53 protein-coding genes (2 of these 53 cut by a window edge) are annotated in these 57,671 nt (G+C 40.0%); 22 read left to right on the top strand and 31 right to left on the bottom strand.

Translation table 11 applies throughout. From position 1 onward, the window contains the following. The 3 genes from CLV48_RS09190 to CLV48_RS09180 all read left to right on the top strand — a co-directional run. Positions 1–1,708: the 3' portion of a SusC/RagA family TonB-linked outer membrane protein gene (locus tag CLV48_RS09190; RefSeq protein ID WP_211299921.1), read on the top strand. It extends 1,349 nt beyond the left edge of the window; the window shows 1,708 of its 3,057 coding nt (coding positions 1,350–3,057); its start codon lies off the left edge, out of view; its stop codon occupies positions 1,706–1,708. Between the two features lie 2 nt (positions 1,709–1,710). Beyond that, entirely contained in the window at positions 1,711–3,312 is a 1,602-nt protein-coding gene (locus CLV48_RS09185) for a SusD/RagB family nutrient-binding outer membrane lipoprotein (RefSeq protein ID WP_106566984.1), read from the top strand. Positions 3,313–3,544: 232 nt separating this feature from the next. Further along, positions 3,545–5,404, top strand: a complete 1,860-nt coding sequence (locus tag CLV48_RS09180) for an FAD-dependent oxidoreductase (protein ID WP_106566983.1) — start codon at positions 3,545–3,547, stop codon at positions 5,402–5,404. On the opposite strand, the gene CLV48_RS09175 is transcribed toward CLV48_RS09180, so the two are convergent. The 3 genes from CLV48_RS09175 to mtaB form a co-directional block, all read right to left on the bottom strand. After that, positions 5,376–6,713: a vanadium-dependent haloperoxidase gene (locus tag CLV48_RS09175; RefSeq protein WP_245889513.1), complete on the bottom strand. Its 1,338-nt coding sequence runs from the start codon at positions 6,711–6,713 to the stop codon at positions 5,376–5,378. The genes CLV48_RS09180 and CLV48_RS09175 overlap by 29 nt on opposite strands. 164 nt (positions 6,714–6,877) lie before the next feature. Beyond that, positions 6,878–7,036 (bottom strand): hypothetical protein, encoded by a 159-nt coding sequence (locus CLV48_RS20540; RefSeq protein WP_170069005.1) that lies wholly within the window; start codon positions 7,034–7,036, stop codon positions 6,878–6,880. After that, positions 7,023–8,342, bottom strand: a complete 1,320-nt coding sequence (mtaB, locus tag CLV48_RS09170; protein WP_106567163.1) for a tRNA (N(6)-L-threonylcarbamoyladenosine(37)-C(2))-methylthiotransferase MtaB — start codon at positions 8,340–8,342, stop codon at positions 7,023–7,025. The genes CLV48_RS20540 and mtaB overlap by 14 nt, the downstream gene beginning before the upstream one ends. Positions 8,343–8,575: 233 nt before the next feature. Here mtaB and CLV48_RS09165 point away from each other — a divergent pair, with 233 nt between their 5' ends. From CLV48_RS09165 to CLV48_RS09155, 3 genes are all read left to right on the top strand, one after another. Beyond that, on the top strand, positions 8,576–10,738 hold the full coding sequence (locus CLV48_RS09165; protein ID WP_106566981.1) for a glutamine synthetase III family protein: 2,163 nt from the start codon (positions 8,576–8,578) through the stop codon (positions 10,736–10,738). Positions 10,739–10,915: 177 nt separating this feature from the next. Beyond that, positions 10,916–11,935: a LacI family DNA-binding transcriptional regulator gene (locus CLV48_RS09160; protein ID WP_106566980.1), complete on the top strand. Its 1,020-nt coding sequence runs from the start codon at positions 10,916–10,918 to the stop codon at positions 11,933–11,935. Between the two features lie 149 nt (positions 11,936–12,084). Beyond that, positions 12,085–12,975, top strand: a complete 891-nt coding sequence (locus CLV48_RS09155; protein WP_106566979.1) for an ROK family protein — start codon at positions 12,085–12,087, stop codon at positions 12,973–12,975. 36 nt (positions 12,976–13,011) lie between these two features. Here the strand turns inward: CLV48_RS09155 and CLV48_RS09150 are convergent, their stop codons facing one another. From CLV48_RS09150 to CLV48_RS09110, 9 genes are all read right to left on the bottom strand, one after another. Then, a complete protein-coding gene (locus tag CLV48_RS09150; RefSeq protein ID WP_106566978.1) occupies positions 13,012–14,250 on the bottom strand; it encodes an ROK family protein in 1,239 nt (412 codons plus the stop codon). A gap of 179 nt (positions 14,251–14,429) precedes the next feature. Next, a complete protein-coding gene (locus CLV48_RS09145; RefSeq protein WP_106566977.1) occupies positions 14,430–15,821 on the bottom strand; it encodes a DUF6600 domain-containing protein in 1,392 nt (463 codons plus the stop codon). A gap of 232 nt (positions 15,822–16,053) precedes the next feature. Next, on the bottom strand, positions 16,054–16,224 hold the full coding sequence (locus CLV48_RS09140) for a Lacal_2735 family protein (RefSeq protein ID WP_106566976.1): 171 nt from the start codon (positions 16,222–16,224) through the stop codon (positions 16,054–16,056). Between the two features lie 37 nt (positions 16,225–16,261). Beyond that, on the bottom strand, positions 16,262–17,854 hold the full coding sequence (locus tag CLV48_RS09135) for a toxin-antitoxin system YwqK family antitoxin (protein ID WP_170069004.1): 1,593 nt from the start codon (positions 17,852–17,854) through the stop codon (positions 16,262–16,264). A gap of 83 nt (positions 17,855–17,937) precedes the next feature. Then, the gene (locus CLV48_RS09130; RefSeq protein WP_106566974.1) at positions 17,938–18,495 is read right to left on the bottom strand and encodes a hypothetical protein; all 558 of its coding nucleotides are present in this window, start codon (positions 18,493–18,495) and stop codon (positions 17,938–17,940) included. 13 nt (positions 18,496–18,508) lie between these two features. Beyond that, entirely contained in the window at positions 18,509–19,507 is a 999-nt protein-coding gene (locus CLV48_RS09125) for a 3-oxoacyl-ACP synthase III family protein (protein WP_106566973.1), read from the bottom strand. A 138-nt stretch (positions 19,508–19,645) separates the two neighbouring features. Continuing rightward, complete coding sequence (locus CLV48_RS09120) at positions 19,646–20,545, bottom strand: MBL fold metallo-hydrolase (RefSeq protein ID WP_106566972.1); 900 nt, start codon at positions 20,543–20,545, stop codon at positions 19,646–19,648. After that, positions 20,545–21,246 carry an SOS response-associated peptidase gene (locus tag CLV48_RS09115; protein WP_106566971.1) on the bottom strand — a complete coding sequence of 234 codons (702 nt, stop codon included), beginning with the start codon at positions 21,244–21,246 and terminating at the stop codon, positions 20,545–20,547. The genes CLV48_RS09120 and CLV48_RS09115 overlap by 1 nt, the downstream gene beginning before the upstream one ends. Positions 21,247–21,267: 21 nt before the next feature. Continuing rightward, the gene (locus tag CLV48_RS09110; protein ID WP_106566970.1) at positions 21,268–22,227 is read right to left on the bottom strand and encodes a YheT family hydrolase; all 960 of its coding nucleotides are present in this window, start codon (positions 22,225–22,227) and stop codon (positions 21,268–21,270) included. Positions 22,228–22,350: 123 nt separating this feature from the next. On the opposite strand from CLV48_RS09110, the gene CLV48_RS09105 reads away from it, so the two are divergent. The 3 genes from CLV48_RS09105 to CLV48_RS09095 all read left to right on the top strand — a co-directional run bounded on the left by CLV48_RS09105 (position 22,351) and on the right by CLV48_RS09095 (position 25,951). Continuing rightward, a complete protein-coding gene (locus CLV48_RS09105; RefSeq protein WP_106566969.1) occupies positions 22,351–24,012 on the top strand; it encodes a pyruvate dehydrogenase complex dihydrolipoamide acetyltransferase in 1,662 nt (553 codons plus the stop codon). Positions 24,013–24,384: 372 nt separating this feature from the next. Beyond that, the gene (gene hslV, locus CLV48_RS09100; protein ID WP_106566968.1) at positions 24,385–24,927 is read left to right on the top strand and encodes an ATP-dependent protease subunit HslV; all 543 of its coding nucleotides are present in this window, start codon (positions 24,385–24,387) and stop codon (positions 24,925–24,927) included. Between the two features lie 433 nt (positions 24,928–25,360). Beyond that, positions 25,361–25,951, top strand: coding sequence for a cupin domain-containing protein (locus tag CLV48_RS09095; RefSeq protein ID WP_106566967.1), 591 nt, complete (start codon positions 25,361–25,363; stop codon positions 25,949–25,951). A 108-nt stretch (positions 25,952–26,059) separates the two neighbouring features. Here the strand turns inward: CLV48_RS09095 and CLV48_RS09090 are convergent, their stop codons facing one another. Continuing rightward, complete coding sequence (locus CLV48_RS09090) at positions 26,060–26,884, bottom strand: helix-turn-helix domain-containing protein (RefSeq protein WP_106566966.1); 825 nt, start codon at positions 26,882–26,884, stop codon at positions 26,060–26,062. 267 nt (positions 26,885–27,151) lie between these two features. Here CLV48_RS09090 and CLV48_RS09085 point away from each other — a divergent pair, with 267 nt between their 5' ends. After that, entirely contained in the window at positions 27,152–27,817 is a 666-nt protein-coding gene (locus CLV48_RS09085) for a TetR/AcrR family transcriptional regulator (protein ID WP_106566965.1), read from the top strand. Between the two features lie 12 nt (positions 27,818–27,829). After that, a complete protein-coding gene (locus tag CLV48_RS09080; protein WP_106566964.1) occupies positions 27,830–29,149 on the top strand; it encodes an ABC1 kinase family protein in 1,320 nt (439 codons plus the stop codon). A gap of 714 nt (positions 29,150–29,863) precedes the next feature. On the opposite strand, the gene tsf is transcribed toward CLV48_RS09080, so the two are convergent. From tsf to CLV48_RS09055, 5 genes are all read right to left on the bottom strand, one after another. Then, entirely contained in the window at positions 29,864–30,694 is an 831-nt protein-coding gene (tsf, locus tag CLV48_RS09075) for a translation elongation factor Ts (protein WP_106566963.1), read from the bottom strand. Positions 30,695–30,842: 148 nt separating this feature from the next. Continuing rightward, positions 30,843–31,604, bottom strand: a complete 762-nt coding sequence (gene rpsB / locus CLV48_RS09070) for a 30S ribosomal protein S2 (protein ID WP_106566962.1) — start codon at positions 31,602–31,604, stop codon at positions 30,843–30,845. A 45-nt stretch (positions 31,605–31,649) separates the two neighbouring features. After that, on the bottom strand, positions 31,650–32,036 hold the full coding sequence (gene rpsI, locus CLV48_RS09065) for a 30S ribosomal protein S9 (RefSeq protein WP_106566961.1): 387 nt from the start codon (positions 32,034–32,036) through the stop codon (positions 31,650–31,652). 12 nt (positions 32,037–32,048) lie between these two features. Continuing rightward, positions 32,049–32,492, bottom strand: coding sequence for a 50S ribosomal protein L13 (rplM, locus tag CLV48_RS09060; protein WP_106566960.1), 444 nt, complete (start codon positions 32,490–32,492; stop codon positions 32,049–32,051). A gap of 121 nt (positions 32,493–32,613) precedes the next feature. Further along, on the bottom strand, positions 32,614–33,324 hold the full coding sequence (locus CLV48_RS09055; protein WP_106566959.1) for an RluA family pseudouridine synthase: 711 nt from the start codon (positions 33,322–33,324) through the stop codon (positions 32,614–32,616). 209 nt (positions 33,325–33,533) lie between these two features. Between CLV48_RS09055 and CLV48_RS09050 the strand changes: the two genes are divergently transcribed. Both CLV48_RS09050 and CLV48_RS09045 read left to right on the top strand, forming a co-directional pair. Next, positions 33,534–34,337 carry a HipA family kinase gene (locus CLV48_RS09050; protein ID WP_211299925.1) on the top strand — a complete coding sequence of 268 codons (804 nt, stop codon included), beginning with the start codon at positions 33,534–33,536 and terminating at the stop codon, positions 34,335–34,337. Then, positions 34,315–34,698, top strand: a complete 384-nt coding sequence (locus CLV48_RS09045; protein WP_106566958.1) for a DUF3037 domain-containing protein — start codon at positions 34,315–34,317, stop codon at positions 34,696–34,698. Before CLV48_RS09050 ends, CLV48_RS09045 begins: the two co-directional genes overlap by 23 nt. Before the next feature lie 19 nt (positions 34,699–34,717). Here CLV48_RS09045 and CLV48_RS09040 read toward each other — a convergent pair whose 3' ends face one another. The 3 genes from CLV48_RS09040 to CLV48_RS09030 form a co-directional block, all read right to left on the bottom strand. Further along, positions 34,718–35,782: a sensor histidine kinase gene (locus CLV48_RS09040; protein WP_106566957.1), complete on the bottom strand. Its 1,065-nt coding sequence runs from the start codon at positions 35,780–35,782 to the stop codon at positions 34,718–34,720. 4 nt (positions 35,783–35,786) lie between these two features. After that, complete coding sequence (locus CLV48_RS09035; protein ID WP_106566956.1) at positions 35,787–36,476, bottom strand: response regulator transcription factor; 690 nt, start codon at positions 36,474–36,476, stop codon at positions 35,787–35,789. A gap of 150 nt (positions 36,477–36,626) precedes the next feature. Next, positions 36,627–37,415, bottom strand: coding sequence for a DUF3108 domain-containing protein (locus tag CLV48_RS09030; protein ID WP_106566955.1), 789 nt, complete (start codon positions 37,413–37,415; stop codon positions 36,627–36,629). Positions 37,416–37,587: 172 nt separating this feature from the next. On the opposite strand from CLV48_RS09030, the gene recA reads away from it, so the two are divergent. Further along, a complete protein-coding gene (recA, locus tag CLV48_RS09025) occupies positions 37,588–38,622 on the top strand; it encodes a recombinase RecA (RefSeq protein ID WP_106566954.1) in 1,035 nt (344 codons plus the stop codon). Between the two features lie 231 nt (positions 38,623–38,853). Here recA and CLV48_RS09020 read toward each other — a convergent pair whose 3' ends face one another. After that, a complete protein-coding gene (locus CLV48_RS09020) occupies positions 38,854–40,098 on the bottom strand; it encodes an ABC transporter permease (protein ID WP_106566953.1) in 1,245 nt (414 codons plus the stop codon). Between the two features lie 124 nt (positions 40,099–40,222). On the opposite strand from CLV48_RS09020, the gene queA reads away from it, so the two are divergent. The 5 genes from queA (at position 40,223) to CLV48_RS08995 (ending at position 44,721) form a co-directional block, all read left to right on the top strand. Beyond that, positions 40,223–41,272 carry a tRNA preQ1(34) S-adenosylmethionine ribosyltransferase-isomerase QueA gene (gene queA, locus CLV48_RS09015; protein ID WP_106566952.1) on the top strand — a complete coding sequence of 350 codons (1,050 nt, stop codon included), beginning with the start codon at positions 40,223–40,225 and terminating at the stop codon, positions 41,270–41,272. Positions 41,273–41,380: 108 nt separating this feature from the next. Beyond that, positions 41,381–42,061, top strand: coding sequence for a 2-C-methyl-D-erythritol 4-phosphate cytidylyltransferase (locus CLV48_RS09010; protein ID WP_106567161.1), 681 nt, complete (start codon positions 41,381–41,383; stop codon positions 42,059–42,061). 115 nt (positions 42,062–42,176) lie between these two features. Continuing rightward, a complete protein-coding gene (locus CLV48_RS09005) occupies positions 42,177–42,965 on the top strand; it encodes a LiaF transmembrane domain-containing protein (RefSeq protein ID WP_106566951.1) in 789 nt (262 codons plus the stop codon). 2 nt (positions 42,966–42,967) lie between these two features. Continuing rightward, positions 42,968–44,002 carry a sensor histidine kinase gene (locus CLV48_RS09000; protein WP_106566950.1) on the top strand — a complete coding sequence of 345 codons (1,035 nt, stop codon included), beginning with the start codon at positions 42,968–42,970 and terminating at the stop codon, positions 44,000–44,002. Next, complete coding sequence (locus CLV48_RS08995) at positions 44,002–44,721, top strand: LytR/AlgR family response regulator transcription factor (RefSeq protein WP_211299924.1); 720 nt, start codon at positions 44,002–44,004, stop codon at positions 44,719–44,721. The genes CLV48_RS09000 and CLV48_RS08995 overlap by 1 nt, the downstream gene beginning before the upstream one ends. A gap of 33 nt (positions 44,722–44,754) precedes the next feature. Here CLV48_RS08995 and CLV48_RS08990 read toward each other — a convergent pair whose 3' ends face one another. After that, a complete protein-coding gene (locus CLV48_RS08990; protein WP_008625540.1) occupies positions 44,755–44,976 on the bottom strand; it encodes a DUF2795 domain-containing protein in 222 nt (73 codons plus the stop codon). 72 nt (positions 44,977–45,048) lie between these two features. Continuing rightward, the gene (locus CLV48_RS08985; RefSeq protein ID WP_106566948.1) at positions 45,049–46,299 is read right to left on the bottom strand and encodes a DUF349 domain-containing protein; all 1,251 of its coding nucleotides are present in this window, start codon (positions 46,297–46,299) and stop codon (positions 45,049–45,051) included. 135 nt (positions 46,300–46,434) lie between these two features. Between CLV48_RS08985 and ettA the strand changes: the two genes are divergently transcribed. Together ettA and CLV48_RS20535 are read left to right on the top strand one after the other, a co-directional pair. Further along, positions 46,435–48,114 (top strand): energy-dependent translational throttle protein EttA, encoded by a 1,680-nt coding sequence (gene ettA / locus CLV48_RS08980; RefSeq protein WP_106566947.1) that lies wholly within the window; start codon positions 46,435–46,437, stop codon positions 48,112–48,114. 458 nt (positions 48,115–48,572) lie between these two features. Continuing rightward, complete coding sequence (locus tag CLV48_RS20535; RefSeq protein ID WP_170069003.1) at positions 48,573–48,746, top strand: hypothetical protein; 174 nt, start codon at positions 48,573–48,575, stop codon at positions 48,744–48,746. A 9-nt stretch (positions 48,747–48,755) separates the two neighbouring features. On the opposite strand, the gene CLV48_RS08970 is transcribed toward CLV48_RS20535, so the two are convergent. The 6 genes from CLV48_RS08970 to CLV48_RS08945 all read right to left on the bottom strand — a co-directional run bounded on the left by CLV48_RS08970 (position 48,756) and on the right by CLV48_RS08945 (position 55,313). Further along, a complete protein-coding gene (locus CLV48_RS08970; RefSeq protein WP_106566945.1) occupies positions 48,756–50,129 on the bottom strand; it encodes an alkaline phosphatase family protein in 1,374 nt (457 codons plus the stop codon). Beyond that, positions 50,126–51,337 (bottom strand): metabolite traffic protein EboE, encoded by a 1,212-nt coding sequence (eboE, locus tag CLV48_RS08965; protein WP_106566944.1) that lies wholly within the window; start codon positions 51,335–51,337, stop codon positions 50,126–50,128. Before eboE ends, CLV48_RS08970 begins: the two co-directional genes overlap by 4 nt. A 5-nt stretch (positions 51,338–51,342) precedes the next feature. Next, positions 51,343–52,494: a 3-dehydroquinate synthase gene (locus CLV48_RS08960; protein WP_106566943.1), complete on the bottom strand. Its 1,152-nt coding sequence runs from the start codon at positions 52,492–52,494 to the stop codon at positions 51,343–51,345. Positions 52,495–52,515: 21 nt separating this feature from the next. After that, entirely contained in the window at positions 52,516–53,430 is a 915-nt protein-coding gene (gene eboC / locus CLV48_RS08955; protein WP_106566942.1) for a UbiA-like protein EboC, read from the bottom strand. Positions 53,431–53,433: 3 nt separating this feature from the next. Continuing rightward, positions 53,434–54,345 carry a TatD family hydrolase gene (locus CLV48_RS08950; protein ID WP_106566941.1) on the bottom strand — a complete coding sequence of 304 codons (912 nt, stop codon included), beginning with the start codon at positions 54,343–54,345 and terminating at the stop codon, positions 53,434–53,436. A gap of 62 nt (positions 54,346–54,407) precedes the next feature. Further along, positions 54,408–55,313, bottom strand: a complete 906-nt coding sequence (locus tag CLV48_RS08945) for an EboA domain-containing protein (RefSeq protein WP_106566940.1) — start codon at positions 55,311–55,313, stop codon at positions 54,408–54,410. 226 nt (positions 55,314–55,539) lie between these two features. On the opposite strand from CLV48_RS08945, the gene CLV48_RS08940 reads away from it, so the two are divergent. Continuing rightward, complete coding sequence (locus tag CLV48_RS08940; RefSeq protein WP_106566939.1) at positions 55,540–56,865, top strand: pyridoxal phosphate-dependent aminotransferase; 1,326 nt, start codon at positions 55,540–55,542, stop codon at positions 56,863–56,865. 1 nt (position 56,866) lies between these two features. Here CLV48_RS08940 and CLV48_RS08935 read toward each other — a convergent pair whose 3' ends face one another. After that, positions 56,867–57,671: the 3' portion of a zinc dependent phospholipase C family protein gene (locus tag CLV48_RS08935; protein ID WP_106566938.1), read on the bottom strand. It continues 212 nt past the right edge of the window; 805 of the gene's 1,017 nt are visible here — the last part of the coding sequence; its start codon lies off the right edge, out of view; it ends in the stop codon at positions 56,867–56,869.

The following is a 57,671-nucleotide window of genomic DNA, read 5'->3' as shown; positions in this document are numbered from 1 at the left end:
CTTCATTACTGCCAATGGAATAAATGACAGAGGAAGAAATAGAACTATTTCGGCTTTGGCAGCTCGTTATAATTTCACACCCAAAACTTATGCTTTATTCCGGGTTGGTAATGACGTTCAAAATGATGATTTTTTCAACGTTGAACCGACAGGCTTAGCATATACACAGGAACAAAGAGGTAATCTTGGAGGAAGAGGATTGTCCACTAGATCAGAAACAAATATCGATGCGATATTTGGATCTGAGTTTCAAATCACCAATGACCTTACCTTTGATGGCTTGTTGGGAGGTACTTTCCGAAACAACAGGTTTGAACAAGTTAGTGTGGGAGGTTCTCGATTTGTAATCCCCGGATTATATTCTCCATTCAATGTGGATGTATTCAACAGGGGATATGGTTTCAATGAAAGGGAAGTTCTTTCAGGTTTTTACTCTATTGGATTGGGATATAAAGATTTCCTGACCTTGACTACCACTGGACGGTATGATGTTTACAGTACCTTGCCTATTGGCAACAACAGCATCTTCTCACCATCAGTTACAGGTGCTTTCCTTTTTGATAAATTCTTGAAGGTTCCTGCATTGGATTTCGGAAAGTTTAGGGCGAGTTACGCTGTAACAAGTGGCGAGCCATTTGATGCTTATCAAACCCAGTTTTATTTCAGTTCAGCGAACACATTTAATGGTATTGCGGCTGGTTCTTCCCCCCTTACTTTGCCAAACCTCTTCTTAAAACCATTTACTACTGATGAAATAGAAGTTGGTTTTGATCTGGTCTTCTTCAAAAACCGCTTGTCATTAGATGTTGCCTATTTTACAAAAACCACAAATAATGAGATCATGCCTGCCACAACCAGTATTTCTTCAGGTTTCTCAAGTGCAGTAGTAGCAACTGGATCTGTTAACAATAGAGGTTTGGAATTGATGGTTTCAGGTACACCTATTCAAACAGGGAACTTTACTTGGAGATCAACCTTAAATTTCACTAATGTCAGAAATGAAGTTTTGAACACAAACTTGGAAAACACTCCTATCAATCTCGGTCAAACCAGACAGATGCTGGGAAATGCTGTGACAGCCTTCGTTCCGGGACTTCCAGGACCTCAAATTAGAGCTTTTGATTATCAGCGCGATGCCAATGGCAACATAGTGGTAAATGCAGACGGTCTGCCGGTCCGCGGAGAACTTAAAAACTGGGGTTCAGTACTTCCTACTCATTATGGAGGTTGGAATAACGAATTTAATTATAAAGGAATAGGGTTTTCATTTTTGGTGGATTACAACTTTGGAAATAAAGTCTTGTCTGCCACAGAATTTAATGCCTATTTCCGTGGATTGCACCAAAACACTTTAGTTGGAAGAGAAGGGGGAGTAACTACTGGAGAGTTTACTGCTCCAGCCGAAAGGTACTATCAGGCACTTGTTCAAAACATAACAAGTACAAGTGTTGTTGACGGTGATTTTATCAAGCTTCGTCAGTTAACCTTGGGATATACCTTCCCTGCATCCGTGTTTAATTCTGTTCCAGTCTTTAAAGGCTTGACGGCCTCTATTGTTGCGAGAAATCTGGCAATCTTATGGAGGAAAGCTGAAAATATTGATCCAGAAGCCCAATTCGGATCAAACATTGGCTTTTTTGGTATAGAAGGTACTGCTTTGCCCCCAACACGCTCTATAGGATTTAACTTAAACTTCAAATTGAACTAATTATGAAAAAGTATATAAGTTTATTTCTGCTAAGTAGCATTTTAGTAATCACATCTTGTGATGAAAGATTTGAAGAGCTAAACACGGATCCAAATAGACCTGGAGGATCAGTTTTTGATCCTAACTTACTCCTTCCTACTGCTACTTTTCAGCATGGGGATTTAATCACTGGTTATTCAGGGCCGATTTTGTTTCAAAGCATGTGGATTCAGGCTTTGGCTTCTACTTCAACTGGTGGCGCCAATTATTATTCCAATGCAGATAAATACGTAGCCTCTCCAAGTACGCCAAACTATATCGAAGGTAACTGGAACGTAGGATTTTCGCTTTCTTCCAGGTTGAATCAGATGCAGATATTGGCACAGCAAAGAGGGTTGAATAATCTTAATGCAGTTGGCCAGATCATGAAGGTAAGTGCTCTTTCAGTTGTTGCGGATACCTACGGAGATATTCCTTATTCAGAGGCGCTTCAGGCCCAGCAAGGTATTTCACAACCGAAATATGACAGTCAGGCGGATGTATATAATAAGATGCTCAGTGACCTTGAAGCGGCCCTTAATTCATTGAGTGCTTCCGGGGACCAGCTCAGAAATGATGTCATGTACAGAGGAGATATTACTAAATGGAGAAAATTTGGATATTCCCTCATGCTTAAGCTTGGATTGCGCCTGACCAAGGTCAATGCTTCCGGAGCTCAGTCATGGGTTCAAAAAGCAGTTGCAGGTGGAGTATTTACATCAGCTGATGATGATGCTTTAGTACCCTCTGATGAAGCCAATGGCTATTCTAATTCAAGTGCCAATGCCTTGAATGTTCCTGATGATATCTATGAGGTACGTTGGTCTAAATTAATGATTGATTACTTAAAAAACACCAATGATCCCAGGTTAAGAATTGTCGCAGAAGTGCCACCTGCAGGCCTAGCCGCCAACAGGAATGGACTGGTAGTTGGGAATAATGATCCCGCCGTTCAGATTGGCCTGCCTAACGGTTTTGATTTAAGGGGTGGTTCATTTGATATTTCAAATCACCCGAATTTTCCTGGTGCAACAGGCTCAGGGGGCGATGTAGCAATTATTGGAGCATACTCTAGGCCAACAGCAATTTACAGAAGAAGAAACGCTCCTGTGTTTCTTTTGACCTATGCAGAAGTACAATTGTTATTGGCTGATGCAGCTGTGAGGGGTTTTGTTCCGGGATCAGCAGCTGACTTTTACAGACAAGGTGTCTTGGGCGCTTTTACCTCCATGGCAAAATTCGGCGGTGAAACAGTTTCTGCTTCGGCAGCTACAGCTTATATTAATGCCAACCCTTTAAATGTAAGTTCTGCAAATGCCTCTTTGAAAATGATTAATGAGCAGATTTGGGCTACAACCAGTTTATTTGCAAACTTTTTGGAAGCTTGGAACAATTGGAAACGTACCGGATTCCCAGAATTGACTCCCGTTAACTTCCCCGGAAATTTCAGTTCAGGCCAAATTCCAAGAAGACAGCCTTATCCGGCTGGTGAATCATCAACCAATGGTGAGTCATTAAGAGCTGCTGTTACCCGTATGGGAGGAGATAATTGGATTACAAGAACTTGGTGGGATGGAGGAAATTGATCTCTAGGTTCTTCTTAAATAGAAAAAGGTGCCATAAATAGTGGTACCTTTTTTTATCTACTTTCAGTAATTAGAACTGGTGAATCGTCAGGAAAAAATCATGTGTTAGTTTTGACTGGAGTTCTTAATAAAACTGTTTTGGTGTTTTCAAGCGTATAATTTAAATTCATTTAGGTAAAAATTTTAAACCTATTTTAGACGTTAATCCCATTATCTATATAGTTTGTAAATCATGAAAATAAGAAGTTTAATAATTGTTTTCCTATTGACTTGTTTTTCCTTACCCGTACTGGGCCAAAAAGAAGTGCAGCTATTGGTAATCGGTGGTGGAGCGAGTGGGGTTTCTGCAGGAATCCAAGCTTCCAGAATGGGTATAGAAACTTTGATTTTGGAAGAAACTCCATGGCTTGGAGGTATGTTGACAGCAGCAGGTGTATCTGCTATTGATGGGAATCATAAAATGCCTTCAGGAATTTGGGGGGAATTCAGGGAGAAACTATATGCGCATTATGGTGGTCCGAAAGCTGTTGAGACTGGCTGGGTTTCCAATACTTTATTTGAGCCTTCCATAGGCAATAGATTTTTTCAGGAATGGGTGAAAGAGCAAACTTCCTTGACAGTAATTCAAGAGGCAATCTGGAAAGAGATTAAGCATGAAGAAGGGAAATGGAAAGTTGTTTATTTGAAAGACCAAGAGGAGAATATAGTCTTTGCACAAATGCTTATCGATGCTTCAGAGCTTGGGGATGTAATCGCTTCTTTGAAATTAGATTATTATGTAGGTATGGACAGTAGGGATAGGTTTGGCGAGCAATATGCCCCTGAGCAAGCCAATGATATTGTGCAGGATATTACTTATGTGGTAACCCTGAAGGATTTTGGACAAGGAAAGGATATGACTATACCCAAACCTAAAGGGTATGACCCGACAGTTTTTGCATGCGCCTGTGACCATGCTGACCCTACTTCATTTGATGATCCTACCAATGATTGCCAAAAAATGCTCAATTATGGCAAGTTGCCTAATGGAAAATACATGATCAACTGGCCAAATTGTGGCAATGACATATATATGAATATTATAGAGCTTAACCCTTTTGAAAGAAAAGAGGCCTTAAAAGAGGCTAAGCTGCATTCATTGCGATTTGTGTATTATATACAACATGAGTTGGGATACAAACATTTGGGATTGGCAGATGATGAATACCCAACAGAAGATCAGTTACCTTTTATTCCCTATCACCGTGAGTCACGAAGGACATTGACCGAAAGTATTTTGACCCTTCCTCATGTATTAGATCCATTTAAGCAATCAGAATCCCTGTATAAGACTGGGGTCGCCGTAGGAGATTACACCATAGATCATCATCATAAAATGAACCCCGAGGCTCCAGAGATTGATTTTATAAAGATAAGGGTGCCTTCTTATAATGTTCCTATGGGAAGTTTGATTCCTAAAGGATCCACGCATTTAATAGTGGCTGAAAAGAATATAGGAGTATCCAATATTGTAAATGGTGCAAGTAGGTTGCAGCCAGTAGTTCTAGGTATTGGTCAAGCTGCAGGAGCCATAGCCGCCACAGCATTATTGGAGGGTAAAAACCTCCAGGAGGTTTCGGTGAGATCTGTGCAGCAAAATATTTTGAATTCAAATGCCTATATCATGCCGTATATTGATGTCAATCCTAAGCATAAGCATTTCCAATCTATACAAAAGATTGGAGCTACGGGGATTTTAAAAGGATTTGGTGTGCCCTACAAATGGGCCAATCAAACTTGGTTTTACCCTGAAAAAGAAGTTTCTGAATTTGAATTAGCAGAGGGTCTGAGACCCTATTATACCAGTTTGTCCAATTACTGGTCCGCATCTGGAGAAATGTTGACAATTAGCTTCCTGCATGGATTGCTAAGGGAAATTGATGACAAAATTGAAATTAGGGATTTGGAAAAAGTATGGTTAGAGGCAGGGTTTGAAAAAGATTTGTTCAATTTAGATCAACGACTTACCAGGTTGCAAGTGGCGGTTTTGGTAGATAATATTTTAAATCCTTTTGCTATTCCGGTTAATCTGCAAGGCTTACTTGAGGATTGACTTTTTCCAATATTAATGACCCTATTTTTTTTCCTTGCTTAACTCCTTCCTCAATAGCATCTCTAAAGTGGATACCCCCATATAATCTGGAAATAGCCGCTTCTTCGGATGCTTGGAAGAAGGAGGAAAAAGCTCTTTCTGGTAAACCAAAATAAACCTCAGAACTGTCTATAAAATCAAAATTGTCACCAAAGTAGGCAGTTAGTATTGCTGCTGAAGTGCTTGAAATGACACTATGGCCACTAGTATACTCTGGAAATGGAGGTGTTTGAAGTAAAGGTCTCCAAGTTCCATCTACATACTTTTGAATAGCGGATTCAGGTCGTATACGTTCGGAGTCATATTTTTCTTCCCAACAGCTGATAAATGAATCATGTAATCCCATGGCAACCAGGGCGTGTATGTATAAGGTTTTTCTCCAGTCTAAGCCGGCTTTTTGGGCTGCGATACCTGTAATGCCAATCCAATGACCTCCAGGGGAAATCTTTTTAATTCCTATGGCCATATGACCTGAATATTGAACCATAAAAGGATTGCAATCCCAGAAGTTAGCAACCAAAATTTGCTCATCGGTCAGATGGGAAGTTGCTTCATATACTTCCATTAGCTGATTATGGAAAGGGCTTCCCGCATCTAAGTCAAACGGAGCTGGAGGTGATGGTTTAAATTCCTTAATGTTGTCAAGGAAAAAGGGCCTAATCGTTCTCCACTCGGGTTCTACTGCAGCCATGTAAGCCGGAGGAGTAGGATACCAAAATCCATCTCCTTTTTTGGGACTGTACCTTGTCAATGTACTTAGCTGATTATAGCCATCAGAATATGCTAATTTCATTACTTCGGCAGCAATATATTGCGCATATTCCTGGTGTTGGGCTAGAGCTTTTCTTGATATCCACTTGTTTTTTAGTGCTTTCTTTACCAGTTCGTCCTGCTTTTCCGTTAAAAGTTTTCCAGATGGCATAATTTTTTTTCCCACTTCCAACATGCAGTAAATTGCAATAAATTCCGGCTTAAGGCCATTTGGAGGGGTTTTTAATTTCAACTCTCCAATCAGACTGGCAGGAACAAGTTGTTGATTAACAGGGACATTTTGGAGTTCGGACCAAGCTATATGGGCTGCCAAAGTAGAATAAGCATAAAATCTTGCTGCAGCCGGAGGAGAGGCTACATCTGTTACCATTACCTCTGTGATATTGAACAAATTATCTATGTAATGGGAGATCTCTATTTTGTTTTCCTGTGCAATAGTATCATTGATACAAAAAATTAACAAAAAAGGTAATTGAATGAGGAACAAAATAGTCCTCATAAAATTTTTCAAAATATGAATCTGAATAAATAAGGGCATTATTTGAATTTCTGATAGGTTTTGGTAAAAGCCTGTATGGTATCTAGATAAATTTTCAATAGTTATGCATCTGGAGCCTAAACTTTCATGTCTTACCCCCTTTATTTTCAAGACACCAATTACTCTTAGCCAATATAGGTAAATATACCTTTTCCCAGCACATAAAACAAAAGCCCTGCATTCCTTAAAAATAAACCTAAACCTTTTTCTGAATGGGTTTCAGACCAAGCCAATCCGGACATTCCAGGGAATCCATTTAATTTCTTAAGATTAATGTGTTTCATAGACCATATCCGGTTCAATGACCTCGACATTGCCCTTTTCATTGATTCCGCTGAGTTTTAATGTTTTTAGTTCATTGATCAAAACGGGATCATATTTCGCTGCAACCCGAATATAATTTTCTGTAAAACCATGCATTTTGCCATCTTCTATATCTTCCTCAAATAAGACCGTAAAAGTCTTTCCAAGGTTTTCTTCATAGAATTTTCTCCTTTTCTTTTCAGATAGGATCCTAAGCATTTTGGATCTTTCATTCCTCTTCCTCATAGGGACAACGCCTTCCATCTCTACAGCCCTGGTGTTGGCCCTTTCTGAATAAGTAAATACATGGAGGTAGGAAATATCCAATTCATTGAGAAAGTTGTAAGTTTCAAGAAAAAGCTCATCTGTTTCTCCTGGAAAACCCACGATCACATCCACACCGATGCAGCAATGCGGCATAAGCGTTTTTATTTTATTGACTCGGTCCTCATAAAGTTCCCGGAGATATCTTCTTCCCATTTTTCTCAGGATAGTATTGCTTCCTGATTGTAGTGGGATATGAAAATGAGGTACAAACCTTTTGGATTGAGATACAAATTCGATGACTTCGTTGGTAAGTAGGTTGGGCTCTATGGAAGAAATCCTTATTCTGTCTATACCTTCAATTTCATCAAGAGCTTGGACTAGATCCGAAAATTTTTCTTTTCTCTTGCCTTCATGGACACCAAAATCTCCAATATTAACTCCTGTCAGTACGATTTCTTTAACATCAGTTTTGGCGATTTCCCTCGCCGAATCGAGGATATTGTTAATACTGTCACTTCTGCTTTTTCCTCTTGCCAACGGAATGGTACAAAAAGCACAACCATAATTGCAGCCATCCTGAACCTTCAGGAAAGTTCTTGTACGGTCGTGTATTGAATAAGCATTGTTGAAAATATTGGCTTCCTGAATTTCTGATGCTAGGATCTTAGTTTCCTGTTCCTTTGCAAATCCATCCAATAATTCAATTAATCTGAATTTTTCTGCTGCTCCCAGAACTGCATCAACACCTTCGATCTCGGATATCTCTTGAGGTTTGAGCTGGGCATAACAGCCAATTATGGTCACATATGAGTTGGGTGATATTTTTTTGGCCTCTTTTACTATCTTTTTACACTTTTTGTCGGCATTTTCGGTTACAGAGCAAGTGTTGATGATAAAAATATCAGGATTCTGTTCAAATTCCACTTTTTGATAGCCTTTAGCCTCAAACATTCTGCTTATTGTTGAGGTTTCAGAATAATTTAATTTACATCCTAAAGTGTAAAATGCTACTTTTTTCACGCCAATCTCCTTTGTTTCAGGATGCAAAGTTAAATATTATCCTTCAGTTTTCAATTTTCTATTTTTCAAGCCATTTTCCTGTTTTTTTTGGGATATAAACTCTAAAACAGGGTTGTTTTTTTAAAAATAATGTAAAATTTTCCAAAAACAGGGTTAAAAATCACCCTTTCTCTTTATAATCAATAATATTTTATATTTTTGTGGGTATAATATTAAACCACATATTGTAGAAAATGGCAACTTTAAGACAAAAAGCGCTTTTAATGGCACAATCAAGGCCAAAAGTGACGGTGACACCGCCCTCTAATAAGGTTTCGGATTACTTTGGAAACTTGGTTTTTGGGCTACAGCAAATGAAAGAATCTTTAGCACCTTCTGTTTTTAAGAAGGTAGGTGAAGCTATCGAAAAGGGTTCAAAGATAGATCCATCAACTGCTGAAGAAATTGCTTCAGCTGTAAAGGTCTGGGCAATGTCCAAAGGAGTGACACATTATACCCACTGGTTCCAGCCATTGACAGGATCTACTGCCGAAAAGCACGATGCATTTTTTGATGCCCATGCTGGGATAGAAAAATTCAAAGGTTCTGCACTTGTTCAACAGGAGCCTGATGCCTCTTCTTTTCCCCATGGTGGAATAAGATCTACTTTTGAGGCAAGAGGCTATACGGCATGGGACCCTTCCTCGCCTATATTTATTTTTGACAAAACACTTTGTATTCCTACGATCTTCGTTTCTTATACAGGTGAAGCATTGGATTATAAGACACCTCTCTTAAAATCCATGGAGGCAATTAATGAGGCTGCGGTGGCAGTCTGTCAGTTGTTTGATAGGAATGTCAGGAAAGTAACTCCATCTTTAGGTATTGAGCAGGAATACTTTGTAATTGATAAAGCATTATATGCTACAAGACCAGACCTTGTGATGTCTGGTAGAACTGTATTTGGGCATAATCCGGCCAGAGGGCAGCAGTTGGAGGATCATTACTTTGGTTCGATTCCAACCCGAGTGAAGGATTTTATGGTGGATTTCGAAATTGAGGCCCATAAACTGGGGATTCCTGTCTCTACACGCCACAATGAAGTGGCGCCAAGTCAATTTGAAGTGGCTCCGATTTTTGAAGAGATCAACAAAGCGATTGATCACAACCAGCTTTTGATGGACCTTATGGATAAGGTAGCTGAAAAGCATGGTTTGAAGGTATTATTGCATGAGAAACCCTTTGCAGGAGTGAACGGAAGTGGCAAACACAACAACTGGTCTTTGATTACAGATACAGGGGTGAATCTTTTCCAGCCAAGTAATTCTGCGAGAGAAAACCTTCAATTCCTAGCTTTTGTTGTGGCCACAGTGAAAGCGGTCTATGACAATGCTGACCTACTTAGAGCAAGTATTGCTTCTGCAAGTAATGATTTCAGACTTGGAGCCAATGAAGCACCTCCTGCCATCATGTCGGTTTTCCTAGGGTCTACATTGACCGGGGTATTGGATGAACTGGAGAAAAACGGAAACGTGAAAATTGAGAAGGGGGACAACATGTACATGAAATTAGGGATTTCTAAAATCCCTGAAATCATTTTGGACAACACTGATAGAAACAGGACCTCTCCATTCGCATTTACAGGTAACAAGTTTGAGTTCAGAGCGGTTGGTTCCAGTGCCAACTCTGCAGGTCCAATGACAGTCTTGAATGTGATAGTCGCTGAAGTGCTTAGAACAATGGCTAAGGACATTGATAAAGAAATAGCTGCAGGTAAAGAGAAAAAAATTGCTATTGTCAATGTTTTGAGAAAATATATCAAGGATAGCAAAAAAATCAGATTTGAGGGAGATGGTTATTCAGAGGAATGGGCAAATGAAGCCGCTAAAAGAGGACTTTCTAACCTGAAGAGTACCCCATTTGCTTTGGAAGCGTATCATGATAAGAAAGTAATTGAACTGTTCGGGAAACACAATGTCTTGACTCCAATAGAACTGCATGCAAGGCATGAAATCATGTTGGAAAATTATATTAAGAAAGTGCAAATTGAATCCAGGGTTATGGGAGATCTTGCACTTAACCATGTAATCCCAACAGCTATCCAATACCAGAATAAGCTCATAGAAAATGCCAATGGGCTGAAGGGTCTTGGTTTGGATAATAAACCAGCCGTGGAAACCATTAAAGAGGTGAGCAAGCATTTAGAATCGCTTAAATCAAGTGTGAATGCCATGATTGATGCGCGTAGGAGGTTGAACAAGGAAGAGGATGTTGCAAAACGTGCAAAAGGTTATTGTACTGATGTCAAAGAGGCTTATTTTGATAAAATCAGATATGCTGTAGATAAACTGGAGCTTTTGGTGGATGATGAATTCTGGCCATTAGTAAAATACAGAGAAATGCTCTTTATCAAGTAATTCAGAAATGGTAATTAAAAAGCCCGGGAGTTATCTTATTCCGGGCTTTTTTTGTTGGTCTTATTTTTGATTCTGATTAAATGGTTTGTTTGCATACTTGGCAAAAAAAAGGCGATATCAGGAATTAAACTTAATTTTCCCCATATTGCTAAGTATTTTTAAGATCAATCGGATAATATGGCTAAAAAAAAGACATCCATTAAAGACATTGCAGAAGCTTTAGGGGTTTCAATCACTACGGTTTCATTTATTTTAAATGGGAAAGCCAGAGAAAAAAGGATAAGTGATGAAATGACGGGTAAAGTGCAGGATTATATCAAAAAAATCGGTTATAAACCCAGCCATATTGCTCAAAGTTTGCGACTTGGTAAGTCGAAGATCATTGTTTTCATGGTAGAAGACATTTCTAACCAGTTTTTTGCTTCTATTGCCAGACTGATTGAAGAGAAAGCCTACAAAAACGGATACAAAATTATTTACTGCAGTACAGAGAATGACACAATCAAAACCAAGGAATTGATTTCTACATTTAAAATGCGAAATGTAGATGGTTTTATTATCACACCTACTCCCGGCCTGGAGCATGTTGTAAGGAAATTATTGGAGGAAGATTTTGCAGTAGTACTATTTGACCGATGGATTCCTGATGTAGATTGCAGTTATGTTGTGGTTGAAAACAAGTTGAGTGCCAAGGAAGCGACCCAGCATTTAATTCATCAAGGCTGCAAAAACTTGGGTTTTGTCACTGTTGATTCCAGCCAGACTCAAATGAATGATAGGATGGATGGATTTCTGGAAGCTTTAATAGGGACCGAAGCCAAATCCGCAATTTTAAAAGTGAAGTTTCATACCATTTCTGAGCAGGAAGCTTCCCGTAAAATCTTAGAATTTTTTTCTTCCCATCCTGAATTGGATGGAGTGTTTTTTTCAACCAATTACCTCGCATTTGAGGGACTTCATGCATTGATAAAACTCGGGAAAAAAATTCCCGAACAGATCAGATTGGTTTCTTTTGACGACCATTATTTTTTCAATTTGTTTCAGCCACCGATTACAGCTATTGAACAACCTATCGAAGAAATAGCGGAAAATCTTATGGATTTAATGTTGAAGCAGCTGGAACATGGTGAAGTTCAAAACAATAAAATAATCTTACCAAATAAGCTTAATCTGAGAGAATCTTCTGTATATAAGTGATAAACAAAATAAAAACGACATATTTGCTTGTGTTAACGGAAAATTAATTAATTTAGGTAAAACCTTTTAGCAGAATAATTTTCAAATCATACCCTTTAGGAGGCAATGAGCCGGTGGATAAGGGTATTATTTAAAAACCACAAACCCAAATGACCTACAAAAGAATTATTTCGGGGGATATTGGAGGCTCCCATTTGACTGTTGCATTATTTGAAGAATATGACAAAGGCTTTCATCTTCAAAAAATGGAAAGGGTTTCTATAGATTCCCGACTTGGTAAATCAGAAATTTTACAAAACTGGTTTGCGGGTTTAAAAAGTTTGGTCAATTCTTTCGAAGGTGTCTATATTTCAATGGCTATGCCTGCTCCTTTTGATTATTTGGAGGGGGTTTGCCTCATTCAAGAGCAGGGAAAATTTTTAAGTCTTTATGGAGTCAACCTAAAAAAGGAATTCAGTAATGAGCTTGGAATCCCTGAGCATCATATAAAGTTTATCAATGACGCTGAAGCATTTTTGAGTGGAGAAGTCTTGTTTGGGAAAGGTAAAAATATTGATGCGCTATTGGGAATAACCTTAGGCTCTGGCCTTGGTTCTGCCTTAAAAAAAGGAAAAGAAATAAGGGATGCATCTCTTTGGAATTTTCCGTTTAAAGATGGGATTGTGGAGGATTACCTTGGTACAAAATGGTTTCAGATGCAGGCCAGGGATAAATTGGGAATAGAGATAATCGGGGTAAAGGAATTAATCGAAACAGTAGGAGATACAAAGGTGTTAAGGGATATTTTTTCGGAATTTGCTTTAAATCTTGGCGAATTTATTATCCAACAATATCATATTCATCATTTTGAATGTATCATTTTAAGTGGTAATATTTCCAAGTCTTCTCTTTTTTTCCAAAGGAAGGTCAAGGAATACCTATATCAAGCAGGTCTTGATTTACCCATTGAAATTAGTCAACTGGGTGAAAATGCTGCCCTTTATGGTGCTGCTGCACTATTTTTTGATAGTAATAAGGGAACCAGGCTTATCCTTAATTGAAAATAATTGGCGGTTGTCTAATTTGACAGGTAAATGTTAATTAAGAATTTCTCCAAAAATTTTTTCATTGACTACAGCCACTCCACCAAGTAATCCTACCTCTTTACCGAGTTTGTAAAGAGCAAGTTCTGTGTTTTCCCTTGCCTTGGCCATGGCATAGATATTCAAAGCCTGTTGGATAGGAGTAATCAAATATTGCTTGGCTTCTGCAACAGATCCCCCAATGATGATCAATTCAGGATTCAATAATTGGATTAGAATTGAAATGCCCCTTCCTAAATCCAATCCTGCATCTGAAAGAATTGTGATGGCCCTTTGGTCACCAGCCAATGCAGCATCTACTACAAGAAAAGGTTCTACCTCTCCTTCGTTTTCCCTGGCCATTCTTGCAAGAATTGAGTCCGGATCGTTTTCTATAGCTGCTTTTGCCATTCTAACTATGGCTGTTCCTGAAGCAACGGATTCAAGGCATCCTTTCTTACCACAACTACAGGTAATGTCCCTTGATTCAAATATGGGGGAATGACTGAACTCCCCTGCAAAGCCTGAGGCGCCATGATAAATCTTTCCATCTATTAATATACCTAAGCCAATGCCCCATCCGATAAAAATCCCCAAGACGTTTTTGTATTGATCATTATGCCCAAACTTAAATTCAGCCAATGTCATTGCTCTTGCGTCATTTTCAAGGAATACTCTCCTGCCCAATTTCGACTCAAAGTTATCAAGTAAGTTTTTCTTGCCGAATTTAAGGTAAGTATAATTCACCCCATTGACGGAATCTATTAGGCCTGGCATGGAAATTCCAACAGCAATAATTTTTTCATCAGGTAATCCGGAGTTGTTTTTATGAGCAAGAATAAAATCACAGATCTTATCAAAAGTTTCTTTCTCATTATTTAACTGAATTTTCAGCATGGAAACTTCTGTAACGGCTTGGTTTGCGCTGTTGTAAATACAGGTACGCATCCTGAATTTGTTGATGTCGACCGAAATGATGTAAAATGAATCCTCTGCCAGCTTATACAAATCAGGTTTCCTTCCTCCTTGTGATTCTGCCCTACCATGTTTGATGATTTCACCTGATGCCATAAGGTCGCTCAAAAGGGAATTGACAGTAGGTAAACTTATCCCAACCTCATTACACATTTCTCCTGCGGTATTGCTTCCTTTTGTGTATAGGTTTTTGATCAATTTGAGTTTATTTAGGTAGCTTTTTGTTTCTACCACCCCTTCAATTTTTTCAAGGGCCTTTTTAGGGTCGATTAAATTCATTACGGCAAAATTTAAAAAATCAATTACGTGAATTTTTAAGGAATTACAAAAGGGCTTAATTGAAAAAATCAAATAATATCGAATTCTTAATCAATTTTAGTATTAAGGTTTGAAGTTGGGGTGCTAAGTTGAAAAAGTTTTTTTAAAATCAGAATAAAGGGGACGCTAGTCCCCTTTATTTATTCATTTCCTCTTCCGCCTCTATTTGAGTTTGCACTTCGGTTACCAGGATTATTGCTTGACCTGTTCATGGTGCCTGAATTTGACCTGGTGTTTCCCCCTGATGAATTAACTGCAGGCCCGGATTGCCTTGTACTAGAATTACTTCTAACATTGACATTTGTTTGTCTACTAGGGCCTGCATTCCCAACAGTACCGGAACTTTGCCTGCCTGAAGAAGGACTTCCCACTGCAGCATTGTTTTGACGTCCATTGGTGCGCTGCTGAACAGTAGTGCCAGATTGCCTGGAAGCGTTGTTTCCCACTACTGGATTTTGCTGGCGGCTTGGAGAAGACGCTCCATTTGCTCCATAATTGTTTGGTCTGTTGGCATTACTTTCCCTTACATTAGGAGTGCCTACCTGACCATTGTTGCTAGGTCTTGACTGCACAGTCCTGGTGGCAGTTCCATTTTGTCCATTGTTGGCATTTCCACGAACCGCCTGGTTCTGAGATGGCTGTTGCGCATTTCTTGAAGGGGTAGCCTGAGTATTTCTATTAGGAGCAGCTGAATTGACCCTTCCTTGTTCAGTAGATCGCTGCTGTACAGCAGATCTTTGTCTAAATTCATCCGCAGTATATGCCCTTGATGGCCTGGCTTGTTCATTGCCTCCCCTTCCTCTATTTATTTCAGGACGGTAGATATTTACATTGTTGTTTTGAACAATTGCCCTTCCCGGTCTTGAAGCATTGTTTACCTGATACACTGGAACATTGGATCCGGTTACTCTTTGAATTTCCCTTCTGGAAGGTCCGGTGTAATAAGTAGTGTTATTCACTACATAGGTATTGTTGATGATAGTGGTCCTGTTGTATACATTGACTACTTGGTGATGAGGAACGAAATACCTGTGGAAGTGTTTGCCTCGGAACCTTCTTTGAGGAACGAATACCCAGTGTCTTGCAGGGATCATAATATTGACTCCCACATGCATACCTGGTCCAAGTGGTGCCCATCCATAGAATCCGCCTCCTGTTCTCCAACTTACCCAAGCTGGTCCCCATTCATATCCAGGAATCCATGCCCATCCATAGAAATCATTCCAGAACCATCTGCCGTAATGAAATGGTGCCCAGCCCCAATCATAATGCGACACCCAAGTATTTCCAAAATTGGTCATGGTCCAATACCCATTGGTTACATAGGGTTGAAATCCCCTATCTACATAAGGAACCCAAACATAACCATGAGTCGGATCCATTACCCAATCCCCATAAGGGCTCAGCTCATTATAGAAGATCTGGAAAGAAACCCCAAAATTTGGAGGAGAGGCGCTAGCTTTGCCAATAGAAGCCATACCCATGCCCAGCACGAGTGCAAGACTTATCAGATATATAGTTGCCTTTTTCATAACAGTGTCATTTAGTGCTTTTGATTGTATTTACGGCAATCTACATACCAAAGTTTTGTAAAAAATAATAATTTTGGAATAAAAAATTAGAAAAAACGTTTTAGCCAATATAAATTATGTAAGCATATTTAGAAAATACTGGAATTTTTCTTACTGGAATTTGGGAGTTTTTGGGATGTATAAAAATCTCAAGGGATTTAAAGCAAAAAGAGGTCCATTTTTGGACCTCTTTTTAATTTTTTTTCAAGGATTCGATTTTTTTTGCAATTACTTCAGCTTCTGCCATTAATCGATCTGCCTCAGCTCTATTGCTGTGTGACATTTTATAGGACTTGTCCAAAAGACTTTTGTATGTCTCCTGCAGTTTTTCCAGTTCTGATTTTTTCTTAAATAAACCAAACATACTTTTTATTTGATAAACGCTGTTTGGGATATAGTGTTTAATTGAATCTGTTGAATCTGATTTCGTTGATCATTTCCTCTTCCTCCGTCACAATTTCATCGTTTTTGAAATTGATGATTTGTTCTAGTCTTCCGCTCAAATTATAGTATCTCCAAGCACCTTCTTTTTTACCGTCAACCATTTGACCTTCTGAGGCTTTATTGCCATTTTCATGGAAATAAGTCCAAAGTCCATCTGGTTTTCCTGTTTTATAATTGCCTTCAGATTCTTTTTTTCCAGAAGTATAATAGGTGATCCTGGTGCCGTTTCCATCAGTCAATGTTCCTTTGTCGTAGGTATTTTCCCCATCAAATGAATTGTATTCTCCGACATTCATGAGCCTTCCATTGTTCCAATATTCTTCTTGGGTAAGTTGTTTGTTGTCATAGAATAAACCCCATGTGCCATCTTCAAATCCAAGAAAATAACTTCCAATAGATTTCAATTGACCACCGTCGTAATAATATACCCATTGCCCACTTTCTGAGCCCAAAACATATTCACCTTCAGCGATAAGGATACCGATTTTGTTAAAATATTTCCATAGCCCAGTTTTGAGGTCGTTTTTATATTCTCCAATAGAATATAAATTTCCTTCAGGAAAATAACTTTTCCACAACCCGTCTTTTACTCCATTTTTATATTGTCCGGTTACAGAAACTTTTCCATTGGAATGATTCTCAATGTATTCTCCTACCGGCAAACCTAATTCATAGTTCATTTTTTTGGCTAATGTTCTGTTAGGGAAATATTCTTCCCAAGTACCTACAGGAATATCATTCTCATATTTTTCAATCCTGGCAAGCCTACGGTTTTGGTAATAAAACTTCCACTCTCCTGTCCTGTTTCCATTCTGGTCATAAAATTTTTCCGATTCTAATGTCCTTGTCCCTGGAAAGTAAGTTGTCCAATTCCCTATTCTTCTACCATTTCTGAAGTCACCCTTCTCCTCAACCAATTTTCCTACTGAATACCTTATAAATGAGCCATGGGGTTGATCATTTTTATAAGTGGTTTCTAAGATTAGCGTACCATATACATCGTATTCTGAATAGGTGCCTTCCTGAACTCCGTTTTCATAATTTTGGATAATGGCAATTTCACCATTATTGTAGTAAGTTACCCACTTTCCGTTCCTTTTACCCTCCACATATTGCCCTTCCACCTTTATCTGCCGGGGGTTGAAAAAATTTGGCTGTCCATCACTTCCATAATATTCCCTATAAGGGCCAATCCGGACACTGTCCCTGAACACCATGTCCAGTTTCAATATTCCATTGGAATCGTATTGCCTATAGACTCCATTCAATTTGTTGTTTCGGTATTCTGCCTCTACATTTTTCGAACCTGATGGGAAAAAGCTTACAGCAAGCCCTTCTCTTTTACCTCTTTCAAAATTTATGGTCTGAACCAACCTTTTTGTCATGGGGTTTTCAAACCTCCAAAGTCCTTCCATAAATCCATCATTTAATATTCCAGTGCCTACAAGAGTGGAATCGGAATTGAATATGGAAACAACGTTAGGTCTTCTTTGTGCCCAGGACGTTGTTTGTAGTACCATGAAAATCAAAATGCCAAAAATATATTTCATAGGGAATGGTTTCATTTTCAAATAGAATACGAAATAACCTTTGATCGGTTCTAATTTAACTTCATTAAGTCGATTGAATCACCTCAACAATGAACTTCTAAAATGTCTGTCAACAATTTACAGAGCATTTGGTGGGTTGTGTGAGGATCTTCTGATAATTCGATTTTTTTCCAGATTTGAAGCTGATTTGAAGAATTGATAGCTAAAGTAATATTTTTTTCATTCAAAATCAGGCTGTTTTTTTCAACTTGAAGATAATTATATGGTGTTTCTAGAAAAGAAATCTGATATCCCTCAAATTGGTGTTTCCAGTTATTTTTATACTTATGTTTGACTTGGCTACCGTAAGTTATGAAAACATAAAATCCGTTGCCCCACCAATTGAGTAAGCGGATATTGAAACCTGTCAGGGGATCAAAATCGCGCACGATATCCAATACCTGATAAGGGAGACGGTCCAATTGATTACCTTTACTTACTTTGCAGCCTTTAGCCTGTGCAAAATACTTCATGAGGTATTCTTGCGGAAAATGATTGGAAATTTCTGTCAAAATATCCTGGATGATTTTCACCTGATGGTGAAAATGATAGAACAGATCCTTGGACTCATTCCAAAAAGCAATATCCAGTTTATTTGTCAAGTAAATGCTGTAATTACCAGTTCAACAATGCAGAAGCCCAGGCAAACCCACTGCCAAAAGCAGCGAGACAAACCAAATCGCCTTCTTTGATCTTTCCTTGTTCCCAGGCTTCACTCAGCGCAATAGGGATAGTGCCTGCGGTGGTATTTCCCAGTCTCATTATATTATTGAAGACCTTTTCATCTGGCAATCCCATTTTTTGCTGGATGTAGTTGCTGATCCTAAGATTAGCTTGGTGGGGTACTAATAAATCGATTTCTGATTTGTCTTTCCCATTAGCATCCAAAGCTTCCTGTATGACCTCTGAAAATCTTACTACGGCATGTTTGAAGACTGCATTTCCGTTCATTTTCAGGAAAAAATCTCCTCTTTCAATCATTTCCTGGGAAATTCTAACTTCTGTACTGCTGCTGGGAGCTAAGCAGAAAAGTTCTTCTGCATGCTGGCCTTCAGCATGTAAATGGGTAGATAAAATTCCGGGCTGATCAGGTTCCACGGCAGTCAATACTGCAGCACCGGCTCCATCTGCGAAAATCACTGCACTTGATCTTCCTTCATCGCTTTTGTCCAGTGCAGAAGACTGGATTTCGGCACCTACCACAAGTATGTTTTTGTACATACCGGTTTTGATAAACTGATCGGCAATAGATAAGGCATAAATAAAACCCGAGCAAGCATTTCTGATGTCCAATGCACCTATTGTCCCCATGCCTAATTCTCTTTGCAATAACACGCCATTTCCCGGTAGAAAATAATCCGGTGTGATTGTTGCAAATATTATGAAATCAATATCCTTAGCTGATTTATTGGCTCTTTCCAAAGCCATCCTTGAAGCTGCCGCTGACATGCTTGTTACAGTATCTTTTCCAGGAGTAAACCATCGTCTTTCTTGGATGCCTGTTCTTTCCACGATCCAATCATTATTGGTATCCATGATAGTAGAAAGAAATTCGTTGGTAATGACCCTCTCAGGGACATAGTGGCCTACACCGATTATTCTGGATTTTTTCATCTATAAAGCTTCTTGGGATTATTTAAAACTGCCTTGTATGATGTATTATGCACTGCATACAAATATCCTACTTCCTGATCGTTTTCCAAACAATAGCTCATAGGAATGGCTTTAAGTTAATTGAAACGGAATAAAAAATCAGATTCTTCCCTGGAATTTCAATTTCCAGTATCGGTATAGACCTGCTACGGACATCCAGCTTGGATTTGCGTATTCATAGACCTGGATCTGTGTTTCGGAGCATCCTCCTTTTTTTAATTGGGATTGGGTGTACTCCATGAATTTTGGTATGACAAGTTCTTGTTCTTCTCCTTTTTCGTAATGCGGTTTAAACCAGTTTGCCCAATCCTCCAATATATCCGAAAGGCTGTTTAAATGAGAGTCTATCTCAGTGATTCTTCCAAAATGTGTCAGGTACAAAGCTTTTGGTTTTTCTGCTTTCAATATAGTCAAAGAGTTTTTCCATGCTTCAATGTTGATGTCTGGGGGTGGGCAGGGGGGAACCACAGGACCACCGTCAATTTTTACACCCGCTACATCTCCAGTAAAAATATTACCATCAAAATTCCATGCAATGTGGTGTATGGCATGCCCTGGCGTGTGAAGGGATTTGATCCTTGTGGTTCCAAATTCAAGGACTTCACCATCTTTTACGGCTATCAACTGATTTTCCGGTATGGGCTGCATTTGGCCCCATAACCTGTCCATTTCTTCCACATAAATCTGTTTGGCAGAATTCCATAGCTTTTCAGGGGATTCCAAATGGGGTTTTCCAAGAGGGTGTACATAAATTTTTGCCCCAAGCTCCGCCAATTTCCAGGCTGCTCCTGCATGATCAAAATGGATATGGGTTAAAAGTACATGCTGAATGTCCTTGAGGTCAAATCCCAATTCCTCTATTGATTTTTTCAATGCGCTGAATGTGCTTTCCGGACCGGATTCTATCAATATGGGACCAATTTCCGTCTGTATTAAAAAAGAAGCAATGGCATCTTTTGTTTCTAAAAATTTGAGGTCTATGATCTGGATACTTTCCATTAGCCAAATAGGGTGTAATTTCCGAATTGATCTATAGGAGCGGAAGTCTTTCGGATAATGGAAGGGCTGTCATTGCTTACACTGTTTACGAGTGGAGATACTGTGTAACTGAGCATTTCATCCACCTGGTAGGGAGTGAGCAATTTGATGAGATCTTCCTGACTTCTGTAAGTATCCAGCCATTTTTTTTCATCTTCTTTTTTTAGTATGACCGGCATTCTGTCATGAACTTCTGAGACAAGTGAATTGGATTCAGTTGTTAGGATAAGAAAGGTGTGGTTACTTTCCCCAAACTCGTTTTCATATTCCTCCCAAATACCAGCAAAAGCAAAAGCTTCCTCATTGGCCAGGGTAAAACGATATGGGATTTTAGTCTTTTTCCCTAGTCTTTTCCACTCAAAAAAGCCATCTGCGGGCACCAAACACCTTCTTTTCAGAAAGGAATTTTTGAAAGAGATTTTTTCATGCACAGTTTCGGCTTTTGCATTGATAAACTTTTGGGATACAGGTTTGTTCTTTCCGAAATCCGGTGTGATACCCCAATAAAAAAAAGAGAACCCTTTGGGACTGTCAGAAGTGATGACCGGCACAAGCTGTGTTGGGGCTATGTTATACCTTGGGTTGAATTCCCCCAACATTTCTGCCTGAAATCTTTCCTCTAGCTGGATTTTGCTTTTGCTCAAAGAATATCTACCGCACATAAGGTTTTGTTTTCTGGAAAATTACAGATTGCCTGTGATAAATTCAAATGACCTTTTTTCAGACCAGTAGATATCTTCTTTTTTTCTGGGGCTGAATCCAACATGTCCTCCATATTTAGGGAATTCCATCCATACTTGGTCCAGTTTTCTTCCCAGACTTATAGGGAAGCATTTGTCACTCAAAAAAGGGTCATTCTGGGCACTTAAAATCAGTGCTGGTACTTCAATGTTTTCAAGGAAATATAAAGACGAATTTTGCTCATAATAATCATGTGCATCATCAAAACCATGAAGAGGGCCAGTATAATGGTCATCAAAATCCTGTAGGGTTTTGATTTTCCGAAGAATTCCAAGCGGAATTTCATCCGGAAACTTTTTCGCTTTTTTCACTACTTTTTCCTTAAGGGTTTTCAGAAACCTTTTGGCATAAATTATATTTTCCCCTGTGGAGATTTTTATACAGGAGCTTTCTAGATGAAGGGGAACAGAAATGGCGATGCCTTTTTTTATTTTAGGGGATCTTTCCCTTTTTTCACCCAGGTATTTCAATGTGAGATTTCCACCCAAACTGAATCCAATCAAAAATACGTTTTCGTAGGAGGCTGAAGCATAATTGACCACATGATGGAGGTCATAAGTTGCTCCTGAATGGTAAAAAATGGGCTTGTTGTTCATTTCTTCACTACATCCCCTATAATTCCAATTGAGCAAATCAAAACTTTGTGTGTAAAATTGGCGGGCCATACCGGTCATATAGGGTCGCTTGCTATTTCCTTCCAGACCATGGCTGATTATGACAAGGTTTTTTGAGCCATTTCTGAGCCAGTCAAGGTCTAGGAAATCCCCATCTGGAGTAATAATCCTTTCTCTTTCAAAGGGTAATGGTGCAGAAGGACGCATGAGCGCCGGAAAAATTGTTTGTAAATGACCATTGAAAAGCCATGGTGGGTATTCATAATTGGTTTTGTGGATTATAGGCATTATCAAACAAAATCAGCTGTTTTGGACTTTTTAATCCTGAAAATACTATTATTAAATTTGAATTAAGACATTTTAAGAACTATTTTTGGGCTCCTTAAAATTTGACTAGGATAAAATAAGCTTATGGCCGAGATAATTAGAATGCCTAAAATGAGCGACACCATGGAAGAAGGTGTTATCGCAGCGTGGTTAAAGAAAGTAGGAGATACCGTAAAGCCAGGAGATATATTGGCAGAGGTAGAAACTGATAAGGCTACCATGGAACTGGAGTCTTATGAAGAAGGAGTTTTGCTGTACATTGGTGTGCAGGAAAAGGACGCTGTAGCTGTCAATGGAGTTATAGCCATTATAGGTGAGAAAGGTGAGAATATAGATAAAATATTAAAGGACATTGAAGTTGGCGGAAGTGGTGCTTCTACTACCGAAGTTAAAGAAGAAGTAGAAAAGCCAAAATCAGAAAAAAAGCCGGCTGATAAGACTCCTAGTACTGATAACATCGATGTTTCAGGTATCAATGCTACGGTAATTACCATGCCCAAGATGAGTGATACCATGACTGAAGGAACAATAGCTTCTTGGTTGAAGAAGGTTGGTGATTCTGTGAAGTCGGGCGACATCATTGCTGAGGTAGAAACGGACAAAGCTACCATGGAACTGGAATCATATGAGGATGGAACTTTATTATATATAGGTGTTGAAGCTGGTGATTCAGTCGCTGTAGATGGCGTAATTGCCATTATTGGAGAAAAAGGATCAGATTTTGAGAAACTACTCAAAGCCCATCAGTCCAAGTCAGGTACTGAGTCATCCTCTCCTGTTGAGGAAAAGAAGGATGCCCCCGCAGAGGAAACTAAAAAAGAGGATGTGTCAAAAGCCCCTGAAATTCCAACAACTACAGTTTCTAACGCTGAAGGCGGAAGGGTTAAAGCCTCTCCATTGGCCAAGAAAATGGCTTCGGAAAAAGGTATAGATATCACTTTGGTGAAAGGTTCCGGAGAAGGTGGAAGAATTGTGAAAAGGGATGTAGAAAACTACACTCCATCAGTAGCCCAGACTGCTGCGGCCCCGACAGCAATGGCCACTTCAGCCCCAGTTGTAGGTCAGGAATCCTTCAGAGAAGAAAAGGTTTCCCAAATGAGGAAAGTCATTGCCAAGCGATTGGCAGAAAGCAAATTCAGTGCACCTCACTTCTATCTGACCATGGAAATCAATATGGATAAGGCCATTGAAGCGAGAAACAGCATGAATGAAGTGGCCCCTGTAAAGATTTCCTTCAACGACATGGTTATCAAAGCTACGGCAGCTGCCCTACGTCAGCATCCTAAGGTAAATTCTTCATGGTTAGGTGAAAAAATCAGATACAATGACCACATCCATATCGGGATGGCCGTAGCTGTAGAGGAAGGTCTGTTGGTACCGGTAATCCGTTTTGCAGACAGCAAGTCACTTTCTCAGATTTCCAATGAAGCGAAGACCCTTGGTGCGAAAGCCAAGAACAAAGAACTTCAGCCCAAAGACTGGGAAGGTAATACCTTTACCATTTCCAACTTGGGAATGTTTGGCATCGAAGAGTTTACTGCCATCATCAACCCACCAGATGCCTGTATCTTGGCAGTGGGTGGAATCAAAGAAACTGTTGTTGTCAAAAATGGACAGATGCAAGTGGGTAATGTAATGAAAGTAACTTTGTCATGCGATCACAGGGTAGTGGATGGTGCTGTAGGTTCTGCATTCCTAAAAACTTTAAAAGGTCTATTGGAGGACCCAGTGAGAATTTTGATTTAATTGTCAATTCAAATATGTCAAAAAGTCCTGATCTGTCAGGACTTTTTGTTTTTAGTATGGTTATTGAAATAGGTAGAGGAGGGATATTTATAGATATTATAAGATATTGGGATATTAGTTTGCAGCGATATTGATTGAAACAAATTGAAATAGGGTAGAAATACAGTGGAAATAAGGGTGATATTTATGGATATTAATTGATATTGGAATATTTTCTTGGGTTTCAATTTGAACAAATTCATGTACCATTTCTAATTTAAAAATAGCGCAAAGCGAATATTCAATATCGCGTAGCAAATTTCTATTTCAACCTTATTTCTTCATGTTTATTTCATCTAAAATCTTTCGTCTTGAATCTTAAGTCTTAAAAAAATGGAAAAAATAAAATCAACCACCGTTGTGGCCATCAAGCATAATGGAGAAGTAGTTATCGGAGCAGATGGTCAGGCGACTTTGGGAAATACGGTAGCCAAAAGTTCTGTAAATAAAATCAGGAAACTTCAGGGTGGAAAAATAATTACCGGTTTTGCTGGATCAACTGCTGATGCTTTTACACTTTTGGAAAAGTTTGAGGAAAAGTTGGGAGCATATGGCAATAATATGAAGCGTGCTGCAGTAGAGTTGGCCAAGGAGTGGAGAATGGACAGGATGCTAAGCAGATTGGAAGCCATGATGATTGTGGCGGACAGTCAGGATATTCTGATCATTTCCGGAACGGGCGATGTAATTGAACCCGATATGGAAATCGCAACCATTGGTTCAGGAAGTATGTATGCCCAGTCTGCGGCAAGGGCATTAAAGAAATTTGCACCTCAGCTATCTGCCGAAGAAATGGTCAGAGAGAGTTTGGGGATAGCTGCCGATGTCTGCATCTACACCAATCATAATTTGGTAGTGGAGAAAGTGGTGAAATAAGGTTTGGCAGGAATTGTTAATTCCTTTTGATGATAAGGTGTTATGTATATCCGTAATTAGACCATTAACCAATTTTAATTGGGTCTTGAATCCACCTGATAATAATAGATATTGGATCCGCCTCTGCGGACAAGTTATTCATTGATATTGGTTTGAAATCGTAGCTTAATTCTATTGTGATGATTCTACTGCCAAGAAAGTGAACAATCATGTAAGGTGTTTTTTGACAGTAATTTGAGTGAATTGAATTTGTGTCTTTATTGACCCAATAATAATCCCAAAGGAATACCTGAAAATCAACCCATCTGGTAATTACCCTGTCAAGATTCTTCTTTAGTCAGAAAGAAGGATGCATGGCAATATGAAGTCTTTTTTTTACCACCAAGCAATGTATAAATGGGAGTAGGTTTGTTCTTCATAAGAAACAAATGCTATGGACAGGAAACAATTTATACAATTTGCCAGCATTGGTGCCGCCGCAGTGGTAACAGGAGGAATGGCTGGTTGCTCAAGTAGAGTACCTGCAAATTCAGCAAGTGACATAAGGAGAAGGGCTGAAAAGGCGGTGTATGTTCCTAATGGAGCTAACCGATTCCAAGAGCAACTCATGATTTGGGGAATTATACCCCTTCAGATCAAAGTTTCCGGTAAAGATACAGATGGATCGATTTTCGTTTTCGAACATGCCAAAATGGGCAAAGGTGGACCTCCCCGGCATTTCCACTATGACCAAGATGAATGGTTTTATGCACTGGAGGGGGAGTTTGCTTTTGAAGTTGGAGATGAAAAATTTGTGCTGAAACCCGGCGATTCACTATTTGCCCCTCGCATGATCCCACATGTTTGGGCTTATTTTGGGGACAATCCAGGAACATTGCTATTGGCTGTTCAGCCGGCGGGATCACTTGAAGCATTCTTCATGAAAAGCTGTGGGATGAACCATCCCCCAACACCGGAAGAAGCTGAGGATTTATTTGCAGCACATGGTATGAAAGTAGTAGGCCCTCCGCTTGCAGAACATTAGAACCAAAATACCATACACATGAATATTTAAATGAACTGTTATTGATAGACTTAATCAGCGTATTCTATGGATTGTCCATTCCTATGGATTCCATACAAATGAGATTTTTCATTCGAGATTCAATATCCTTTCCGGTGATTGATTATCCTGATCGATCCATAAATTAGGGTTTACCTGTGCAAATTGGTTGAAATCTTTCACCATATGCTGGTAATCAGTATAACCAAACCGTAAAGCAATGGTCAACCAATCCTCCTTGGGATGTGTTTCTTTGTATTGATATGCGTTGTAAAAACGTACAACACGGCTGTACAGTTTAGGGCCAACCCCCATTCGTTCATTAAACTTGCGATTAAATTGTCTTGGGCAAAGGAAGGCCTGCTTGGAAAGCCAATCTAAAGAGCATTGGTATGGATTGGAAAAGAGGTAGGAGGCCACCTTATCAAGTGGGTGTGTTCCTGCTCTTACTTTCTTAATCTTAATTGTCAAGTAATCTTCAACAACTGCGATCATTTCACCATAGTTTCGACAATTGGCTAGGCGCTCATTCACTTCCAATATTTCGCGTCCTATGACTGACTCTGCATCAAACCAAGAATCGGTAAACTCTAAAAGAGGAATTCCCAGCAAACGAAAAAGTGCCCCTGGCTGGAAATGGATCCTCAGCATAAGATACTCCGAAGTAAGGTAAAAATTGTATCTGGAAACTTGCTGCCCACAGATGGATATAACTGGAGCAAGTTGCGTTTCATCAGTTAGAGGATTCCAAATAGTTAATTTTCCTTTTGGTAGAAAAGTGATAGTTTGCTCAGGTTTAGGAGAATAAGGCTTGAACGGGATATTTTTATTTCTATCAAAATTAAAATGAGCTATCAAATAATCCCTAACAAACTCCTTTAAGGCCTGACTTGGTGCTATATATTGATAGATCATAGCTTAACCGGTTGGTTATTATTGAGACTGTATTTTTTACTCAAACTGGACGAAAAACTTCTTAAATCCCGCAGTACTTTTACTGTTATTCTAAATTTAATAAATTTTGATTTATTTGGTCTAATAAAATCCACCTATTTCTTTGAGCCCTATCAAGGATAATCTTATTTACAGGCAAGGCCCATTTTTTTATAGTATTTAAATAATGAAGCTTTTCAAAACTTCAGCTCCCCTTTATTGGTTATACTTAAAGTAAACAATACCATAATGGAAAATACAACTGCAAAGAAGGCAAGTAAAGTTGATCCCAGAATAAAAATTATCACGGGTTATGTCAACCATGTTCTGGAAAAGGGGTCTGAACCCTTGTCCATATATAAGTTTGCCAAAGAACTCAAGATGAATGAGGCAGATTTCTATACCTATTTCACTTCTTTTGAAGCAATAAAATCAGCAGTCTGGGGTAAATTGTATGATGATACAATTCAAAACTTGGAATCACAGGAAGTTTTCAAGGAATACAGTGCCAGAGAAAAATTGCTTGGTTTTCTTTTTACCCTGGTGGAAGAACTTAAAAAAAACCGGTCCTATCTCTTGTCTCTCTATGGAGGGCAAAAAGACATGAAAAAATTGCTTCCTCAAGAAGTGAAGATTTTCAAAGATAAATTCAAGGAATTTGCCAATGAGATTATATTGGAAGGAAAGGAAACCGAAGAAATTGCCAATAGGCCATTGATTACCGAACGTTATGATGAGGCATTGTGGTTGCAAGTATGGTTTGTGTTTCAGTTCTGGCTGAAAGATACTTCACCATCATTTGAAAAAACAGATGCAGCAATTGAAAAGTCGGTTAATCTTGCTTTTGACTTGATGGGAAAAAGTGCCCTGGATACCTTTATTGATTTTGCCAAGTTTTTATACCAAAACAAATAAGATCAGGAATTAATGGAAAGAAGTGTGAAGGAACAGCAGAGTATTCCTGTTTCCAAAGTGCAGCGTGCTGCAAAATTTATAAGCACTGGAGCAAAAGTTGGGGGCAATTATGTAAAGCATTATGCCAAGAAGGTAGTCAACCCATCTCTATCCAAAGAAGAACTGCACAATAATAATGCAGAGGATATTTACAACTCTCTTAGCCAGCTGAAGGGTTCAGCCCTTAAAGTAGCCCAGATGATGTCAATGGATAAGAATTTATTGCCTAGAGCTTATCAGGACAAATTTACCATGGCCCAATACAGTGCGCCACCCTTGTCCTATCCTTTGGTAGTAAAGACTTTCCAAAAGTATTTTGGAAAAACCCCTGATCAAATGTATGATACCTTTACCAAATCAGCGGTAAATGCCGCCTCTATTGGACAGGTACATAAAGCTACTAAGGAGGGTAAGACCTTTGCAGTAAAAATCCAGTATCCAGGGGTGGCAGATTCTGTAAGCTCTGATCTTAAATTGGTGAAACCATTTGCTTTGAGATTGCTCAATATGAATGAAAGGGAGCTGGACCATTATATGGAGGAAGTAGAAAGTAAGTTGATTGAAGAGACGGATTATGTGTTGGAGGTACAGCGCTCTTTGGAAATATCAGCAGCTTGCAGCCATATCGAAGGCTTGACCTTCCCTGGTTATTATCAGGAGATGAGTTCTGAGCGTATCATCACGATGGACTGGATTGAAGGCAAACATATCAAAGAATGGTTGGATTTCAATCCTACACAGGAAGCCAAAAACAAGGTAGGTCAATCTCTTTGGAATTTCTACCACCATCAGGTGCACAACCTTCAACAGGTACATGCTGATCCCCATCCGGGGAATTTTATTATTACCAATGATGATAAATTGGGAATTATTGATTTTGGTTGTGTAAAAATTCTTCCAAAGGATTTTTATGAGGGTTATTTCGCCCTGATCAAAAAGGATATGCTGCTTAATGAACAGGAATTGAATGAAGTGTTCTATGCGCTAGAGTTTATTTCTGACAAAGATACTGAAGAAGAAAAGGCTTATTTCAAAGGAGTTTTCAAAGAAATGATTTCTCTTTTGGGTAAACCTTTCCATGCAGCAACATTTGATTTTGCAGATGACAGTTATTTTGAGCAAATCTTCCAATTGGGGGACAGAATTTCCAATGACAAAATGTTCAAGAAGTCCCGCCAGGCGAGAGGTTCCAGGCATGGGCTTTATATCAATAGGACTTATTTTGGATTGTATAACATCCTGAACCAATTGGGGGCCAATATCAAGACCACAAAGCCAAAATGGCTGGAATAGAACAGAGAGTTGTTTAATTCACCATCGAAGCCACCTTGGGATACCGGGGTGGTTTTTTGTTGGATTTTGAAATCTGAAGCAGTAAGTGAACTACTATTGATAGGGGAAATTTAGTATGAAGAATGGGAGAGCTTTGGAGTTATTGAGGGTTTTAATACAGGGGTCGTTTTTCAATTGTTTCACAGAGGGCTATCCTGAAGTCACATAGTGAGGCCTTAAGGGCTATTCAATATGCAGGATACAATCCTGGGTGAAAATCGCATGTCCAGTCCCTGAGCACGGACAGCGTTGCCGTCAGCTGGTTTCCTCTTGGCCAACTTCCAGTTTTGGCCTTTGACCACAAGGAGATTATTGCTGATACTTTAACCCGGGAATATATCTGATATAGAATATTGGTTATTTAGTTTTATTTCAAACTTTTTGTTTTCCACAGCTCCGTCTATTTGAAAATTCAATGAGTTGCCATCTTTGAATTACATTTTCAGTGTTTTGATCCTGAAAGGGATTGCCATCAATTGGCGTGTGTAGTAACAATGAATTAAATTTCTTAAACAAACACTTTGTGACATTTTGCATTTGTTGCCAAATTAGATAAAAAAAGCTGACCCCTTTCGAAGTCAGCTTTATATCCAATTTCTCAAGTCTTGCTTTCCAGAAATCCTTCGGGACGAGCTTTGAGTCTTGCTTCTTGAGTCTTGTTTCTTGCTTCTAATATTATCCTATAGATACCCTTTTGAAAGCTGCAACAGTCATTCCTTTGCTTACTTTATCCAGGTACTGAGCAATAGACAAAGAGTTGTCTTTTACGAATGCTTGGCTCAACAAAGTGTTTTCTTTGTAGAATTTCTGCAATTTGCCCAATGCAATTTTTTCCAACATCTCTTCAGGCTTACCTTCTTGTCTTGCCTGCTCTTTACCAACTTCGATTTCTCTTTGTACAGTAGTAGCATCTACGCCATCTTTATCAACAGCTACTGGGTTCATTGCAGCAATCTGCATTGCTACGTCTTTTCCAGCTTCTTCAACTGCTGCACCATTGGTGTTGATAAGGGCTACCAATACTCCCAATTTACCATTGGAGTGGATGTAAGGAACCACAGCTTCACCGTTTACCACTTCAAAGTGGGAGATTTCGATTTTTTCACCGATTTTACCGGTCAATTCAACGATTTTTTCACCTACAGTAATTCCTTCGAATGGTAGGGCCAAGATATCAGCTACAGAAGTAGCGTTATTGTTGGAAGCCAGTTCCAATGCTGTGTTTGCAAAAGAAACGAACTCTTCATTTTTAGCTACGAAGTCAGTTTCACAGGTTAAAGAAAGCAACAAGCCGGTTTTGCCATCAGCAGTTACCTTGGTGACGATAGTACCTTCTTTGGTTTCTCTGTCCGCTCTGGAAGCAGAAACTTTCTGACCTTTTTTCCTTAGAATATCGATAGCTTTTTCAAAATCTCCTTCAGCTTCAGTAAGGGCTTTTTTACAGTCCATCATACCGGCACCGGTCATTTGTCTCAGTTTGTTAACTTCTTGTGCAGTAATAGCCATTGTTTTAGTCAATTTATGCGATTAAACTTTTTTCTTTAAGTGTGGAACCTGTTTGGATTACAAGGCCTGACAGGTTTAGTAAAAACAAAAAATTGAACACAGGATGTACCACATGTTCAATTTTTTGTAATCAGTATATCAAAGTGGATTACTCTTGTGTTTCAGCATCTACAGCTTTTTTAGCTTCTTCCTCTTCAGAAAGTTTAGCTTCTTCTTTGTCTTTTTTCCTTTCAGAAAGACCTTCTTCAATAGCTGCACCGAATGCTTTTACCAACAAAGAGATTGATTTGTATGCATCGTCGTTAGCTGGGATTGGGAAATCTACCTCATTAGGGTTAGAGTTCGTATCAACCAACGCGAATACTGGGATACCAAGCTTTTGTGCTTCAGAGATAGCGATGTGCTCTCTCTTAATGTCTACTATAAACAAAGCCGCTGGAAGTCTGGTAAGGTCAGCAATACCGCCCAATACAGTTTCCAGTTTTTCTCTTTGTCTGGTGATCATCAAACGCTCTTTTTTAGCTAGGTTCTTGTAAGAATCTTCTTTCATCATTTTATCGATGGAAGACATTTTCTTCAAGGACTTACGGATAGTAGCGAAGTTGGTCAACATTCCGCCCAACCATCTTTCGGTTACGAAAGGCATGCTCAGCCTTTTTGCTTCCTCAGCTACCAAGTCTTTCGCCTGCTTTTTAGTAGCGACGAACATAACTTTTTTGCCTGAGCGTACGATCTGCTTGATTGCGTTGGATGCTTCTTCGAGGCAAACAAGCGTTTTGTTTAGGTCAATGATATGGATACCGTTCTTCTCCATGAAGATATACGGAGCCATTCTTGGATCCCACTTTCTCGTCAAGTGTCCGAAGTGAACACCAGCATCCAGTAAGTCTTTATATTCTATTTGTGCCATTAATAAATAAGATAGTTTCGATATAAAATTCGAAGTAAATCCAGATTAACGTTTAGAGAACTGGAATCTTCTTCTTGCTTTTCTACGTCCGGCTTTCTTACGCTCCACCATTCTTGGGTCTCTGGTAAGGAATCCTTCTTTTTTCAATGCAGGTCTGTGCTCGATATCAAATTCGCACAAAGCTCTTGAGATAGCCATTCTGGCTGCCTCGGCCTGTCCCTTGATACCACCACCGTCTACGTTGATTTTGATGTCGTAAGTACCGTCTACACCAACAAGTGCCAGAGGCTGTCTTACTACAATCTGATGCAGATCAAATGGGAAGTAAACTTCGATCGGTCTGTTGTTAACAGTGATCTCACCTTTTCCCGGCTTCATGTAGATTCTTGCAACAGATGTCTTTCTTCTACCGATTGTATTGATAATTTCCATGAACTGCTGAGATTAGAATTTGATTTCTTTAGGTTGCTGCGCAGCATGAGGATGCTCAGAACTGTTGTAAACGTAAAGGTTTCTGTACAATTGTCTTCCCAATCTGTTTTTAGGAAGCATACCTCTAACTGCTTTTTCTACCAAAATGGAAGCAGATTTTTGCTTCAACAATTTTGGGGTAGAAATACGCTGTCCACCTGGGTAGCCGGTATGACGAACATATACTTTTTCGTCCATTTTTCTTCCGGTCAACCTAACCTTGTCTGCATTGATGACAATCACGTTGTCTCCGCAGTCCACGTGAGGGGTATAATAAGGCTTATGCTTACCCCTTAGGATTTTGGCAACCTCACTGGCAAATCTACCCAACACTGCAGCCTGGGCATCCACTACCACCCAGTTTTTCTCTACAGTCGCGGCATTTGCTGATTTGGTTTTGTAGCTTAATGTATCCACTGTGTAAATGTTTAATTATTAGCTTGTTAAATATACTGTACCCTTAAAAAGGGACACAAAGATAGAAGTAATTTCTTTTTATTGCAAAAGAAACAATATTATTGCCCACATTTTCTACGAGTTAGCGGTTTTTTTCCAGTTGCTTGACCAAAACATCAAAGTCTTTAGGGTATGGAGCAATCACTTCAATGCGCTCTCCCTTAATGCCTTCGAAGCCTATGGCATAAGCATGGAGCGAAACACGCTGCATGATGGGCAGTTCATCTGTGCCTTTTTTGAGATTAAAGCGCCTTTTTAAGGCAGATAAGTAAAGGGGCTTGCCTCCATACATTTCATCCCCGCAGATAGGAGAATTCAGGTAGGCCAAATGCACCCTGATTTGGTGCAATCTACCTGTAATCGGCTTACACTCCACCAAAGTATAGGAGTAATAAGTTCTCAGGGTATTGAAAATCGTCTGTGCAGGCTTGCCTTCTTTGGTTATCTTGGCGATGCCTTTATTGGTCGCGTGGATATTACGGTCCACCAGTACATCTTTGTACTCATGGATGCCTTCCACTACTGCATGATAGATTTTGCTGACTTTTCGGTCTTCAAACTGGATAGCGATGTTCCGATAAGCCTCTTGGTGTTTGGCGATTACAAGGCAGCCTGATGTTTCTTTGTCCAGTCGGTGACACACCTGGGCATCTGGGGTGTACTCTCTGGCCAATTCCAGGATGTTCTGTGCTTCATGCCTGTCGTCCAATGTCGATAAATAGGGAGGCTTATTGATGACAAGGTAATCCTCGTTTTCAAACAGAATCAAGTCCTTAAAATCAATCTTCTTCATGCAGTGCTTCCCCAATGAGCCTGCAAAGGTAGAAAATTCTGAAATCTGAAAAAAATTTTAAGAAAATTTTGATCTCTGTTTCAATCCTGTTAAGTAATAAGTCTATTACCAACAGGGGTAAATACCAATTTGCCGCAAAGATAACATGTGAATTAGGATTGGAGTTTGATGTTTTTGCCAGTACATTTGAAAAGGAATTGACAACAGGAATGGACGAAAACAACAAGATCCTTCAGCTTAGGACAGTGAATGTGACCCGCTATGTCATGCCTTTAAGGGAAGGTGGTTCTCTGCCTGCCCTGGCAAATGCAGACGATGGGTTCAGCTACGTACTCAAATTTAGAGGTGCGGGACAGCGGGAGAAAGCACTTATCGCTGAACTGCTCGGTGGAGAAATTGCAAGAATGTTGGGTCTTAAGGTCCCCGAACTGGTCTTCGCCAATCTGGATGAAGCTTTTGGAAGATCTGAAGGAGATGAGGAAATCCAGGACCTGCTCAAAGGCAGCCAAGGTATGAATCTTGCACTGCATTTTCTTTCCAAAGCACTGACTTTTGATCCAGGTGCTTCTTCGCTTGATCCTTTCCTAGCATCCAAAATAGTCTGGCTTGATGCGTTCATCACCAATGTAGACCGTACTTTCCGAAATACCAATATGCTGATTTGGAACAGGGAGTTGTGGCTGATTGACCATGGAGCTTCTTTTTTATTCCATCACTCTTGGGAAAACTGGGAAAAGCAAGCCAAAAGTGCCTTCCCTATGATCAAGGACCATGTCTGTCTCCCAGCTGCCAGTATGCTGAGAGAGGCGGATGAAGCATTAAAAACAATTCTTAGCCAAGAGAAAATCAACCACTTGATCAACCTTATTCCTGATGAGTGGATCCTGGAATCCAGAGATGTGGAAACTGCCGAAGAGGGCAAGGCCATCTACAAGCAATTTTTGCTCGATCGATTAAATCATTCCGAGGTGTTTATAAAAGGCGCAGAAGATGCAAGAAAAACACTTGTATGAATATGCCATTCTTAGGGTAGTCCCTAAGGTAGAGCGTGAGGAATTTATCAATGTGGGAGTTTTGCTTTGCTGCAAAAAGGAAAATTTTCTTTGCTGCAAAGTCCAACTTGATAAAAGCAAACTGCATGCTTTAGATCCTGAGGCTGATTTCAGTATTCTATCAGACTACATTAAGTCATTGGAACTTATCTGCGAAGGGAAGAATGAACTTAGCCCGATTTCCCTACAAGATAGTGCTTCGAGGTTTCGCTGGCTGACAGCGCCGCGGAGTTCTATGCTGCAAACATCAAGGCCGCATGGTGGACTGAGTGCTGATCTGGAAAGTACCCTTGAGGATCTTTTCAATACTTATGTCAAATAAAAAGGAATTAAATAAGCGTTCAGATCTTTAGGGAAGCTTCTTTTGCCGGTTTCTCACAAGGCAATTCAAAACTAAAAATTGAGCCCTTTCCCAAGGTACTGCTAACGGAGATCTTACTTTTGTGACCTTCGAGGATATGCTTGACAATAGCAAGCCCCAGTCCAGTACCTCCTCCTTCTCTTGATCTGCTTTTTTCCACCCTGTAAAAGCGCTCAAAAATCCTTTTTAGGTCCTCTGGAGGAATGCCTTTGCCATTGTCTTTCACCTCTACAAGAATATAGTTTTTATGTGTTTTGAGGTGAACTTCTACCTCTCCGCCATCATGGTTGTACTTGATGGCATTCGAGATAAGATTCTGGCAGACCCTGAAAATTTTGTCTTTATCCGCTATGGTTTTGTAGGATTTCCCTTTATCGTAAAAAAAACGGATCAATACATCCCTTTTGGCTGCTTTCTGTTCCAGTTCTTCAATGACTTCATGAATGAGCTCTTTCAGATCAAAAGCTTCAAAGTTGAATTTGATAACCCCACTTTCCATCTGATTGAGTGTGAGTAGGTCCTGCACAAGTTTGTCAAGCGCATTGAGGCTTTTGGCTGCCCTCTTCAGGAATTTCAACCTTACGGATTTGTCCTCTACTGCACCATCCAATAGGGTATGGATATAGCCCTGGGCCGCAAATATCGGGGTCTTTAACTCATGGGATATGTCTGCAATAAATTCCCTTCTGAATTCAGCATTTTTTTGAAGGGTTTCGATCTCCCTGTTTTTTGCCTGCGCATAGGTGTTAATGGTATTATTGATTTTACGCAGGGGTGAAATTGAAAGTCTATCAGATTTGTTAGGGATTGAGGGGTAGTCTTTTTTCTGGATTTTTTCCAATACCCCATAAATATTACTGATCTCTTTAAAAATGAGGAATTCCAAAGTAACCTGCATCAGTATATAAGATACAGAGAACGAAATACCACCTGCAACCAGCAATAGGGTAGGTGTAGCATTCTCCATCAGGAGTAAGAAGGCTACCGTGAGGGCAGAAATGGCTATTGCTAATACTAAGGAAATTCCACGGGAAGTGGTCAGCATATTATTAATTCAAGTCGAACTTATAACCTACACCTTTAACAGTAGTGATATAATCTTCGCCAATCTTTTCCCTTACTTTTCTGATGTGTACGTCCACAGTTCTGGCAAGGACAAAAACATCTGCTCCCCAGATATTCTGCAAAAGATCATCTCTACTAAAGACCATATTAGGGTTTTTGGCAAGGAAATACAAAAGTTCGAATTCTTTTTTTGGTAAAGTAATGATTTTACCGCCTTTATCAATGGTATAGCTGGTCCTGTCAATGATCAAATCCTTGATTTTAATCTGGGAAAATTCCTGCTCTTTTTTAGATTCCCGACGGAATAATGCGGCTATCCTGCTCATTAGTGCCCGGGGCTTTATGGGTTTGGTGATATAGTCATCTGCCCCTACATCAAAAGCTGCTACTTCGGAGTATTCTTCAGATCTGGCAGTTAGGAATATTATAAAGGTGCTCTTCAGTTCAGGGATTTCACGCATTTGGCGACAGGTTTCAACTCCATCCTGATTGGGCATCATAATATCCAATAGGATGACATCCGGTAAAAATTTGGATGCCACTTTGACGGCCTTGATTCCATCCTCTGCAGTTTCCACTTCATAACCTTCTTTTTTGAGGTTGTAAGTAAGGAGGTCAACTATGTCCGGTTCGTCGTCAACGACCAAAACCTTGATCTTTGGTTTGTCACTCATTTGCTGATTTCGGGTTTATGTTTCCCTAATGTGATGCTAATTTAGAAAAAGGGAGGACATAAAAAGATTTTTGTTTGATTCATCATCAAAATACAACATAAAATTTTTATTTGCTATCCTTATGTTAAGTCAATATTAAAAAGGGGTGAATTAATTATTACGTAGCTCTTTGGCTTCGGTAATTTCCATGTCCAAAGAACCTACCCAAAGTTTTGCTTTGATCCTTACAGGGATTTTATTTGCATCATCCGTCACCCAAACAGTAACAGGTTGTTCTCCCCTGAAAAGTTTGTTTTTGGGAATAATCGGTGAAAAGACAAAAGTGTCAAAATCTCCGATTTTGGTTTTGAGATGCTCTTTTCCGGAATATATAAGTTTGATATGATGGACTTCCTTATCAAAAAATCCGCTTAAGGTGACCATGTCTCCCTTTTTAAGTTTTTTGAGATCCATCGTTCGCAGAAAATAGAAGCCACTGACAATATCCTGTACATTGGCGGGTACAGGATAATCCATTGTAGATACCAATTCCTTATTTTCCCTGTCATACAGCCTTACATGGGCATTTTTCTTCTGATGGTCAAATAGTACTCTTTCATGCTTTCTATACTTACCTTCCTCGATGTGCCTGTAGGATTGGTAAGGGATAATTTTGGCAGTATCCAGAAAGCTGCCCCAATTGTCATTCACTTTGAATAATTTGAAAACACCCAAAGTCTGTCCATAGACATCTATTTTAAAGGTAGGCCTATTGTCGGTATGATAGATTTTGGGATTTACCAGCATTTTGGCCTCAGCGGCATCCAAGAAGCCAAAGCTTACTTTAAAAGTAAGTTCTTCTCCGGTTTTGAAAGCCATGTTTTTTTGGGCAAGTACTTGTAGGCTTGCAAGGCAGAAAAAAAATGTGACAATTACTGACTTAAAGGTTACTTTTTTCATTAATTTGAGCTTTGTACTTCAAGCTTTTCAAACATTATTCCAATATTAGCAAAATATTGCAGAAGCCTGATTTTTGTTGCCAAAAAGAAAATACGAAAACCTTTTTGCCTGAGTTGGGTCTAGAAGATTATAATGCGAGAAACAAGGATTCAAAAAAAGATAGAAAGATCATATGAGCGCAAATTCCGAAAAATTGAAAGCCCTACAGTTGACCATTGACAAGTTGGAAAAAACATATGGCAAGGGTACAGTGATGAAACTTAGTGACAACAAGGTTCAGGATGTGCCTGCCATTTCCACTGGTTCTCTTGGGCTGGACATGGCCTTGGGTGTAGGCGGAATTCCCAGGGGCAGGGTGATTGAAATTTATGGGCCGGAATCTTCAGGTAAGACTACTTTGACCATGCACTGTATTGCGGAAGCCCAAAAGGCCGGAGGCTTGGCGGCTTTTATAGATGCGGAGCATGCCTTTGATAAGACCTATGCTGAAAAATTGGGTATTGATACAGAGAACTTGCTGATTTCCCAACCGGACAATGGAGAACAGGCACTTGAAATTGCTGAGCACCTTATCCGTTCTGGAGCAATAGACATCATAGTCATTGACTCTGTAGCAGCCCTGGTACCTAAAGGAGAACTGGAAGGAGATATGGGTGATAGTAAAATGGGTCTTCAGGCAAGGTTAATGTCACAGGCCCTTAGAAAGCTGACTGGTGCTATCAATAAAACAGGTTGTGCCTGTATATTTATTAACCAGCTAAGGGATAAAATCGGCGTGATGTTCGGTAATCCAGAAACCACTACCGGTGGAAATGCTTTGAAATTTTACGCCTCCGTACGGTTGGATATCAGAAGGATTGGTCAGATAAAAGAAGGTGCTGATAATGTAATCGGTAACCGTACTAAAGTCAAGGTGGTAAAAAATAAAGTAGCCCCTCCTTTTAAAGTGGTGGAGTTTGATATTATGTACGGGCAGGGAATCTCCAAAGTAGGAGAGGTAATTGATTTAGGAGTGGAGTTTGATATCATCAAAAAAGCAGGCTCCTGGTTCTCTTATGAAGGTAATAAACTCGGGCAGGGTAGGGATGCTGTGAAAAGTCTTCTGCTTGATAATCCAGAGCTTATGGAAGAGCTGGAAAAAAAGATCAAAGAAAAAGCTGGATTGGGTGCAAGCGTGAAAGTGGAGCCTGGAGAAGAAGTGGATTAAAATCAGAATTGATCAACACAAAAACAAAGGCGGCCCTGTAAGCCGCCTTTAATTTTTGTTCATTTTGTTTCTTTCAAGTATTCTTTCGTTCATCTGGGATACTTCCAGAGCAAAGTATACAACTTATATTTTTAAAAATAGTCAAGCCAAGCAAATACCCACATATCAATTTATGTTAAATGATATATAATTGATTTGATGGAAAAATTTCTGATAGGCAGGCCAAATTTATCAAGTCGCCCTGATCGCTTCTACAGGATCCAGTCTAGCGGCTAAAGTAGCAGGTACAATCCCCGAAACTATACCGATGGCAGAAGATATGCCCAAGCCTAAAATGATGTTTTTGAAGGAAAGAACAAGTTCAAGCGAACCTAATTGTATAAATGTTATACAATAAACGATGATGATACCGGCCAATCCACCTATTAAACTGAGGAATACTGCTTCAAAAAGAAATTGGAAGAGAATAAAGTAATTTTTGGCCCCTAATGATTTTTGGATACCAATAATATTGGTACGTTCTTTTACAGAGACAAACATTATGTTGGCGATACCAAATCCACCTACCAAAATTGAAAATCCACCAATCACCCAGCCTGCAGCGCTGATCACATCGAAAATGGAACCTATAGTATTCATGATAAACTCTGATTTGTTGAGTGAAAAATTGTCTTCCTGAGTTGGTTTCAAGCCTCTCTTTGCTCTCATCAAACCTATAAGTTCATTTTCCAAAGCTACCATGCCAATATCTTCATCCTTCCCTTTGACTGCTATGCTGGGTTCTATCCCATTTTGGCCCACATAATAGAGTTTGGTGAAACTGCCATATGGGATCATTACAGCTTCATCTTTGGAGGCAATTTCAAAAAGTCCCTCTCCTTCTTCTTCAAATACACCGATGACCACAAATTTATTCCCTTTTATTTTCAGCTCTTTTCCCAAAGGATCCTTTCCCGGAAAAAGAGTATTGGCTATTTTCACCCCAACCAAGGCCACATTTCTACTGGCATTTACTTCCATTTCGGTAAAAAACCTTCCGGATTCCAAGGGGAGGTCATAGACATCCTTGTAGCTAAAAACTGCTCCGGTAAGATTCGTACCCTTATAGGAATTACTTCCCGCTTGTACGGTTGTGTTGGCCGAAGCAGAAAAAGTAACTGCTTCTGCATTTCTCATTTTGTCTTTCAGGAATACATATTCCCCATAAGTGTTATAAGGACGTCTGAAAAACTTCCACCATGGATAATCAGGCCCTCCTACAAACTGGAATCTGTTGACCGATACTACATTACTTCCTAAAAAACTAAAGCTGGATTTGATGTTTTTTTCTAACGAGTCAACCAATGTAAATACAGCAATGATGGCAAAAATACCCACTGTTACTCCCAAAAGGGAAAGTATTGTCCTGGTAAGATTGGATTTAAGGGCCTGCATAGCAAACCGTATGCTCTCCCAAATTAATTTTAAGTAAATCACAGTTTTTTGTAAAGTGTTAAAAACTAATTGACAAGATAGGTAGATTTCGGGATTTTTATTGTTAACTTTGCGGTTTTTAAAATAATAATTATAAGAAAAGCGAGCAATTACCTATCCATACCATATGAAGTTATCAGACTTTAAATTCGACTTTCCCAAAAAACTTATTTCCTTATATCCTACAGATAACAGAGACGAATCTCGCCTGATGGTTGTCCATAGAAAAACGGGTGAAATCGAGCACCGCACCTTCAAAGATATCATAGAATATTTTGGAGATGGTGATGTTTTTGTGATGAACGATACCAAGGTTTTTCCTGCAAGGCTATATGGCAACAAGGAAAAGACTGGAGCAAAAATTGAAGTCTTTCTTTTAAGAGAGCTTAATGCAGATTTAAGGTTATGGGATGTATTGGTAGACCCCGCAAGAAAAATCAGAGTAGGCAATAAGCTTTATTTTGGAGACAGTGACTTAGTAGCAGAAGTAATTGACAACACTACTTCAAGAGGACGTACCATCAGGTTTTTGTTTGATGGTACCGATGAGGAATTTTACAAGACCATTGATTCTTTGGGTGAGACTCCTATATTAAAAGAATATATCGAAAGGAAAGTTGAACCTGAGGACAGAGAAAGGTATCAGACCATCTTTGCCAAAAACGTTGGTGCTGTTGCTGCACCTACTGCAGGACTTCATTTCACTCCCCATCTTTTGAAAAGGTTGGAGTTGAAAGGTGTTTCCATTTCCCCGGTGACTCTTCATGTTGGATTAGGTACTTTCCGTCAAGTAGATGTGGAGGACCTTACCAAGCATAAGATGGACTCAGAGAATTATGATATTCCTGAAAAAACTGTTGAATTGGTCAATGAAGCTTTGGACAATAAGAGAAGAGTAGTTGCTGTAGGAACGACCACTTTGAAAACCATTGAATCTTCTGTAACAGCCAATGGACGGCTTAAGGTAAGCAATGGTTGGACGGATAAATTTATCATTCCTCCTTATGACTTCAAAATTGCCAATGCGCTGATCACGAATTTCCACCTTCCAGAGTCGACTTTATTGATGACAGCAGCAGCATTTGGTGGATATGACCTGATCATGAAAGCTTACAAGGAAGCAGTCAAAGAAAAATACAGGTTCTTCTCTTATGGAGATGCTATGTTGATATTGTAAAAAAGAAAGGGGTGATCAGCCCCTTTTTTATTTTATGTTTTTTTATTCCTATTGATGAAGTATGCATGTAGAACACTTTTGATATTTTTGTGGGAATTCTATGGGATTATGAAAAAATTTGCTCTGATAGTTGCAGGAGGAAATGGTACAAGAATGGGGGCTCCCATTTCCAAGCAGTACCTTCCAATTGGAAGAAGGCCAGTCCTGATGCATACGCTTGAAAAATTTCATAATACAGATCCCATGATTGATCTGACTTTAGTTATTCCTGAAGGTGATTTTGTTTTTTGGGGAAAATTGTGTGAAGAACATGCCTTTTCAGTTCCCCATCATTTGGTTTCTGGAGGAAGGAGTAGGTTTCAGTCAGTAAAAAATGGGCTGAATTCAATTTCAGATTCTCAAGGGATTGTAGCTATCCATGATGGGGTACGGCCTTTTGTAAGTAGGGAAGTAATTTTAGAGAGCTTTTTGGAGGCTGAAAAAAAGGGTAGTGCCATAACTGTAATTCCTTTGAAGGATTCCATCCGAAAACTCACGGATGATGGTAAATCAGTTTTTAAGGAAAGGCAATACTACCGGCTTGTGCAGACCCCCCAGACATTTGATCTGTCCAAGATCAAAAAAGCCTTCGAAGTCCAGGAGTTGGCCCAATTTACCGATGATGCCACCGTGTATGAACATCAGGGGTGGCAAGTCCACCTGATATCAGGTAATCTTGAAAATATCAAAATAACCACACCGGAAGATTTAGAATATGCAGATTTTTTGATCGGTAAAAAATCAAACTGAAATTTCACCGATTCAATCCGGTCATTTACCGAGTTTTGAGGGAAAGTAACCTAATCATTCTCTGGAAAGGTTTTTCTGGAATTTATTTTTGCTCTGATCTTTAATAAATATAAACATGGCAAAGCAAAAATTTTCTTCAAGTAACAACGACATTACAGCAGGCCTGGTGATTTTGATTGTTGGCGTAATATTGCTGTTAAAGGCCGTAGGCTTCTGGTTTCCTGTATGGTTTATTTCATGGCCTATGATCCTTATTGCGATAGGTCTGATAATTTTGGCAAGACATAACTTCCAAAACGGATTTGGATTTTTTATGCTGCTTTTAGGTTCCTTCTTTTTAGTTCGGAATTATTTTGGTTTTCCATTTGAACTGAGACCTTATTTGGTTCCTACTGGTTTGATCATATTTGGCCTTTATCTTATTCTGAAAAGGAGTAAGGACAACAAACGCTTTAATGAGGAATTTTTTAAGTCCTACAAAAAGTATGAAAATCCCTCCCAACAGCCTTTTACTTCCAGTGCTGATACAGTGCTGTCTTCTTACCAAGTCGGAGGAGACAAGTCAGAAGTGATCAGTGCCCAGGCTTTATTCACAGGTATTCAAAGGAGGATTTTTTCAAAAAGCTTTAAAGGGGGCAAGACTTCCGCGATTTTCGGTGGGATTGAATTGGATTTGAGTCAAGCCGATATTGATGGCCAGGCAGTTCTACAAGTAGAAATTGCCTTTGGAGGAGTTAAACTTGTAGTACCGCCACATTGGGATGTACAGGTCAATATGGGAACTGTTTTCGCTGCAGGTGTTGAGGATAAAAGAATTTTTAACCCATCAGCGACCGATTCCAATAAGGTATTGAAAATCCATGGATCTATGGTCTTTGGTGGGCTTGAAATTAAATCATTCTAAGGGTGAACCTGATCAAATTATTCTTTGAAAGGCATTTTCTGAAAGTCTTGGCCATTATCTTCACTTGGATATTGGCCAAGACTTTTATTATACATTGGTATGGACTTGAATTCCAATTGTCCTTATTGGAATCCGTGATTCAAACCTTTTGGATCTTCCTGGGGTTTTTAATGCTTGGAAATATTTTTTCATATTATTCCCCCAGAAGGGGTCATTTTTGGATTGTAATTGCTGTACCATTTGTATTGGCAGCATTCTTTTCATGGTTTTCCTTTTTTCTGTTGGTCCAGTTGATCAAAGTAAATCAAGAGTTCCAGATTTTTCTTAGCAGTACAGGTGTCATCAAAGGAGTATACTTTTATTTGATGTTCCAGTTTTGGGCAATTCTGCTAGTTTTTGCAGCTAAACTGGAGGATCAAAGGAAAATCCGAGAGATGGAAGATAACTCCCAAAAATTGGCTAAGGAGGCGGAAATGTATTATTTGAGACAGCAGCTTCAGCCGCATTTTTTATTCAATAGCCTAAACTCAATCAACGCACTAATTGTCACGAAGCCAGAAGAAGCGAGAGAAATGGTGGTAAATCTGGCTGAATTTTTACGTGGCACCATCAAGAAAGACAGTAACAAATGGATTAGTTTGTCAGAAGAACTTGAGCAGCTCAAGCTTTTTTTAAGCATAGAGAAAGTCCGGTTTGGGGACAGACTAAAGGTCAGTATCCAGGCAGAAAAGGATGCTGAGTCGCTAACAATTCCCCAATTAATGGTTCAACCGCTTTTGGAGAATGCTATCAAACACAGTCTGTATGGGTTGAGGGGCGAGGTTCTGATCCAATTGGGAATAAAAAAAGAAAATAAATACCTGATAATCCGCCTATCAAATCCCTTTGATCCAAAGGCAGGACAGCCCAAAGGTAGCGGGTTTGGGCTGGAGGCAGTGAAAAGAAGATTATACCTGATTTTTGGCAGAAATGATTTAATTCAGATTTTGAAACATGACAATAACTTTATTGTAATTTTGAGAATACCCCAGCCATGATGACGAAAGCAGTAATAATTGACGATGAGCCATTGGCAGTAGAATTGATCAAAGAATACCTGAAAGACTATCCTGAAATTGAAGTTGTCCACATAGCCTATGATGGTTTTGATGGTATCAAGGCCATACAGAATTTTCAGCCGGACTTGGTGTTTTTGGATGTAGAGATGCCAAAGATCAATGGTTTTGAGATGTTAGAGCTACTTGATAATCCACCTGGGATTATATTTACGACTGCTTATGATCAGTATGCTGTCAGGGCATTTGATGCTCAGGCTATTGATTACCTGCTAAAGCCTTTTTCCAAAAACAGGTTTTCGCAGGCTATGCAAAGATTTTTGAATGGCAATAAGAGTATATCATCCGAGCAGGAAGAATTACAGGATGGTCCTGTAAGCAGAGTCGTATTGAGGGTAAAAAATGGTATAAAGATCATACCTGTGGAGGATATTCATTTTTTGGAGGCCAATGATGATTATGTGAATATTTACACCAAAGAGGGAAAATTTCTAAAGAATAAAACACTCAGCCATTTTGAGAAAGCTTTGGATGGAAGCCAATTTATTAGGGTGCACCGGTCTTATATCGTCCGTGTAGGTGAAATTTCCAAACTTGAGCCCTACGAAAAAGAATCCTACCGAATCCGCTTGAGATCGGGTGAATATATCCCTATCAGTAAATCAGGAATGCCTAAATTGAAAAAAGTGTTGGGAATTTAATAAATGAAAAGCCCTGAAGTATCAGGGCTTTTTTTAATATTCATCTTCGTTGAAGAAGAAGTCATCTTTGGTTGGATAATCTGGCCAAATCTCTTCGATGTTCTCGTAAGGCTCGCCGTCATCTTCTAGTTCCTGGAGGTTTTCTACCACTTCCAGAGGAGCACCTGAACGAATTGCGTAATCAATCAACTCGTCTTTGGTTGCAGGCCAAGGCGCATCTTCCAAGTAAGATGCAAGTTCTAGTGTCCAATACATAATTTTCAGAGTTTATGTTTTGCCTTAACGGCATGTAAAAATAGAAATTGTTTTAAATTTTCAATTATTGCATTAATATTTATTTGTGAGTTCCTTCAGGATGAAATTTTTCACGTCAATCTTCCTTTTGAAGGCACTAATTTTTCTTCTTAGCATGATTTCAAATTCCTCTTCATTGGTTTTGAAATTATCCGCATTGTCTTTAACTGTTGCAAGTTCATTTTCATCCCTATAAATAAGATCTTTGAGGATGGAAGCCTTGATTTTTTTCTGCTCAACAGGATCTTTTTTATCAAATTCCTGAAACTTGCTGTTTGCCAATTTGTCAAGGAAGAGTTTTTCAAACACCACCTCTGAGAAGAATGTAAAAGAACGCATGACCAAGTTGGCTTCACGTGGCTTCCTCTGTGGAAGTTTCTTCCAATCAGCCTGCAATCTCTTGGCAGACGAAATCACCTCAGGATTTGTTTCAGCCTTGGCCAATTTTTTCATTTCCTCAGTCATACTCTCCATCTTTTTCATAAGTTCCCAAGGCTTCATCTGGGGCTCAGTTTGCACTGACCTTTTGAATCGACTGAAGATTCTGTTGTTGAGTTTTGAGAATTCATCCCAGAGTGGCTGCCTTCGTTCTGCTGGAACTTTCCCGGCTGCCTTCCATTCTTTTTGGATTCTTTTGGAAATTTCAAAGGCTTTTTTTGCATCAGGATTATCAAAAGCCTCTCTTGCCTGTATGACCAGATCCTCGTAAACTTTAATGTTTACCTCAGCCTGTAAGGCCAAGCCTTCAAAATAATGTTTCCTGTTATCAAAAAAGGTGTCTACAGCGGAATTGAATTGGGATTCAATTTCATCCTCAAATTCTTTCTCCACCGGTCCGGTTTTGATCCAGCGCATTTTGATGTTTTTCAGTTCCTCCGCTGTATTCTTCCAGTCAGTGCTGTTTTTGAATGCTTCGGCTTCCAAAATAAGGCCTTTCTTGATCTCCAGATTTCTGGCCCTGTTCTTCTGAATAATATCTTCCAGGAAGACCTGTTGCTTTTCCAGGTCCTCAATGAGGGGTACAAAATCCCCCAAAGCATCATATTCTAAAAGAGAGTCCTTGAGGTGGATGAGTTTCATCAAAAAAGAACCCTTGTTCTGATTTTCCTCAATATCCTTTTTAAGGGCTTCAATTTTTTCCTTCAAAGACTCAAATCTGTCTTCAAAATACTTAATTGTAGAAGCTTCATCTTCTTTAACTTCGCCAATCACCCTGTCCGGCTGATTCAAAAATCCCCTGAGATAAACCTTGTTATCTTTAATGTACCCGTATGGATGCTCCATTTCGATTTAATAGGTTGCGTGGTAATCCTTTTTATATTTTTTGCAAATTAATTAATTCAAAAGCATTTATCCTAAGAAAGCCCTTTTTTTGCCATCTTTGTCTTCGTAGTTAAAAAAATCCTATCAAATTCAGTTATGAGCAACGAAAAAATCATATTTTCTATGGCAGGGGTGTCAAAAATTTACCCGCCACAGAAAAAAGTTTTGAAAGATATTTACCTCTCTTTTTTCTATGGAGCCAAAATTGGTGTTTTGGGTCTTAATGGTTCAGGTAAATCTTCCCTCTTACGGATCATAGCAGGTGTAGACAAAGACTTTATTGGAGAAGTGGTTTGGTCCCCGGGCTATACTGTGGGCATGTTGGAGCAGGAACCCCAATTGGACCCTTCCAAAACCGTAAAGGAAATAGTGGAGGAAGCAGTTGCAGGGACAGTTGCTCTGCTCAAAGAATTTGAGGAAATCAATGAAAAATTCATGGATCCTGCCATCATGGAAGATCCTGACGCCATGGACAAATTGATCCAAAAGCAGGGGGAAGTTCAGGAGAAATTGGATGCTGCCAATGCCTGGGAATTGGATACCATGCTGGAAAGGGCCATGGATGCCCTGAGACTTCCACCCAGCGAGGCAATTGTTGGCAATCTTTCCGGAGGGGAGAAAAGAAGGGTAGCACTTTGCAGACTTTTGTTACAAGAACCGGATGTGTTGTTGCTGGATGAACCGACCAACCACCTGGACGCGGAGTCTGTGCTTTGGTTAGAGCAGCATTTACAGCAATACAAGGGAACGGTAATTGCCGTGACCCACGACCGTTATTTCCTGGATAATGTGGCTGGCTGGATTCTGGAATTGGATAGGGGAGAAGGCATTCCCTGGAAAGGCAACTATTCTTCCTGGTTGGAACAAAAACAGGACAGATTAAAGCAGGAAGAAAAAACCGAATCCAAACGTCAGAAGACCTTGGAGAGGGAATTGGAGTGGATTCGAATGGCGCCAAAAGCCAGACAGGCCAAAGGGAAGGCCCGCCTTTCTGCTTATGACAAACTGGTCTCCGAAGAGTCCAAAGAAAAAGAAGCTAAATTGGAGCTTTACATTCCCCCAGGACCAAGATTGGGAGCAAAAGTGATCGAGGTGAATGGCGTGTCCAAGGCTTATGGAGACAAATTACTTTTTGAAAACCTTTCCTTCAGCCTGCCACAAGGTGGCATCGTCGGGATTATCGGACCAAACGGTGCTGGTAAATCCACCCTCTTCAAATTGATTACAGGGCAGGAAAAGCCCGATGCCGGACATTTTGAAATTGGAGAGACAGTAAAACTGGCTTATGTAGATCAGGAGCATGACCACTTGGATCCCAATAAGACGGTATATCAGGCCATTTCGGAGGGAAATGAACTGATCAAACTGGGGAATAAAGAAGTCAATGCAAGGGCCTATGTCAGCAAATTCAATTTTGCAGGTTCAGATCAGGAGAAGAAGTTGGGCGTGCTCTCTGGCGGTGAGCGCAACAGGGTTCACTTGGCGATCACTTTGAAGGAAGGCGGCAACTTATTGCTTTTGGACGAACCTACCAACGATTTGGATGTGAACACCCTGAGGGCTTTGGAAGAGGCATTGGAGAACTTCGGTGGTTGTGCAGTGATTATTTCCCACGACCGTTGGTTTCTGGATAGGATCTGTACGCATATCCTGGCTTTTGAAGGAGATTCCCAAGTATATTGGTTTGAGGGCAACTTCTCTGATTACGAGGAAAATAAGAAAAAGCGCTTGGGTGATGTGACTCCGAAGCGGATTAAGTATAAGAAGCTTAGGTAGAGACGAGAAGCGAGAGATTAGAAGCGAGAGGCAAGAATCAAGAGACAAGAGGCAAGAAACAATTGTCAAGTAAATCCAGGACGTGACAAAGAGACAAGAATCAAGAAATAAGAATTGAATTCGGATATCTAAAATTGGAATTGGGAAAACGGCCCGGGTTTTTGACGTGGGCTGTTTTTTTTAAATCACATTACCTATTATTTTAAAATTAAAGAATATCACTATTTTGGGGGAAAGGTTCAGATGAAAGGGATATTGATTTTTAATATTTTTTTAGGGATTGTTGCATTGACCTTAGGGACATTGGCACTGATACGTGGATCCCATTTGACTGCCTTGGCTATGGGATTTGTGTTTATATCAAATGTTATCCAGATTTTTCAGGAGTATTTAAACATTTATAAATCCAGAGCTCGGGAGAATTAGCATTTTTGTTCCAATAATTAAAATATGTTATTGTGGAGAAACTGTACAATTTTTACTTCTACCTTTTGATGCCATTGATTTTGGTAAACCAATTTATATATCAGATGGTCTATATACCTTCTTGGGTGACGGCATTGGCGCTGGTACTAGGGGCAGTATTGTTTTTTGCCCAATCCTTGAAGATGCGTAAAAAGACTAAAATGTAAGCTTAATTCCTATCCCATTACCGTTTTAAATATCCTGTCAAATATTTCGGTTGGTTCTATTTCTCCGGAATTTTGATCGCTGGTATCGGAACCTACAAAAATTGGCCAATCCATTGGGTCTTCCGGAATCCTGCCATGGGAACCCTTGACCAAGCTGGCATCTAAAGAAATCACATCCATCAAATACCTGAAACCAAGTTTCTTTTTTAAAAGCTTCATCCCGATTTTACCCTTCAGGAATTTTATTTCCGGATCGGCCAAAGTTTCAACTGGATCATAGCCCGGCTTGCGGTGAATGTCTACCGTCCTGGCATAATCCGGTGCCTTATTATCATCCAGCCAGAAATAATAGGTAAACCAGGAATCCTTGTCAGCTACGGCAATCAGTTCTCCAGCCCTTGGATGATCCAAGTGGAATTTTTGCTTTCCTTCCTTGTCCAATACTTTTTCAATTCCGGGCACCCTTTCCAGCATGCTTTTGATAGCTGGAATGTCTGCTTCGTCTTTGACATATACATGGGCCAATTGATGGTCCGACACGGCAAATGCCTTGCAGGTGCCGGCATCCAAGGTTTCTCTTCCAAGTTCATCTTTTACCACAATGCAACCTTCCTTCCTTAAAATCCTGTTGATATGGATAGGGTTATTGACAGCAGTGATACCATATTCAGATAAAAGAATGACTTCAGTTCCCTGTTTTTCAAAATAGCTAATGAGATCCTCTGCTACTTTGTCAATTTCCCTGAGGTCCTTTTTTATTTTTTTAAAGTCCAGGCCGTAGCGTTGCAAACCATAATCCAAATGGGGAAGGTAAATAAGGTTAAGGGTTGGGTTGAACCATTGGTCTACTTTTTTGGATGCCTCGGCAATCCATTGGGTGGATTCGATATTGGCATTGGGTCCCCAAAAAGAGAAAAGCGGAAACTGCCCTAATTCCTGCTGCAATCTGTCTCTGAGGTCCATGGGTTGGCTGTGAATGTCCGGTAGTTTTCTCCCATCTGCTGGATACAAGGGTCTTGGTGTTACTGCATAATCCACTGAGGAGTACATATTATACCACCAGAACATGTTGGCACAAGTGAAATTGGGGTCCTGATTCTTTAGCTTATCCCAGATTTTTGGTACCTGCACCAGATGGTTGGACTGTCTCCAGAATTTGATTTCGCATTCGTCCCTGAAATACCATCCGTTGCCGACTATTCCGTTTTCTTCAGGCCATTTTCCCGTAAGGTAAACCGACTGGGAAGAGCAGGTCACTGCAGGTAATACAGGTTGGATAAAGTTCTTTTGCCGCTTTTCTATCCATTTTTTAAGAAAAGGTGTATGCTCTCCAATCAACCTGGAGGATAAAGCCACAATATTGATAACAGCAGTTTTTTTCATTTTTCAAAAGTGTTGATGACCCATTCCATTTCACGGGTAATGGAGGAAGATAGTTCTTGTCTAAGGGCCTTGTCCAATACATCCCAAGTGTAAGTTTCCACTTCAAAATGGCTGCAGACTGGATTTTTTTTAATCTCCTCCAGCACATGAATGATGTCCGACTGGGTGGAGGAAAGGTTACCATAATGGGCCAAGAACACAGGTACATGAAAGTGTATTCTCATTTCCTCAATTTCTATTTGATCCAGAATAGCAATCGCTTCCGGTAGGTCTGGGTAAGATTGGAGGTTACCGGATGCATCTCTTCCAATGACCTGATGCAGGTAAGTCGATTCGGCCAGGGGTTTGAGTTTTGATTGAAGGTTTTGTCTTTCATTTAGATCTGATGGAACGTCCACTTTCAAGGCCGCTGAGATCTGAATTTTGCCAATTTTGATGCCTTCTTCTTGTAATTTCCGGAAAGTATCTTCTGCTTTTTCGTATACAATGGCAAAATGACAAACATCATAACAGATTCTGACATGGTGTTTCAATAGTTGCGCTGAAGCAACTGGGGAAATCCCCAATTTATCAACCAGCCATGCACCTCCTTTTGGAATCAACCAGTCCTTGAAAAACCAAAGTACTTCCTCCGTATTTTCCAAAATCCCATCGGGTTCGGGTTCTATATCCAAATGAAGCGTTTTCTGGGCTTTTTGCTCGATTTGATGCAATTCGGCTGTAATTTCAGCTAATTGTTCGCAAGCGATTTGAAGCACTTTTTCCCTTTCCAAACTGGTCTCAAACCAATGCCTGTAAGAAATAGGAGAGGTGGAAATACTGCCTTCCTGACCTTTTGGGGTTAATGCTTCCAGAATCTGGAAAAGTCTGAGTGTATATTCCTTTCTGGCAGCAGTAGACCAATCCGGTTGGTGAACTTTGTCTTTGACCACTGTATGATGGAATTCCCCATAAGGGAAACCGTTCATGGTAAAAACATAGCAATTATGGGTATCTAACCATTTCTGAAATTCCGATAGGTTTCCATCAGAAATCAATGTTTCGCTGGCCTGATTGGAAAGCCTGAGACCAATACCGAAAGGACCTTGAATACCCAAGTTGGTTTTGACTTTTGGAACGTAATCCTTGATGCTTTGGAAAGTATCTTCCCAGGTTTCTCCAGGATGGATATTGGTGCAATAACTCAAATGATGTCCCTTTATTTGCATTTTCCTTAATTCACTTTTTCTGTTTTATGCTTTGATTCCAGATAAGTGATGGCTTCACGAATCAAGCTAGGATCCATTTCATGTACTTCTTCTCCTTTTCCTATGGATTTGAGCAACATGATGGTCAGTCTTCCACCTAGATGTTCCCTGAACTCTTCAAGGCCTCTGATCAGGTTTTCTCCTGTCAGTTCGGGAACATACAGCTCGAAGCCCAAGTCAGAGATCAGTTTCAATATCCTATCTAAATCATCTTGTTCTATCCAACCCTTCAAAAAGGAGTAAGTACTGTCCAAAGCGATGCCAATGGCGACCGCTTCCCCATGCCTTAAGTCAAAGTTGGTCAGGTATTCCAGCTTATGGGCTGCCCAGTGCCCAAAGTCCAAGGGTCTGGATGAACCCATTTCAAAGGGATCTTTTCCTGCAATATGGTCCAGGTGCATCTGTGCGCAGCGGATGATGGATTCTTTCATGGGTTCCATCTCTCTTTTGGCCAGATTTCGGGCATGCTTTTCCATCCATTGGAAAAAATCCGTATCCTTGATCAGGGCCACTTTGATGGCTTCTGACAAACCGGATCTCCAATCTCTGTCATCTAAAGTCTTTAGAAAATCAAAATCATTGACTACCAGATAAGGAGTGGCAAAGGTGCCTATGTAATTTTTCTTTCCGAAATAATTGATGCTGTTCTTTACCCCCACGCCAGAGTCATTTTGTGATAGGACAGTGGTAGGGATTCTGATATGCCTCACTCCACGATGGGATATGGCCGCGGCAAACCCCACCATATCCAATACCGCTCCACCGCCTATGGCCATAATGTAAGAATGCCGGTCTATGGCGTGCAGGTGGGTGGCTTCTACGATTTGTCTTACCAGGTTTTCATCGTTTTTGGAAGCTTCCCCTCCCGGTACTATCATTGGTGCTGCACACAGGAAAATTTCCTTTTTGTAAGTTTCAAAATATTGCTGCAGCTTGGAAATCAGGTCAGGCCGGGCTTCAGTAAGGCCCTGGTCCAGTACCACGAAGACCTTTACAGGATTTTCAGCCATAAGCTGATTTGCCAAAAGGCTATTATTTGAATCAAACAGGCCATGGGTAAAGCATACCTTATATTGGAAATTGACTGAAAAGGCCTGTTGAAGTACTGTATGTGTCATTTTAATCAGTGCGTTGAAGCATCAAGTTACGGCAAATATTTTTGCCAATCTTAATGAAATAGGAAGTAGGATCAAAATGCAGAGCCCAACCCACCATCCAGAGAAGCTAGCGGCAAGGGATGCATTAAGTATGACCATGGAAATTACAGCAGCTTTTACCGATTTCCCTATCAATTGTGGTTGCTGTAAGCGTAAGGCTTTGATCAATGGGGGAAGAATCATATAGGCAAACAAACCTACAAAAGGTATGATAATCCATCCAGCATTTCCTTCCATAAACGCGATGAAGAGAAGCAAGGCAATGATAAGGATATAAATACCCAGGCCACAGATCAGTGCATTTTTGTTTTTTCCATGTACTTCACCCCTGCTGATCATGGTGATGGCGGATACATAGGCTAAAGGAATTAAACCTAATGCCCAGAAATTCAGAATTAGCTCAGGGATCACTGAAATGCCCAAGAGCAAATTACCTGTACGGCAAAGGCCCATATTGATCGGTCCGAAAATAGCCTGATGTTTTCCCCATGCATCGTAAAGCACCGCCAAAAAACCTACAGCAAGAGCCAGGAAACCGCTCCAAATATTAACTTGGAAGGCAGCTAAAATCCCTAGTAGGATGAGCGAAGAAGCCATCCATGCAGCATGGCTTATTTTTACCTTTCCACTAGGGATAGGCCTTTCCGGTCTTTCAATTGCATCCAGTTTGGCATCAAAAACATCATTGAAGGCTACACCTCCTCCATATAAGCCTATGGTAGCAAGGGATAAGTAAATCAAGGGAAAGACAAAAGAATCTCCGTTCCCGGTATTTGGTATCAGCAACATAGCTGCAGCCCCGGAAACAGCAAAACCAGCCCAAATATCAGAAATGGCAGTGATGATATTGGCAGGTCTTGTAAGCTGTAAATATGCTTTGAAATATATTTTGCCCATAGGTTAATTTTCAACAGAATCAGAAGAGCTTTCGACCCGAGGTGTCTGACCTCCGCGCAACACCGAATTACCGGCATGTTTAAGCCTTTGGTCTATTGGTTCGGGGTTTAGCCAATCCGATTCTTCCATCTGCCCACTTTGGGAATATGCGGTAAGTGCATTTTGATAGCAGGTCAATCTGATATGTTCTTCCGGAATGCCATGTTTCCGCATCAAAGCGGCAGTTTTTGGAACAGCAAGGGGATCACTGATGCCCCAGTCGGCTGCTGAGTCTACGATAATACGCTCAGGTCCATATTTTTTTACAATCTCCACCATCCGGTCACTGCCCATTTTGGTGTGGGGGTATATGGTAAATGCAGCCCAATAGCCCCGGTCCAAAACTTCCTTAACCGTTTCTTCATTGTTGTGGTCCACAATCACCATGTGAGGGGCTAATCCATGCTCTTCACTAACATCCATGCTTCTGGTTGTTCCTTTCTTTTTGTCCCTATGTGGCGTATGAATGAGCACAGGCAACTCTACTTCTTTAGCCAATTCGAGTTGGAGTCTGTAATACTTGTCTTCAGCGGCTGTCTGGTCGTCATACCCGATTTCCCCAATGGCTACCACGCCCTCTTTGGTGGCAAATAAGGGCAAAAGTTCCATTACTTCTTCCGCGAGGGCTTCATTGTTTGCTTCCTTGGAATTCAAACCAATGGTACAATAATGCATAATACCAAATTGCTTGGCCCTGAAGCGCTCCCAACCCACCAAAGTGCTGAAATAATCTTTGAAACTTCCGACTTCAGTCCTCGGCTGTCCGAGCCAAAATGCAGGTTCAATAATAGCCACTACTCCGGCTTTTCTCATGGCCTCATAATCATCGGTGGTACGGGATACGGCATGTAGGTGAGGATCTATGTACATTTCCATAATTTTTCAGGTTCATTGTTTAATAAGCGGGCAATTATTCGCTGCCTTGGGGTTTGATTTCTTTAATTTTTTATCAATGATTCAGCAAAGGATTTCCCTATGGATTCCCAGGTGATTTTTCCTGCTTCGATTTCCTTCTGTATGTCAGGAAACTCAGCAAGGAGTTTTTTCGCATTCGGGTAAGTGGAGTGATGGCAGGCCAATAGACCGGCTTGTTTTTCAAGCAAATTCTCCCCCTTAATTGCTTTTTTGATATCTTCAATTCTATATTCATTAAGGAATGGGGCCACGTATCTCCATAACTCAGGTATGACATTCCTTCCTGCTGCCCATCTTTCATGGGCATAGTCTATAAGGATGCTGGCCAGGTTTTCATTGCTGCGCTTGTCTGCATGTTGGATCAGAAATAGCGGCCTTTGTAAGAAGACTGACTTAATCAACATCTGGTTCCATGCCCTTTCGTCAAAAAATTCAGAAGGATAGGGATTGTCTAAAGCAACTGCGTCAAATACTAAGGTCATATTCGTTCTTAGACCTTCGATAGCCCTATCAATAAGTCTGTCTTGGAAAGGATAAATAGGCAGTGCAGCATAAAGACTTTTGAGTTCTTGCATGTCACCTGTTTCAAAAAGCTGGTTAATGGTTTTAAACCAGAGTGCTTCATCCTGCTGGGGAAAAGAAAGAATCAGAATTGATCTTGCGGCCTGTAATTTATCCCATGATGAAGGAGTAAAGCCCTTTCTAAGTTTTTCTGCATCCCTGGAAAGCACCTCAGAAATTTGTAAACTCGATTTGTCAAAATATTTCGATGCTTTGCCAAAGGCTAAAAAAAGTTTCATCGTTTTGGTGCTTTGGCTGATTTCTTGGCTTTGATTTTTCAACCAATCAATGGATTCCGAAGCAGCCTGCTGGCTGAGCAGTTCCATCAAAAAATCAATTGCCTTCTGGGAAACTATATGCGCTGACATGACCTTAGGGTTATTTGGGAAATATGTGTTTGCAATCTAAGCGTAAATTTAAAGATTAAACCCACATCAGGAAGGAGGGATTAATAAAAAATAGCCTCAATTCATACAGGTGGAAGAATAGCATTTTTGGTGGTTAAACTTTCAGGTTTTTTTAGAAATCCTTTTAAAAAAATCAATCATAAGGAGGCTTTTTTGTTTATTTGTCAATCAAATCCACCAAAGCACTATGAGAAATCTATTGTTGAGACCGGGAGCGGAAGAGTTGAATTACGAAATCCGGGGCATTGTTAAAAAAGCCCGGCAAATAGAGGCGCTGGGATACCCCATTACCTGGGAGAACATCGGCGACCCTATACAGAAAAACAATAAGGTGCCAAAATGGATGAAGGCCATTGTGTCTGAGCTTGTGACTCAGGATAAAAGTTACGGATATGCTGATTCCAAAGGAGTGTTGGAAACCCGTAGATTTTTGGCTGAACTGAACAACCGCAAAGGAGGGGCCCAAATTACTGAAGAGGATGTGTTGTTTTTTAACGGATTGGGAGATGCAATTGCTAAGTTATATCAGTTTTTGATTCCTACAGCCAGAATCATAGGTCCTTCCCCAGCCTATAGTACCCACAGTTCTGCAGAGGCAGCACATGCCAATACTGCACCGATAACCTACAATCTGGATCCTGACAACCAATGGTTGCCGGATATGGAAGACCTGTACAATAAAGTGAAGTATAACCCTTTGGTGGTAGGGATATTGATCATCAATCCGGATAATCCTACAGGTATGGTCTATCCAAAAGATGTTTTGGAGGGATTTGTCAAAATCGCTAAAGAATTCAATCTTTTGTTGATAGCAGATGAGATTTATCAGAATATCACCTACAATGGAGTAAAGGCCGTGGCCTTGTCCGAAGTAATCGGAGATCTTCCAGCTATATCACTGAAAGGAATATCCAAGGAGTTTCCATGGCCTGGTTCAAGATGTGGCTGGATGGAGTTTTACAATAGGAATGCCTCAAAAGAATTCAGTAAACTGGTACAGACTTTGGAAAATGCCAAGATGATAGAGGTGTGTTCTACCATTCTTCCCCAGCTCTCAATCCCAAAAATCATGAGTCATCCGGATTATTTTGAATACAGGAAGGGCGAAAATGAAAAGATTGGCCGTAGGAGCAGGATTTTAAAGGAGATTTTAGGGGATGTGCCTGGTATAAAATTTAACCCGACCAAGGGGGCATTTTATAATACCATTGTGTTTGATCCTGATTATCTTAAGCCTGACCAAAATCTTCCCTTGCCTGATTTTAAGGTAAAGTCCTTGATGGAAGGATGGCTGGAGCAGGATCCGGATATGCCCTTGGATAAGAGGTTTGTATATTATTTACTGGCATCGGCCCAAATTTGTGTAGTGCCAATCTCATCTTTCTGTTCCGATCTGAGAGGTTTTAGGGTTACCCTGCTGGAAGAGGATGAAGATGTTTTCAGAAAAACTTTTGAAAAATTAGCAGAATCCATTAGGACTTACCTCAAGTCTTCTGAAAAAGTTTTGGCCTAATCTACAATCCCGGTCTCCAAATGCTTGATAGAAAAGCCCTTCGCAAAGTAGAGGGGCTTTCCTTTTTTGCCATGTCATCATGTTCCCGGACATCCAATGGTTTGGAATATTCGAATTTTTCCTCAGGTAGCTCAGTCTGAATATTGACCAGAGCATTGAGGTCTGGTTGGCCTGCGTTGATCCAAGCTGTATACCAGAAGTCGGCTACCATTTTAATGGCCCTTTTCATTTGTCTTTCCACCTGACCATCCAGCATGTCATGATAGGCTTTGGTGAATTCCTTTGAATAAACCTGGGTGTTGATTCCTCCCCTTTCTTCAAAACTGTATTTTTTATCCTCTGAAAACCGGCTGCTAACTATCCTTTCAAAATGTAATACAGAATCCAATGCCATATGTGCCCATGTCACTGCATCCCAAATGGTATACTGCGGTCTTTCAAGGTAATCAGCTTTTCCCACAAAAAAGTCATATTCTTCAGCGAGCAGTTCCGGGATCCTGCTTTCCCAAAAACCATGGATGCCATATTGGTTAGTCAATTGTCCGTTGTAATTTTTGGTGGTGTGCAGGGGAACATTCATGTCACCAATGTAGTGGCCAAGGTCTGCTGACAGCCGAAGAATGGCATTGATATCTTTTCTTTTGAAGGCTTCTGTCAAAGCAAGTTGGGTGAGGTAAACATTCCAGGGTCCAATACCCTTTTTTCTCAATTCTTCTTCAGTATAAAACTCCAAGGCCTGATGCCAGTACCTGGGCAGATAATAAAGAGCACTGTCGCCGTAGGAATCCACGTCTATGTAGTGTTTT

It is taken from the genome of Cecembia rubra, from assembly GCF_003014575.1.
Lineage (GTDB): Bacteria > Bacteroidota > Bacteroidia > Cytophagales > Cyclobacteriaceae > Cecembia_A > Cecembia_A rubra.
This window is presented reverse-complemented; position numbering and strand designations above follow the sequence as displayed.

Coding starts and splice junctions, on each gene's coding strand:
- CLV48_RS09185 (WP_106566984.1), top strand. CDS start 1,711: ATGAAAAAGTATATAAGTTTATTTCTGCTAAGTAGCATTTTAGTAATC.
- CLV48_RS09180 (WP_106566983.1), top strand. CDS start 3,545: ATGAAAATAAGAAGTTTAATAATTGTTTTCCTATTGACTTGTTTTTCC.
- CLV48_RS09175 (WP_245889513.1), bottom strand. CDS start 6,713: ATGAGGACTATTTTGTTCCTCATTCAATTACCTTTTTTGTTAATTTTT.
- CLV48_RS20540 (WP_170069005.1), bottom strand. CDS start 7,036: ATGAAACACATTAATCTTAAGAAATTAAATGGATTCCCTGGAATGTCC.
- CLV48_RS09165 (WP_106566981.1), top strand. CDS start 8,576: ATGGCAACTTTAAGACAAAAAGCGCTTTTAATGGCACAATCAAGGCCA.
- CLV48_RS09160 (WP_106566980.1), top strand. CDS start 10,916: ATGGCTAAAAAAAAGACATCCATTAAAGACATTGCAGAAGCTTTAGGG.
- CLV48_RS09155 (WP_106566979.1), top strand. CDS start 12,085: ATGACCTACAAAAGAATTATTTCGGGGGATATTGGAGGCTCCCATTTG.
- CLV48_RS09150 (WP_106566978.1), bottom strand. CDS start 14,250: ATGAATTTAATCGACCCTAAAAAGGCCCTTGAAAAAATTGAAGGGGTG.
- CLV48_RS09145 (WP_106566977.1), bottom strand. CDS start 15,821: ATGAAAAAGGCAACTATATATCTGATAAGTCTTGCACTCGTGCTGGGC.
- CLV48_RS09140 (WP_106566976.1), bottom strand. CDS start 16,224: ATGTTTGGTTTATTTAAGAAAAAATCAGAACTGGAAAAACTGCAGGAG.
- CLV48_RS09135 (WP_170069004.1), bottom strand. CDS start 17,854: ATGAAATATATTTTTGGCATTTTGATTTTCATGGTACTACAAACAACG.
- CLV48_RS09125 (WP_106566973.1), bottom strand. CDS start 19,507: ATGAAAAAATCCAGAATAATCGGTGTAGGCCACTATGTCCCTGAGAGG.
- CLV48_RS09120 (WP_106566972.1), bottom strand. CDS start 20,545: ATGGAAAGTATCCAGATCATAGACCTCAAATTTTTAGAAACAAAAGAT.
- CLV48_RS09115 (WP_106566971.1), bottom strand. CDS start 21,246: ATGTGCGGTAGATATTCTTTGAGCAAAAGCAAAATCCAGCTAGAGGAA.
- CLV48_RS09110 (WP_106566970.1), bottom strand. CDS start 22,227: ATGCCTATAATCCACAAAACCAATTATGAATACCCACCATGGCTTTTC.
- CLV48_RS09105 (WP_106566969.1), top strand. CDS start 22,351: ATGGCCGAGATAATTAGAATGCCTAAAATGAGCGACACCATGGAAGAA.
- hslV (WP_106566968.1), top strand. CDS start 24,385: ATGGAAAAAATAAAATCAACCACCGTTGTGGCCATCAAGCATAATGGA.
- CLV48_RS09095 (WP_106566967.1), top strand. CDS start 25,361: ATGGACAGGAAACAATTTATACAATTTGCCAGCATTGGTGCCGCCGCA.
- CLV48_RS09090 (WP_106566966.1), bottom strand. CDS start 26,884: ATGATCTATCAATATATAGCACCAAGTCAGGCCTTAAAGGAGTTTGTT.
- CLV48_RS09085 (WP_106566965.1), top strand. CDS start 27,152: ATGGAAAATACAACTGCAAAGAAGGCAAGTAAAGTTGATCCCAGAATA.
- CLV48_RS09080 (WP_106566964.1), top strand. CDS start 27,830: ATGGAAAGAAGTGTGAAGGAACAGCAGAGTATTCCTGTTTCCAAAGTG.
- tsf (WP_106566963.1), bottom strand. CDS start 30,694: ATGGCTATTACTGCACAAGAAGTTAACAAACTGAGACAAATGACCGGT.
- rpsB (WP_106566962.1), bottom strand. CDS start 31,604: ATGGCACAAATAGAATATAAAGACTTACTGGATGCTGGTGTTCACTTC.
- rpsI (WP_106566961.1), bottom strand. CDS start 32,036: ATGGAAATTATCAATACAATCGGTAGAAGAAAGACATCTGTTGCAAGA.
- CLV48_RS09055 (WP_106566959.1), bottom strand. CDS start 33,324: ATGAAGAAGATTGATTTTAAGGACTTGATTCTGTTTGAAAACGAGGAT.
- CLV48_RS09050 (WP_211299925.1), top strand. CDS start 33,534: ATGGACGAAAACAACAAGATCCTTCAGCTTAGGACAGTGAATGTGACC.
- CLV48_RS09045 (WP_106566958.1), top strand. CDS start 34,315: ATGCAAGAAAAACACTTGTATGAATATGCCATTCTTAGGGTAGTCCCT.
- CLV48_RS09040 (WP_106566957.1), bottom strand. CDS start 35,782: ATGCTGACCACTTCCCGTGGAATTTCCTTAGTATTAGCAATAGCCATT.
- CLV48_RS09035 (WP_106566956.1), bottom strand. CDS start 36,476: ATGAGTGACAAACCAAAGATCAAGGTTTTGGTCGTTGACGACGAACCG.
- CLV48_RS09030 (WP_106566955.1), bottom strand. CDS start 37,415: ATGAAAAAAGTAACCTTTAAGTCAGTAATTGTCACATTTTTTTTCTGC.
- recA (WP_106566954.1), top strand. CDS start 37,588: ATGAGCGCAAATTCCGAAAAATTGAAAGCCCTACAGTTGACCATTGAC.
- queA (WP_106566952.1), top strand. CDS start 40,223: ATGAAGTTATCAGACTTTAAATTCGACTTTCCCAAAAAACTTATTTCC.
- CLV48_RS09010 (WP_106567161.1), top strand. CDS start 41,381: ATGAAAAAATTTGCTCTGATAGTTGCAGGAGGAAATGGTACAAGAATG.
- CLV48_RS09005 (WP_106566951.1), top strand. CDS start 42,177: ATGGCAAAGCAAAAATTTTCTTCAAGTAACAACGACATTACAGCAGGC.
- CLV48_RS08995 (WP_211299924.1), top strand. CDS start 44,002: ATGACGAAAGCAGTAATAATTGACGATGAGCCATTGGCAGTAGAATTG.
- CLV48_RS08990 (WP_008625540.1), bottom strand. CDS start 44,976: ATGTATTGGACACTAGAACTTGCATCTTACTTGGAAGATGCGCCTTGG.
- CLV48_RS08985 (WP_106566948.1), bottom strand. CDS start 46,299: ATGGAGCATCCATACGGGTACATTAAAGATAACAAGGTTTATCTCAGG.
- ettA (WP_106566947.1), top strand. CDS start 46,435: ATGAGCAACGAAAAAATCATATTTTCTATGGCAGGGGTGTCAAAAATT.
- CLV48_RS08970 (WP_106566945.1), bottom strand. CDS start 50,129: ATGAAAAAAACTGCTGTTATCAATATTGTGGCTTTATCCTCCAGGTTG.
- eboE (WP_106566944.1), bottom strand. CDS start 51,337: ATGCAAATAAAGGGACATCATTTGAGTTATTGCACCAATATCCATCCT.
- CLV48_RS08960 (WP_106566943.1), bottom strand. CDS start 52,494: ATGACACATACAGTACTTCAACAGGCCTTTTCAGTCAATTTCCAATAT.
- eboC (WP_106566942.1), bottom strand. CDS start 53,430: ATGGGCAAAATATATTTCAAAGCATATTTACAGCTTACAAGACCTGCC.
- CLV48_RS08950 (WP_106566941.1), bottom strand. CDS start 54,345: ATGGAAATGTACATAGATCCTCACCTACATGCCGTATCCCGTACCACC.
- CLV48_RS08945 (WP_106566940.1), bottom strand. CDS start 55,313: ATGTCAGCGCATATAGTTTCCCAGAAGGCAATTGATTTTTTGATGGAA.
- CLV48_RS08940 (WP_106566939.1), top strand. CDS start 55,540: ATGAGAAATCTATTGTTGAGACCGGGAGCGGAAGAGTTGAATTACGAA.